Below are 57,671 nucleotides of genomic sequence, written 5' to 3' on the forward strand. Positions count from 1 at the left end.
ACCGATATTTGCAGCCAATTCCACATGATGGCCATCATTTGTAAAGGTTTGTTCATGAACCAGTTTAGCCCACTCAGCCTTTTGCATGGCATAGGCTTCCTGCTCCTCTTCGTAGCGTTTCACGAGTTCCGGAGTAGGATTTATGTGCACTTCACCCTTTAGCCCGTCAATAATGACCAAGTCACCATTTTCAATGGACGAGGTCACTGATTTTGCTCCAACGACTGCTGGAATTTCCAATGAACGTGCCATTATGGCTGAATGGGATGTACGTCCACCGATATCGGTCGTAAACCCTTTGACGTATGCCGGATTCAACTGTGCTGTATCGGATGGAGTCAAATCCTCCGCAATGATGATCACTTCTTCAGCAATCATGCTTGGATTTGGAATATGAACACCTAAAAGATGCGACAGTACCCGTTTCGTGACGTCACGGATATCCGCTGCCCGTTCCTTCATGTATTCATTATCCATTTGTTCAAACATCGTAATGAACATGCTTGCGGTTTCATTTAAGGAAAACTCAGCGTTGACGCTCTCTGATTGTATTTTATCCTGAATGGGAGTTATAAGTTCCGGATCAGCCAAAACAAGCAGGTGTGCGTCAAAGATAGCGGCTTTATCGGCCCCTAAATCTTTTTCGGCTTTATCCCTGATTATCTCCAATTCATTTGTTGACTTTTGAATAGCTTCCTTAAAACGGGATATTTCCGCCCCGACATCTTCTATGCTTCTTTTTTCAATCGATAAATCTGGCTCTGTCAGTCGATAGGCTTTAGCGATGGCTATTCCGTTTGAAGCTGCTATTCCACTAATCAAAGTGGACATTATTCTGCTAATCCTTCTCTGTTCAACGTTTCAGCAAGTGTATTTAGTGCATCATTTTCATCGCTTCCTTCAGCAGAAATCGTAATTTCCGCACCTTGGCCAATACCCAGTGACATTACACCCATAATGGACTTAAGGTTCACTTTTTTCTCTTTATAAGAAAGGTTTATTTCTGAATCAAATTTTCCTGCAGCTTGTACAAGCAATGTAGCCGGACGGGCGTGAATTCCTGTTTCTGCAGTTACTGTAAATGTTTTTTCTACCATATAAATCAATCTCCTTTAAGATAAATTAACAAAAATAGGTTATGTAAGGGAGTTTCTCCATCCACTCAGGAAAGAAATGAAAAAAGAAATGCCCTTTTCCTTATCAGAATAGCATTATCATTCCCAACAAACAAACCAAAACTATTGGTACCTACAAAATATTACAAAAATATAGATGGAACTGCAACTATTACTTTTCAGATTCTTCAAAGATTAAATGGACAACTGTGCATTTTTGGTAAAAAAAGCCCTGAAACTCAGCATAATGAAAAGGACCACCGTTAATGAAACACTTCCGAGAATCCCGATTAATATTGCAATCTGGTATTCAATGGCGATGAGCGGGCTTATCCCAGACAGGATTTGCCCTGTCATCATTCCTGGAAGGAAGATAATCCCCATCCCGAGCATATTGTTCAAAGTCGGGAGCACTGCGGAGTCGAATGCAGCATCCACATATTTCTTCACAGCCCTCGCTGGAGTCGCCCCAAGCATCAACATCGCTTCCACCTTTTCACGATTACTGCTAATCCCATCATGGAGGTTTTTAAGCGCCAATGTCACTCCAGTCATGGCATTCCCCACGATCATCCCTGCAATTGGAATGAAATACCTCGGCTCATACCATGGCGTGAAATGGATCACGACCACATTAAAATAAAACAAGGCCGCCATGGGTCCTGACAACATACTTAGGATAACCATCCTTTTGATTTTCTTATTAATTGTATAAGGCACTTGCTTAAAAATATTATGGATGGAAAACAGGGCCATCGCACATAAAAATCCTAAAGAAAGTAAAGGGTGGGGATTTTCAAAGATATATGTCAAAACATATCCGGCAAGAATGAGTTGGACCGTCATCCGTACCGTAGCGAGCATGATTTGCTTTTCCCGTGAAATCCCTCGCCATTTCACGATTATGAGCAGAATCACTACAAATAGGTAAGCCGCACAAAGACGCCAGAACTCAATATCTATTATCCCATTCGCCTCCATTAATAGTCACCCTCCTTCGCCTTTTTCAGAACGATCCTCTTTTCAGCACATATTTCCGCAAGCTGTTTTGAATGGGTTATCATGATGACCGTTCCTTTTTCCCGCTTCACTTCTTCTAAAAAACGGCTCATGACCGTCAGCTCGGCTTCTTCATCAAGAGCTGAAGTCGGCTCATCCAGCAAATACACCTCGGGTTTCAATAAAAGTAACCTCGCCAGTGCCAGCCTCTGTTTCTCTCCGCCAGAAAGATTCTCCGCCCCCTCGTCTAAAGACTTCTGCAACTGGACGGTTTCAAGTGCTTTAACCAATTCGGCTTTATCCTTTTTTTCCCGTTCGGTCAATTCCAGGCCAATCTGCAGGTTTTCTTCAATCGTACCCGGTAAAGTGAACGGTGCCTGAGAAAGCATTGTGACCTTACGCCGGAGCTCTATCGGGTTGAATTCATCCAGCAACCGATCCTGATAATAGATCGAACCGCTATCCGGGTCATCCATCCTGTTCAATAATCGGAGCAGTGAGGTTTTCCCTGCACCGCTTTCCCCGGTCAAACAAGTAACCATACAAGCGGATATTCTCAAATCATCAATTTTCAAAATCCCTTTATACCTAATATTTTCAAGCCTAAATATCATTTTTACACGCCTGCCTCCCTTACTTCCACCATATCATTATAAGAAACTATCATGATATGAGGTAGAGATGCATGTAAAAATTTCAATGATTTTCATTTTCTTTCCCTTTTTTATAGGTTAGTATTATTCCTGCCGAATATATCCATGACGGACGTGGAAAACACCTAAATAAATGGAGGGACTTATCATGAACGGAAATTCCTTTTTACATTCTTATCTGAATGTTTTTCTCCTGACTGCACTTTGCCTGATCACGTTGTCTGGCTGCCAGGCTGCATCAGATAACCTAATTAAGCAATCCAAACAGGAAGATTCAATTTCCAACGAAGACATCCGATCCAGTGCGGGTTCTTCAAATGAAGAAAAAGGCAAGACATTCACAGCCGAGATCATTAAAGTTGTTGACGGAGATACAATAAAAATCAAAATGGCTAATGGAAATGAAGAAACGGTCAGGCTCCTTTTGGTAGATACTCCAGAAACCGTGCACCCATCCAAGCCCGTTCAGCCTTTTGGACCTGAAGCAAGCAAATTCACCAAGGAACTAATGCCAGCGGGTTCTGAAGTGGAAGTAGAAACCGGCATAGGTGAAAGAGATAAATATGGCCGGCTGCTGGCCTATTTTTATGTTGACGGTAAAATGGTGAATAAACTCCTGCTTGAAAAAGGACTGGCCAGGGTAGCCTATATTTATGCACCGAACACGAAATATCTAGATGAATTGGAAAATATTCAGAAACAAGCCCAAAAAGACGAAATCGGTATTTGGTCAATTGAAAACTATGCAACTTCAAAGGGGTTTGATGATTCGAAGTCCGTAGAAGCTTCAGTGGAAAAGCCAACTGCATCTTGCAGTAACCCGCAAATTAAAGGGAATATAAACTCTAAAGGCAACAAAATATATCACATTCCTTCGGGCCAATATTACGAAATAACCAAACCGGAAGAAATGTTTTGTACCGAACAAGACGCACAGGATGCTGGATTCCGAAAATCGCAAAGTTAACAAATACAATGGTTAATAGTATGCCCGCTTCGGAAATCACAATTAAGAACGTATAAGGGGGCTTAAACGAGGATCAGTTTGCCTGCAGTTTTTTTATTTAAAAAAGTTCCAGCTTGATTTCAGAAATCCGCTCCCTTTCCGTCGACCGTCCGCCGGGCCTCATCAAAGCAAGCAGTTAGAGGGTCTCGGCTAGACTGTTATTCGGCAGGAGTGTCGCAAATTGTTTTACTTTCATGGTTCGGGATGTGACCATTCCGAACTCCCTTTGTCGACAAACTGAACACCTCCCCATGATATATGGCTTTACATTAAATGAAAAACACATCCAATCTAAGGATGTGTTTTTCATTTGGCCATCCCCTCATTAAAGTTCTATTGAATCAACATTTCCCTATTAATAAGATCCACGTTAATCCCTTTAAAACCCACTTTTTATTCCTTCCATTTACCCGTTTTTCCATTTGGCTTTAGCCGAACGATTTATTTATGGTAGAAGCACCCGGGAATACAGGAAAGTGCACTTTCTAAAGGTGGCTTGCTTAATGGAAGATTTCTCAGCACTAACGTCTGAATTCACGCCGATGATCCATCATATAATCCGCTCACTTTCCATCTATAAAAATAAGGAAGAATATTTTCAAGTAGGATTGATTGCTTTATGGGAGTCATATGGGAAATTCGATGAGGAATACGGTAAGTTCTCCAACTATGCCTTTACGGTAATCAAAGGCAAAATTCTGAACGAATTAAAGCACCACCATAAATATGAAGCCCACACCGAACCATTTGACTCCTTCATACTAGAGATTAAAGATCCATTTTCAATACACGATGAGGCTTTTGCCATCGATAATATCTTAACCTACACGGATGGATTGACACTGAATCAGCAACGCTGGCTTTTACAGACGTACTTGGAGAATAAAACGGTGACTGAAATTGCTGAAGTATATCAAGTTACTACCGCAGCCGTAAAATCATGGAGAAGGTCCGCTTTAAATAAATTAAGGAAACAATTGATTTTTCCATAATGAATAATTTAGGGTGGCTCAATCATGAGCCACCCCCCAAAATATACATTAACTTCTCGCTTCTTCTAAATACGTATAAATTATCACACCGTTATGTTGAGCATTCCCCCGAAAGTGTTTAAAGTCTTCCCTTTTAACAAGAACCTCACGAAAAGGTAAAAATTCTTCTTTTGCTATCCTGAATTCATCCATTTCCCGATTTGCCAGTTTATCGAGTACATCTTTTGCTTCTTCTGCATTCATAAGATTGTCCTCCTTAATTATCAAATGTTCTTTCATTTCTACAGGAGAAATTCCGTTTTTATTTTAACATAAGCTTGCCACTTAATATAATTCAGAACTTTTTGAGGCCCACTGCTACATAATTCTTTACGAATGCTTTAAAATAGTGCAAACTGTATAGTAAAATATCATAATGTAAAATGATTGGCATTTTTTGTACATAGAATTACATACTGGTACGCATAACTGCGTTCACAAGATATACCAAATTATGCCACATCATTACATCTGCTTCATTACAAGAAATCGTACCTTCCTTTAAAAGTTTAGCTTACTGTACCGACATAAGAGATAACTTTTTCTCTTACTAGCACTTCCCACGTCAAAATCTAAACTGCAAGATGTTCGAATAATCCAATTACTCCATAGTTACTTTTTGATCATTGGAAACAAAATGGGAAAGGATGATTACCATGAAGAAAGCGGAAGTTGGAAATATCATTGAATTTAGAGAAGGCTTAAAAGGAATCGTCGAGAAAGTGAACGAGAACTCAGTAATCGTGGACGTCACGTATATGGAAAATTATCGTGATTTGGAACTTGAACAGAAAACCGTCGTCAACCATAAAAATTATAAAATCATAGGATAATTCAATGTACTCAAACGGGATGGTTACTAGATGACCATCCCGTTTTTCACTTTATCGAAATCCTCCGAATTGATTCTCCCGCTTTTTGTAACCATTTCCATTTCATACCGTCTAATTCATTAAAGGGCAAAACACCTGTATTTGATGCAGGTATATCCAAATTCAGATTGGAATTTCTATCAGAAAGATGAGGGGAACACATGATTAGTTGGACACGTTATATTGGCTGTGTCACATTCGCCGCTTTTCTTCTGTCTGGCTGCGGTACGACCATAGACGAAAATGCAGATGAGCCACAGGAAGATTCAGTAAAAGAAGGGAACGAAGGCAATACTTCTCAAGGAGATAATCACAATAACCGAAGTGATAACAAAGTAAGACTGATGGAGCAAAACCTGCAGTATACAATTAACGGGGAAGCAAAAGAAAAAACAGCTTTCCTAAAAAAAAGTGATAACCAGCCGTTCAGCCTCTATGTTTTGCAACAATTCAGATTAAGTGCCGAAGAACCAGGAAAGGATATTGTGTTCCTGACTGAAGATGACTCCATTTATATGAGAATCGAATTGTTGAAGGCGGATGTCAATTGGGATGAGGTGGAAAAAAATGTTCAAGCCCAGCTGAAAAGCATTTCAGAAACAATTAGCGATCCTTCACTTGATGTCGAGGGCGGAACGGGCTTTGAAGTGGAAAGCGGCGATGATGTGATCACTTCCATATTGCTCAAGGATGAAAAATCACCCGTCCGCTTAACTATATTCACGAAAAAAGATAGAGATTACCGGGATGCTTTTCTAGAGATGGCTAAGACGCTGATGAAAAGGTGAACATCCACTATACCCTGATACGGAGGGCTAAGGACTGGCCCCCCGTTCTTCATTACTCCTTCCCCGCCTTGCTTTTCCAGACCAATATTAAAAAAAGGAGGCTTATGTATCCAAAAACCGGATAAATATATCCTAGTAACCTTCCATATCCGAATTCACTGATGATCAAAGCTATTAAAAAAATCACCGCTATGATCATCATGCTTGGCAATTTAATATAATTGCTGATTTGCCTCTGTAATCCATATATGTTTCCGATGACCGAAGTGAATATCTCCCCGTAAATCACCAAAATGAACATCCAATATAACTGACTGGCTGCCGTTCTCATAATAACCGCTGAAGGAATTTCATATCTATTCACGTCCGGAAGTGTCATAAGCGAAAAATGCCCCGTCAATAAAATGATCGTCAGGAATATCCCCCCAAGAATTGCACCATGTTTAATGACCTTTTCATCTCGAACCTCATACGCAACCGGAACCAGCACAGCCTGTGCCAAAGCAAGGTTAAAGGCTGTATAGGCAAATGGTGACAAAATCATTTTCACGGTGATCACTTCATCAGGAACCTTTGTAAGGGTCTTAAAGAAATCCCCATTATCCAAAGTCGAGAAAAAAAGGATCAAGCTAAAGCAGATCATGATCGGTACAACAAAAGAGTTCACAGTGAAAACACCGCGCATGCCCATCATCAGGACCAAGGATGCCAGTATGATCGTAGACCAACTTCCTATACTTTTAGACACGCCAAGTTGTTCTTCAAAAACGGCTCCTGAACCCGATATCATGACAGCCGTCACCCCTAACAGCATGATAAGGAAAAAGAAGTTGATGATTCCCGCTATTTTCCTCCCAAAAAGAAATTGGTTGAACTCCTCATAAGAAGATGCTCTTATCCTTGCGGAAATGAGCATGATTTTCGTCCCAGTGAAAATGAAAATATAACCTGCTATTAAAATCCCGATAAAGCCATAAAAGCCATAACGGGTAAAAAACTCGACAATCTCTTTTCCAGTTGCAAATCCTGCACCGACGACTGTGCCTACATAAACTGCTGCAATCTGAAAACTCCCTGACCACCTTGACAGCATACTCTCCCCTCCTCACTACATTTATATGTAAGGAAGAGATATTTAAGACAAGCCGAGCGATATTCCTTTCGTCGGCTGTTTTTTTCCTGGGCTAACATTCTCTCATTGTGAAGTCTGAAACTCCCTATGCATTTCTCTGTGGAGCTTAAATCAGCACTTTTCATGCCCAACATTCCGAACGTATGAAAGATTTAAAAAAACGCTTGGAATTATCTCCAAGCGTTCGTATCATACAGCCTAATTTTTCATAATGCCTTATCATCTACAGTGGAGAGCCATTCGTCTATCACCTTTACAACGGACTGTACAGTACCGTCATCAAATGGAGATTTCAGATTCGCAGATTCAACAAGATCAAGGAACGACTTGCTGCCTCCAAGTTGGCACAGATTCAAATAATCACCCCAAGCCGTTTCATCTTTTTCAGCCGACCTTTTCCAGAATTGGAAAGCACAAATCTGGGCCAATGTATAGTCGATATAATAGAAAGGTGATTGATAAATGTGGCTTTGCCGCTGCCAATACCCGCCATTCTCCAAGAATTCATTTCCTTCATAATCGCGATGTGGCAAATATTCCATCTCGATCTTACGCCAAGCCTGCTTTCTTTCAACGGGGGAGGCATCAGGATTTTCATAGACAAAATGCTGAAATTCATCAACAGCTACCCCATACGGAAGGAATATGAGGGCACCGCTTAAATGGGAAAACTTATACTTTTCCGTATCTTCCTTGAAAAACAGCTCCATCCATGGCCAAGTTAAAAATTCCATGCTCATCGAATGGATTTCACATGCTTCATATGTAGGCCAATAATACTCAGGAATGTCAAGTTCACGGCTGCGATACACTTGGAATGCATGGCCTGCCTCATGCGTCAAAACATCTATATCCCCGGAAGTACCGTTGAAATTAGAAAAGATGAATGGAGCTTTATAGTCTTCTATAAAAGTACAATAGCCACCGCTTTCTTTTCCTTTCTTCGCCACAAGGTCCATCAGGTCATTATCAATCATATAGTTGAAAAACTGATTAGTTTCAGGCGAAAGCTCCTGGTACATCCTTTTCCCATTTTCGATGATCCACTCAGCATCGCCTTTAGGAATGGCATTACCCGTTCTGAAATGAAAATTCTCATCATAATAGTTCAGTTTCTCCAATCCAAGACGTTCGCGCTGACGTCCCTTCAGCCGGGTGACAAGCGGTACCACTTCCTCTTTCACCTGCTTGCGGAATGCAGCAACCATTTCAGCATCATAATCAGTCCGTGTCATTCGATAATACCCAAGTTCCACGAAATTCCCATAACCTAGCGCTGTCGAAATCCCATGCCTCACCTTGACAAGGTCATCGAATATACGATCCAATTCCGCCTGCTTTTCTTCAAAGAAACCGTAATATGCCTCACTTGCATTTTTCCTTAACTCACGGTCCGAGGACTCCATAAAAGGCTGGAGCTGCGCAAGTGTTAATTCTTTTCCATCAAAGTGAATTTTTGCTGAGGCAATCAATTGTGAATATTCACTTGATAATTTATTTTCTTTTTGCAGCTGTGGTATGATTTCGGGCGAAAAAGTTTTGAGTTGGGCCTCTGCCAGGTCAAATAGTTGAGTTCCCCATTTCTTCTCAAGCTCCTTACGATATTTCGAGCGAACGAGTTCATTGTAAAATTTTGAAGTTAACTCTTCCATTTCAGGGGAGAAGTCATCTAAATAATCATTCTCAGCTTTATAAAAATCATCATTTGTATCAATGGAATGCCGTATATAGACCAAATTAAACATCGTACCTACATAATTTCGGATTTCATTTATTTCTTCCATGGCTCTTATTTGCGCATCAGCATTAGCAGCGTCAGTAAACTTTTCCAAAGCTTTCATGAATCGGGTTTTAATTTCATCCATTTCAGGACGTTTATATTCATACTCATTAAATTTCATATGTACGCTCCTTTTCACGATTTAAAAACATTTTATCAACCTGAGTAGCGTTATTCATCGAATTCGTTTTCAAGACACATTCACCATTATCACGGTTATCGTAATATAATTTAATTCGCCACAGCGTTATTAAAAACCTTTATGTCCTCAAAACAAATTCAGATTTTATCAGAATAAAAAACCAGCACCTGTAGTGAAATCCGGGTGCTGGTTTTTTAGCTAATTTTGAGCGGAATACCCAATCTTTTTAAGCAATTCGATAACGGTGGCCTTTTCATCGTGCGTAAGTACACTCATGATATCATCGATTCTTTTTTCATGCTCAGGAAATACTCCTTCAATAAAGGCCTTTCCTTTATCCGTTATTTTTGCAAAGGTTACACGGCGATCCTCTTTACATGCTATTCGCTGTAGATATTCCTTCTGTTCAAGTTTATCCACGACATAGGTAATGCTGCCGCTAGCTAGCAGGATTTTTCCGCCTATTTGCTGAAGGGGCTGATCCCCTTTATGATAAAGCAATTCCAATACGGCAAACTCAGTTGGATTCAAACCCTCTTCAGCTATATGTTTATTTACCACATCATTAATAGATCGATGGGCTCTAGACATCACAATGAACAGTTTCAAAGACTGTTGGATGTTATTATTCTCCATAACTTCACAACCTTAAAAATTTTTAATTAAAATATCTTGAATTAAAAGTTATTATATGACATAAAGACTTTTTTGTCAATCTACCCTGTTAGTATGCACTATTGTTTAATCATTCATTTTGATATACTTGAAAAAAAAGCTAAAGTAGTGACAATCATGAAAACAAGGCATAAATTAACCGCATATCTACTTATTGTTATTTTACCATTAATTATTCTCTCAATCATTTATTGGGTACATTTAGAACGTTCCATTCAAAAAGAAAGACAGGAACAAGCTGAATGGGCGGGAACGGTTTATCAAGAATACATAGATCAAGTTATCAGAGAAACGAAGGAAAACCTTGAGCTGCTTAGCCTTAGCAGTTCCGTGCTTTATATGGATAACAAAAAAACCGAACTTCTTATGAAATGGATCAAAGATACAGATTCCAGGTATGCCGGAATCTATTGGCTAAATCGTGACGGTGTCTCCATTTCAGGGACGAATAAGAATTTCAATCATTACTATTTAATTGAACAGAATGATATAGAACTTGCAGTAAAAACCCAAAAAGCCGTTGTTGTAGGAACAAAGGAGCTATATAGCCCTGATTACAATTATTTTTCCATTTTTGCTCCCATTCTGGATCATGATAAAAAAGTGCAAGGGTTTTTATTGGCACATATCAGGCTGGATCATATGGAAAATATATTAAAGATTCTCAGCCCTGGTCATACCTTTAAATTGGAAACAAAGGACAAAACCCGAATTTTAGATATAAATGCCGACGAATTTACTGGACATTCTAAATGGGTGGATGTTCCTTTGACCGAAGTCGATTGGAAACTGTCCGTCAAAGTGCCCGATAAGATTAACACAAATAACATCAATGTATTTTTAATGCTTGTCTTTTTCACCTTCTTTTTTACTCACATGATTTATACCATCGTGGAGGAGCTGATCGTTCGCAGGAATACCAAAAAACAAAAGTTACTAAACGAAAGGCAAAAAATAGATTTTGTCGGTACATTGGCTGCCAGTACTGCACATGAAATAAGAAACCCACTTACCGGCATAAAGGGGCTAGTGCAGTTATTGGTTGAAAAACACCCTGAAGAACAAGATCAGTTCTATTACTCTGTCATCATGAAGGAAATTGAACGGATCAATAGTATCGTCAGCGAATTTTTGATTTTAGGGAAGCCGATGGCCCAGACTTTATCCTTATATGATATCCGCAGTATCATTGCTGAATTGAGACCAATAATAGAATCAGAAGCACGTCACTTCAATATTGAAGTGGAATGGAATATCATAAAGGAGCCGATCCTGGTTCATTGTACAAAGGACCAACTCAAACAAGTCATCCTCAACATTGCCAAAAACGGTTTCGAGGCCATGGAAGTTGGGAAAAAGTTAAGGATTCGAATTCACCATGAAAATGAATGGGCTAAAATCATGATCACCGACATCGGGCAAGGACTGAATGAAAAAGAAATAGGTAAAGTGTTCGATCCCTTCTATACATCGAAAAAGGAAGGAACGGGATTAGGGCTATTTGTGTGTAAACGAATAATTGAATCTTTTAACGGTACCATAGAGTTTTCAAGTAAACCTCTGAAAGGTACAACCGTAACAATCAGCTTACCGCTGATAAAAGACCACCCTTAGCAAAACTTTGAAGAGTTTCATTTTTTTATCAATGCCAGTAACGATTCCGATTTATTTAAAGGTGTCATGCATACGGTGCATGCTTCTTGAATCTATTTATGGAATAGGTAAAAATCTTAATCAGGAAGAAGGAAATATACAGATGGGAAGTATCGCTGCCATTAAAACAAAACCGCAAAAACAAGATATGACTCTGAAAATCATGATCATCATTGGCATATGCCATTTAATGAATGATTCTCTTCAGGCCGTCGTACCGGCCATGTTCCCAATCCTCGAAAAATCAATGTCGCTAACATATACACAGCTGGGAATGATTGCATTCTGCCTGAATATCGTCTCATCCCTCCTGCAGCCGGCAGTTGGGTTCTATACGGATAAAAAGCCAATTCCATATGCATTGCCCATTGGGTTGACCAGTACTTTAATCGGGGTCATCATTCTCTCAATTGCCCCAAACTATACCATTATCCTTGGTGCAGTCATCTTGATGGGCTTAGGGTCGGCCATATTCCATCCGGAAGGCTCTAGGGTGGCCTATATGGCAGGCGGACCAAAGAGAGGCCTGGCACAATCGATTTATCAGGTCGGCGGGAATAGCGGGCAGGCACTTGCCCCACTCATCACAGCCATCGTGCTTGTTCCTTTTGGTCAAAAAGGCGCACTCTGGTTTGCCCTGGTTGCCTTGATGGCCGTTATCCTATTGCTGTATATTGCCAAGTGGTATTCCCAAAAATTAGTTCACTTCCAGCCTAAAAAGCTTGCTGCAAAAATAATCAATAAAGAGCGGTCCCATAAAGTGGCCAAAGCCCTGGTATTGATATTATTCATAATCTTTGCCCGTTCCTGGTATGTATCGTGCATGACGAACTTTTACAGTTTTTATTTGATCGAGCAGTATTCATTCACGATAAAATCCGCACAATTTTTCCTATTTGCCTTTTTGGCCGCCGGTGCTGTAGGTACATTTTTTGGAGGTCCGCTTGCTGATAGATTCGGGCGTAAAAATGTCATTTTCTTTTCTTTCGCTGCCAGCATGCCAATAACCGCACTTTTACCATTCGTACCTCCTACAGCCGCTTTTATTTTATTATTGATGGCGGGATTCATTATAATGAGCAGTTTTTCCGTCACTGTAATATACGCACAGGAATTGGTCCCGGGAAAAGTCGGAACGATGGCAGGCTTGACAGTGGGGCTAGCCTTTGGAATGGGTGCCATTGGATCCGTTTCATTGGGAGCCATTGCAGATATAATTGGAATCGAATCCATGATTAAGCTAGTGGGATTCCTTCCATTACTGGGGATCATCAGCATACTGCTGCCGACTGATCTGACATTGAAAAAATGGTATACAGAAGAATGACTGCAAAATAGTTTTTTCCTGGAACATTTTCTTTATGTCTAAATACAATAAATTATTGTTCCGCCCAAAAATTCACTAATGAGTAAGTACCATACAAAGGAGAAATTTATGAGTGGAGTTTTATTAGGCAGCATCCTATCTGCTATGTCTACAGGGTTTGGTGCGTTACCAATCTTGTTCATTCAAGGTTCAATCACACATCGATTCAGAGACACGCTTCTGGCATTTACGGCTGGAATTATGATGGCTGCTTCGTTATTGAGCCTGATCCCGGAGTCTCTGGCCACCGGAGGATATATGCAGCTAGTCATTGGGGTTTTTCTCGGGGTAATGACATTAACGATCATGGAAAAAAACATTCCTCATATCGATCTCAGCCATACGAAAAGTGGCATTCAGTTCGATGAAAAGGCTTTGCTCATAATCACTGCCATTACACTCCATAATATTCCTGAGGGTCTTTCTGTTGGGGTGAGTTACGCCTCTGATACTGCTGATACAGGTAATTTGATCGCTTTTGCCATCGGCCTGCAAAATGCTCCGGAAGGCTTACTAGTCGCCTTGTTTTTAATTAATCAAAAAATCGGTAAACTCACAGCGTTCCTGATAGCTACCTTAACCGGTACCATCGAAATAATTACCGGCTTACTAGGTTTTTATTTAACCTCTTACATTGGGTTCCTGGTTCCATACGGCCTAGCTTTCGCCGCTGGGGCCATGCTTTTCATCGTTTATAAGGAATTGATTCCTGAAAGCCATGGGGATGGTAATGAACGCACATCTACCTATTCCTTCATTGTCGGCCTTTTGTTCATGGTCATATTATTGGAAGTTTTGTAACTCCCGAACTTCCTCCATGGCTGGCTCCATCAAGTGAGTCAGCTCTTACTTTTCATTAATCAGTGTAACCCATTCAGAAAAATCAAGACTTCTAAACCAATCCCGATGCATGAAGGACACCTTCTGGTGGCCTCCCCTCGATATATACCCCAAATCCATAAGAAATTCAAAAGATATATTGTCTTGTTTATATAAGTCTTTCATTAATTGTTTTCAGATATGTTTACAAAGGTTCATTTCACCAGAAATCACACAAAGTTGCTTGTCTCCTTGCCTGCTACTTTAAAAAATCATGCATGCATTCAAATCCCCTCTAAAAGGAAATGTCGTCATTAAAGGGTTGCTGCACAATAACAACCATCTCTTCTCGCTTATTTCTCACTTCCACTGATGAATGATGTTGAAGGATTAAATACTCATTTATAAGTTTGTCAAGCTGCTCACTTTGGCGAAGGGTATACTCATGATTTAGTCCATACATTTTGGCCAGCTCCATCATTTCCCAACGCTTCATTCGAATCTCAGAACAAATTTCCGTTGCACACCTAGAATTCATAACAACATTCACTACTCCTGCCTTTTTAAAGTTACATTATAATAAAGAAGTATTACAAAATATGCCTTATATGTAAATAGATTCGCAAAAAAAGACAAAACTTCTTAAATTGCGATAATGCTTTACCTACCAGCAGACAGGATATGACGGAAATTTCTAAGCATGAACCTCTATATTGATTATGACGATTTCATATGAAGCCCGCTCCGAAAATCGATTCGAAAGTTCTGCAATTTGGATGTCATTCTTATTTTCCGCTTAATTACTTCGGAAGCTTCTCTATAATGGAAGCACAATATTTTTTATGGTTACAACCCTTAATTGTGATTCCAAGATAATAAATAATGAAAAAAGGAATCCAATAAAGGATTCCCCATTAACTAATGAAAATTTCATATGCTTTCCGTTAACTAAAAAAAGGTTTGGAACATCCCCTTCTGCATTACTCAAATGGCAAATAAATATGAAAGCTCGTCCCTTTTCCCACTTCGCTTTCCACTTCTATATAGCCATTGTGCTCTTCAATGATTTTATAGCTGACCATGAGCCCGAGCCCCGTTCCCCTATCTTTCGTCGTATAAAAAGGTTCACCCAATTTTTTTAGCATTTCCGTTGAAATCCCCATGCCTTTGTCAGTAATTGAAATGCAAACGTATTTCTCTGAAAATCGGCTTGTTTTAATGGAAACAGATCCCCCATCCGGCATGACTTCCAATGCATTTTTGATGATGTTAATGAACACTTGCTTTAACTGGTTCGCTTCACATAACACGTTAAATTCATCTTCTTCAAAGTCTGTCTCGAATTGAATATTTTCCAATAGTGCCTGAGCGGCCAGTAATTCCAGTGTCTCTCTCAATATGGTATGAACATCCTGTTTGAAAATTTTTAGCGCCTGCGGTTTTGCCAGTACCAAAAATTCCGTGATAATGGTTTCGATTCGCTTAATTTCGGAAGTAATTACATGAAAGTATGTGGAAAACTCCCCTTTAACACCATCCTCAAGCAACTGGATAAAACCTTTTAAGGCTGTCATTGGATTCCTGATTTCGTGAGCAATTCCCGCCGCCAGTTCACCTACTACATTCAAAGTATCCGATTTTCGGATTTGTTCCTGCATTTCGAGATTTTTACTCACATCACGGAAAATGCTTAAATTCAGGTTCGAATATAAATTTTTCCTCGTCAAAAATTCAATATGCTTAACCCTTCCATCTTCGTATGTTATCGGAATGATGGAAGAGTAGACCTCATGCTTATAAACATTTTCAATGTGAGCGTTCAAGACAGGAGCATTTTCAGGAATTTTTTCGATGAATCCCTTTACAGATAAAGATAGCAGTTTGCGCTTCGAAATCTCCAATATTTTCTGACCAGCTTCATTAATATCGGTGAACCCTTCATGATTCCATAAAATCAAGCCGTCTAATGTTCCCTCAAAAATCTTCCTGAACTTCTTTTCACTATCCCTTAATTCCTTCTCAATCAGCCAGCGCTCACTGACATTTCGAAAGATCGTTACGTTATATCCGTCACCTTCATGTTTTTTGGCAGTCAATTCAAGCAATTTAATTTGGTTATTAGGCATTTTATAAATCAACTCACCCCGCACCTGGGTGTCTCTTTCAAACGTCTCCATCATCTGGCCAAGATGGTTATTATTGCTGTACACGTATTTCCAGATATGACTGCCGATCAAATCCTCTCTGCTGGATTCGAATATTTTACATGCTGAATGATTGACCCGAAAAATGATCCCGTCATCATTCCAGAATATGATTGCGTCCATGGACTGGTCGAATAATTCGGCAAAAATCCGTTCGCTCGTCTCTAACTTTTTTTCTATTATATTTGATTCTGTAATTTTTCGAAGCACCGACATATATAATTCATTTCCTACCGTTGAACTTAACGAGAAAGTGAAATGATGCAGGTCATCCCCAACCTTTATCTCTACCTCTCCTTTGAAGTTCGACTCATCAAAGGCTCTTTGTATGCTCTCATCCCAATATTCCCTATAATATGGGGATATGAGGTCCCTCATATTCTTACCGACAATATCTTTTTTCGGGATGCCCAAGACATGGATAAAGGCATGGTTCACTTCCATTATTATTCCTGAACTGTCGAATAGAACGATGCTTTCTATGGCTGTATCGAAAATGTCCAAAAACATCTGCCTTGACATCCTTGTTTCCCTTGACGAAGAAACATCCAATGTCACATCCCCCAAACGGTAGAACTGCTGTCCTTCGGAAAAAGAGCCTATACGTATAAACTCTATTTGCTTAAGGGCTCCGGTATGTAGCTGGATAATTTGCCTTTCACTTTCATTCGAGGTTTTTAGGGAACTTGAAACTTCCTGGTTATTTAAAGGGATGACATCGAGAAAATCAGTTATCTTCATGGACTCCAGCTGCTCTTTCGCGGTTTCCAGCAGGGCACAAGCAGCATCATTGGCATAAGTGAGACGCAGTTCCTCATCAACCCTAATATAAGGCTCTGACATCGAATTGAAAATGTTCAAAAACCCTTCGATCTGTTTATTCAATTTTAAAATTTCCTGTTTATATTCCGTTTCATTCTCATACCCGATTTTCATATTAACCCCCCTCATCAAAACCCATACTTACCAACTTTATTCGACATCCATCTTGATTTTCCTCGGTATTTTTCGAAAATCGGCGCAATCAAACCATTCCAAAATTATCCTATATATCAAATTATAGTATATTGAATACTATAAAACTTAGCGTTAAGCTTAATTTAAGGTTATTATAATAAATTTAATAAATATTGATTTAGTACAAGGTATTTAGGGTATAAGAAATAACAATGCTTTCTAGCTACCTTAAAAATTTATTAAATGGAGGCAACGATGAAACAACGTGATTTTTTCTTCGATAACGCCAAGTTCATTCTTATGGCTTTTGTCGTCTTTGGACATTTGCTGAATACGTATATACATGACAGTGAAACGATATATGCTTTATATAAAACCATTTATTCCTTTCACATGCCTGCCTTTATCCTTGTTTCAGGGTTCTTTGCGAAAGGTTTTTATCAAAAAGGGTATTTAGGTAAAATTACTAAAAAACTGATTTTGCCCTATATCATTTTCCAATTGATATATACCGTTTACTACTATTTCTTATATGAACGCTCTGCCATCACTGTAGACCTGCTTGACCCCCAATGGTCACTATGGTTCCTGATCAGTTTATTCTGTTGGAACATCATGCTCCTTGGTTTCTCAAAGCTTAAGCCATCAGTAGGCATAGGTTTATCTTTTTTAATCGCATTATTGATTGGATATATTGACAATATCTCCAATTATCTTAGTCTCTCCAGGACATTCGTTTTTTTCCCGATGTTTTTGATTGGGTACCATTTAAGCAAGGAACATTTAAAAAAACTATTCACTCCCAAAGTTCGTTTGGCTTCACTTAGTGTCATGTTATTGATTTTTATCGGTTTTTATTTAAATGCCGATATCAATTATAAATGGCTGCTCGGTTCGAAACCATATGCCGAACTTGAAGATGCGACAATCGTGTCCATGTTTAAACGCCTGGGATTTTATGGATTGAGCATAATTTCAGTGTTCAGCTTCCTTTCGTTCATTCCACGCGGACAATACTTCTTTACGAACTGGGGTAAACAAACCCTTTATGTCTATCTGCTGCATGGTTTCTTCATTCGGTTTTTCCGTGAAAGCACCATCCAGGAATACTTCAGCAATACAGAGAGCTTTATCATGCTCGCTGGCCTCTCATTCTTGATTACCGTATTATTATCAAGTGAAATGATCGCTACCATGGCGCAGCCGATCATCGAATTGAAAGCGACCAAGACAAAACGTTTCATGACTAAAACGAAAGAGTACATTAAACAAGCTTTTTAAATAAAACGGATGAAGCATTTTCTGCTTTATCCGTTTTCGACTTTCAAGCTGAAAAGATTCCCCTTCAATACCATAACTCATTTTTCAAATGGAGTACGCTATGGTAAAATTACTCGTTAGTGCTTGTTGGCTTAAAAAGACATGTACACGAAAGGAGCCAGGCGTTTCTTTTACGCCCTTTAACATGAATATAATAATCAGTACTCTTAACGCAAAATATATCCATACATCGCTATCCATCCGATATTTAAAAGCTTATGCCCAGCCAGATTATGATGTACAGCTGGCAGAATATACGATTTAAAAGATCCAATTATGAACATAGTTGGTGACCTTCATTCCAAAAAACCTGATGTCATAGGGTTCAGCTGCTATATTTGGAACATCGAGGAAACAATGAAAGTCGTAGCCATGCTGAAGAAGATCAATCCAGAATTGGTTATCATTCTTGGCGGACCTGAAGTCACCTATGATGTTGGGGAATGGCTTGATCAAATTCCCGGGGCTGATTTCATCGTAATTGGCGAAGGTGAAGTCACCTTCAAGGCCCTTTTATCTGAAATTGAAGGTTCGAATGACTATAAGAAGGTCGGCGGCATTGCGTATCGACAGGATGGAAAAAAAATCATCCAGCCTCAGAACGGCAAGGTTGATTTGAAATCCCTCCCTTCTCCCTATCGTTTGGAGGAAGACCGCGGCGATCTATCTAAACGTGTTACCTATATCGAAACTAGCCGAGGGTGCCCGTTCAGTTGCCAATTTTGCCTTTCATCGATTGAAGTGGGTGTCAGGTATTTTGATCGTGAAAAGATTAAAGAAGATATCAGGTACCTTATGGCTAATGGTGCCAAGACCATTAAGTTCGTTGACCGAACCTTCAATATCAGCCGAAGCTATGCCATGGAAATGTTTCAATTCTTAATCGATGAACATCTTCCCGGTGTGGTTTTCCAGTTCGAAATCACGGCGGACATCATGCGTCCGGAAGTTATCCAGTTCTTGAACGATAATGCCCCTGCAGGATTGTTCCGCTTTGAAATAGGGGTACAATCGACGAATGATCATACGAATGATCTAGTTATGAGAAGGCAGAATTTCGAAAAATTGACCAGAACCGTCACGATGGTAAAAGAAGGTCAGAAAATTGATCAGCATTTAGACCTAATTGCCGGGTTACCTGAAGAAGATTATCATTCTTTCAGAAAGACTTTCAATGATGTTTTCGAGCTCAGACCCGAAGAGATGCAGCTTGGTTTCTTAAAGATGCTTCGTGGTACTGGCTTACGGATACGTGCTGATGAACACCAATATATATACAGCGAACATGCTCCATATGAAATCCTAGGAAATAATGTTTTATCCTTTGATGACATTGTCCGCATTAAACAAGTTGAAGATGTCCTTGAAAAATACTGGAACGATCATAGAATGGATCACACCACGGAATATCTTGTCAAAACAGTATTTCAATCACCATTCGACTTCTTTCAAGATTTTGGAACCTATTGGGATGAACAAGGCTGGTCACGAATCGGACATCAGCTTGAAGACTTGTTCAGACGCTTACAGCAGTTTTTGGCTTCCCGGGAATCTGCTGAACTGAAAAACATTATCGGACTCATGAAATTGGATTATTTCATGAACCAAAAATACAAACCACGTAAGCCTTGGTGGGAAGCTTCATTAGATAAAAGTGGGCGGAAAGAGATATATGAAGAGATTCTGGATAAGCCTGAAAAGCTTGGTTCCTCTTTCACAGCCTTGGCACTTAATGAAAAAGAAATACACAAGCACACATTGCTCGAGGCACTTCCCTTTGATTTGGAAACGTATTTAGCTGAGGGAACAATCGTCGAGAAACCATCGTTCATGCTTGCCTATTTTGATCCGAGTGGTAAGGGATCAACGATATTCCCTCTCTCAAAATCTGACAGCATCATTTTTTAAGAATAAGGACGGACCCAAGAATTGGGTCCGTCCTTATTTACTTATCACTATCACGTTTTTTATTTTCTTTTGCCAAAATTTCATAAATTTTGGTTGCGTTCATATCGCCGCTAAATTCGATTCCAAATTCAGTTCGTACATGTTGTCCCATCTTTTCCTGGCTGTTCTGTTTTTCTTTATCCATTAACTTCTTCCTTTTCTGCCTTGCTTTGAATTACGGTTGGCACCTTTCATTGCATTTTCCTCCAATGCGAACTCATTGGAAAATTCATTTTCAGCCTGGTTTCTTTTTGGCGTTTTACTTGCTTTGACAGCACCATCCACATTGGCTTTCCGTTTCATTTTCATCCACCCTTTTCATATAGTTTACATTTTAGAATGGGGTAAAAACGCCTGAAATTATTCAGGGATAATATAGGGACGGACGAGAAAAATAACCGTAAAACGGAAAGGGAGACACTACATGAAAAAGAAATTGGATTCACCAATTGTCGACGATACACAACCACACCAAATTAACGCACCAAGCTTTAAGGGAACCGGCATAAAACCACAGGCTCCATTCGTCAATGATTATGGAGTCGTCATTGGCGACAGTAAATATGCATCTGAAAACTCACCACTCGAAAATTGGAGCGAAAATACAGACCCGGAAATCATGGCTGGAGACGAATGGATACACCCCACCAATGATATAGGCTGGAATTCAACTGAAAACCGTGAACTGTTAGAGGCTAAAAAAGCGCCGCAGCCGCCTTTCATGCATCCCGATAAGGATGTGAGCATTGATACGGATTGAATCGTTCTTGAGGGTCCAAGGAACTAGTGAAATCTCATTAAAATACAAGGGGTGCGTCATATACACCCCTTCTTCTCATTTTACCTGCAAAATCAACTTCCCTTTCGTTTGACGGGCATTCATTTCCTCATGAACGGCTGCTGCCTTTTCAATTGGGTAGATGCCGCCGATAGTTAGCTTAAGTTCCCCGGACGTGACGTAAGAAAAAAGATCTTGAATGCTAGGCAACAGCAAATCTGGGTGTTTCATGATCTGTGGCAGGAAAAAACCTACGACGGATTGATTGCGCCTCATTAATTGCTGCGGGTTCATCGTATAAGGCTTACGACTGGCATTACCAAAAACCACGAGACGTCCAAATGGAGCCAAACATTTCAATGTTTTATTGAAAACATCCCCTCCTGCCATTTCCAGCGCCACGTCTACTCCCTTTCCGGACGTGACCTCACGGACTTTCATTTCCCATCCTTCTTTCGTGTAATCGATAAGTTCATCTGCCCCCATCGACTTAGCCAGTTCCAACTTTTCCACTGTGCTGGCGGTAGCAATCACTTTTCCAGCCCCGAAGATTTTGGCTAATTGTACGGCAATCGTTCCCACTCCACCTGCAGCAGCATGGACCAATACCGTTTCCCCCTGTTGCATGCGTCCCATTGTCTTTAGAATATGATAGGCGCTCAGACCTTGAAGTGGCAGGGCAACAGCTTCATGAAACTGTATGGCATCAGGAAGCGGAATGGCCGAGAATTCATCTGAAAGGGCATATTCTGAATATCCACCCGATTCAATTAAACTCACTACCCTTGTACCGGGTTTGATTTTGGTCACCTTTCCACCAACTTCCACCACAACGCCAGCCACTTCCGCACCTGGAATGAACGGAAGCGGCGTAGGTACCACATATTGCCCTTCCCTTCTCGCTGTATCTGCATAATTGACGCCGACACAATCGATTTCAATCAGAACTTCATGCCCAGTTGGCACGGGCCTTTCCATTTCAGTCAATTTCAGTACTTCCGGTCCGCCGTATTCTTCAAAATGAATGGCTCTCATCTTTATCCCTCCCTTATTAATTCCCTGTAAATTCCGGTTTTCTTTTTTCTTTGAATGCTGCAACTCCCTCCAGATGATCTTCTGTGGAGGCCATCAAGGTTTGCGTGATACGTTCCTGTTCGAGCATTTCATCAAGTGTAGCCGTAAATGAATGGCTAACGAGCTTTTTCATCATCCCATAAGCTTTTGTCGGTCCATTTGCCAGCTTTTCCGCAAGTTTCAATGATTCCTTTTCAAGTTGATTGAGAGGATATAGATAATTAATGACACCTAACTGGTATAAGCGTTCCGCAGAAATTGGCTCGGCAGTAAAGAAGAGCTGCTTTGCAAGGTGGGGCCCTACTAATTTAGGTAAAAAATACGAACCACCTCCATCAGAGATCAGGCCTACCTGTGAAAAACTCATGGCAAATTGACTATCATCGGAAGCCACGATCAAATCACAGGCGAGTGCCAAATTAAATCCGGCCCCTGCCGCAAATCCATGGACGGCAGCGATTACGGGAACCTCAGAAGCATCCAGAGCCAATATGCATTCATTCATTCTGCCAACATGATCATACAATTGACTTGCAGAGGCCTTCCCCATTGACTTAACGTCACCTCCCGCAGTGAATGATCTTCCCGCCCCTTTGATAATGACTGCCCTTATATGTGGTGTTTGTTTTACATCCTTAATCGCTTTCGTTAAGCTTGCAATCATATCCGGGCTAAATGCATTCAAGCTTTCAGGACGATTCAAAGTCAGGATCATTACATTATCGGTTACCTCTGTCAATAAGTGTTCTTTTAACATTTACCCATCCCCTTTTTCTATTTGATCAACCAGCCGCCATCCACCAATAAATCCGTCCCAGTCATATAGGAAGCCTCCGGCGAAGCAGCAAAGGTAATGACATTACTTATTTCCTCCGCTTTCCCCACTCTTTCCAGTGCCGTGTTCCGTTGAATCGACTTTACGAATTTTTCATTTTGCAATCCATCCTCCGTTAAAGGCGTTTCAATGAATCCCGGTGATACGGAATTGACCCGAATGCCGGCTGCAGCGAGTTCCAGTGCCAATGATTTCGTTAAACTGATGACCCCTGCTTTAGCAGAGCTGTAATGCGGGATGAATGCCCCTGCCTGATGTCCTGACAGTGAAGCCACATTCACGATTGCCCGTTTGATGGCTTTATTTCCACTGCCAACTCCTTCTTCCATCACTTTTCCCAAGTACTTGGAAACTAGAAAGACACTTTTCAAATTGACATGTTGAATCATATCCCAATCAGCTTCAGATGTATCCAAAAGCTTCGAGGACTTTGATCCACCTGCATTATTGATTAAAATGTGAAGGTCACGATATTGTTCCTTCACATACATGGCCAGATTCTTTACATCTTCCTCGACGGTAACATCTGCAGGGAAAATGTCGGCTACGGGAATCGTGTGCCTTGCATTGATTTCTGCAGCTGCTTCCTCCAGCTTTCCTTTCGTCCGCCCTACCAACAACACTTTTGCCCCTTCGTCCGACAGGCGCATCGCTGTAGCTTTCCCAATACCGGAACCTGCACCTGTCACCACCGCTATTGACTGTGAAAATCTCATGCCCTTCACTCCTTATCCAGGTTTTGAACTACGTTTCCTGCCTTTTCAATTCAGCTTCGATCTTTCCATCCACCAACTCTGGGACAAGATCCATCGAACCTTTTTGCGCCGCCAATTCCAAATCTGCGATCAAGCTGTGTTTGTCAAACAACTGTCCGACATATGATGATTTCAGGATATCAAAGGCATTTTCGCTATTCGTTCGATAAAGCGCTTTTGCAGCCTTTGCTGCATCGTTGAGTATGAACGTACCTTGTGATCCAGCAATCAGGCAATCTATCAAATGACCTGCACCGTAAAAGTCTTCCAGACTGAATTCACCTGAGTTTCCCGAACAAACGATGATGATCGTTTCTGTTTTATGATGTTTTTTTATTTTTTCAGCAACAGACGGATTATTTAACAAAGATGCGATATAAACCTTTTTGGCAGCGGCTGAATTCCTTAGCGCAACCGTTCCATTAGTCGTGGACAATATTAAAGTTTTGCCAGGTACCAACTTACTCAATAGCGTCGGACTTGGATACATTAAATCATCAACCGGCTTTGCTTTTAGTTCCCCTGCCACTATGGAATCCCCATGGTCCAATTCCTGGCTTTTCACCAAGGCATCCACTGGATCCATGACAGGTATCACCTGGCGTGCTCCATCATGAAGTGCTGAAATAATCGTTGTGGTCGCTAATAACACATCCAGGATGACCGCAACTTTATCCCCCTCTTGAAGCTTTTCCCTATCTATCTCTTCTTTTTTTAGTAGCAAATGAATGTTTTGTATATATTCCATTTAATTAAACTTCCTTCGCAGCTACATTTGCAGCATGAGTGAGTAAGCTTTTAACCGTTTTTCCGAGATTGGAAAAACGGGAATCATTTGTCTGGCCTTTTTTATATCGATAATAGATTTGCTGAAGGATGACAGCTAACTTAAAGTAACCAAAGGTTAAATAAAAATCGACGTTGGAAACATCCCTGCCGCTTCTTGCTGCATACGTCTCGATAAATTCCCTTCGTGTCAGGAAACCGGTTAAAGTCGTGATTGACGCTTGACCCACACCGAATTTGATAAGTTCCGGGTCACCGCTTTCCGTCCAGTAGCTTAAAGCCACTCCTAGATCGGCTAGCGGATCACCAACGGTGGACATTTCCCAATCAAATAAACCAACCATCTCTGTAAGGTCCTTGTTAAACATGGCATTATTGATCTTATAGTCATAATGGATAATTGAAGTCTGGCTATATTTCGGGATATTCTGTTGAAAATAATCGATAAGCGGACGAATTTCCTTGATTTCATCTGTCTTTGCTCTCTCATAGCGGGAAATCCATCCGCGTACTTGTCTTTCAATGAACCCTTCAGGTTTGGAAATTTCCACCAACCTCGTTTTCTCATGGGGAATCGAGTGAAGATCAGCAAGCCGATTGACCATCACATATGAAAGCTGTCTGCACTTTTCAACAGTAGGCTCGATTCCCTTGGGAAATTCGGTATCTATTACAATTCCATGTTTCCTTTCCATTAGGAAAAAAGGGGCCCCCGCAATCGATTCATCATCCGAGAACAGAATAGGCTCGGGAGCTGCTTGAAAATATGGGTTGATTGAAGAAAGGATATGATGTTCACGCTTCATATCATGTGCCTTTGGAGCAACAGGACCAAGAGGTGGCCTTCTGAGGACAGCCTCCCACTCACCAATTTTCAGCTGATAGGTCAAATTGGAATAGCCCGTGGAAAATTGTTGCAATTCTAACGGTTCATTTGGAAGATCCAATACATTTTTTCTTAGGAAACCTTCTAATGCAACAATATTCAGTTCCTCGCCGGGCCGAACAGGAATCGTATCGTCAACCATGTTCTTCCCTCCTTTAGACTTTTTTCATTCTAATTATGAACAAGATGTGAAATGAGCTTTTCTTTAATAAATTCAGGAATAGGTTCACTTTTTTGATTCAAAAAATTAAAACAGACTAAAACTGCACTTCCCCTAGCAATCACTTCCCCAGTTTGTGAACAGAGGATATCATGGACCATTTCACAACTTTTCGTACCTACCTTTGTCAAAGATGTACGGATGGTCAAGAGTTGATTGAAAAATCCCTGAGCAATAAAGTCGCATTTAGTGGAGGCTAACAAAAAATTCCAAGATTCGACATTCGCCGCTAGGCCTAAAGCTTCAAAAAATTTCATGCGTGCTTCTTCGAGGTATATGAAATAGCTTGTGTTATTGATGTGGCCCAAAGCATCCGTTTCGGAAAAACGGACGTTGACTTCCAATTCATGCATAAGACCCCTCCTTGATTAACGATGTACGAAAGCAGGTTTACGTTTATCCAAGAAAGCGGAAACCCCTTCTTTAACATCTTCAGTTTGGAAGATTTCTTGAAAAAGATTCGTTTCAATCTCTAGACCTTGTTCAAGCGTTGCTTCACTTCCTTCATTAATCGCTTTCTTGATTCTCGAAAGTGCCTGAAGTGAGTGCCTTGTCAATCGTGAGGCCAAGATTTTCGCTTCCGATAAGCCGCAGCCTTGCTCAACGACTTTATTGACAAGCCCGATCTTTTCCGCTTCTATGGCACCAAGCGGATCACCGGTAAAGATAATCTCTTTTGCTTTTGCGTTTCCTACAAGTCTGGACAAACGCTGTGTACCGCCAGCTCCAGGAAATAAGCCCAATTTCACTTCCGGCAGACCAATTTGAACCTGTGTTTCTGCCACTCTCAAATCACAGGCCAGAGCCAGTTCGCATCCACCGCCCAAAGTCAGGCCATTTAATACAGCTATCGTAGGTTTAGGTAACTGGTCGATTTTGGTTAGGACGGCATGACTTTCCTTTACCATTTCTTTCATATTCGGGTTCCCCATCATGTTAGGGAATTCTTTTATATCAGCACCAGCGGCAAATGCGATATTGCCTGCACCGGTTATGAGTACCACAACAGTTTCAGTATCTTTTGAAAGTTCATCGAATGTTTCTCCCAATTCTCTGAATACTTGTTTACTGATTACGTTTAATGGAGGATTATCGATGGTGATGACCGCAAGCTTATTTTCCTTAACCACTCTAATTAATTTTGTCATCAATTCTTCACTCCTTGGTTTGGATAATCATACCAGCCTTTTCCTGTTTTCCTGCCTAATTGTCCTTTATTCACCTTTTCTTCTATACAAGCATTTGGCTTGTCTTCTGGATTTCCAGTTTCATTGTATCGCTGCTGCATGACAAAATATCCCACATCAATACCTGATAGATCCATCAGTTCAAAAGGGCCGATGGGATGGCCTAAAGCTTTCCTGCAAATTAAATCGATATCCTTATAGTCCACAATTCCTTCTTCATACAAATATAAGGCCTCACGCTGCAACGCTCCCAAAATTCGGTTTGCTACGAATCCCGATATCTCTTTCCTTAACAAAACTCCTGTCCTATTCATTCTCTCTGTGACTTCCATCGCAAGCTTCGCTGTTTCCTCCGATGTTTGATCACTCATGACAACTTCAACACAATCCATTATTAGAGGCGGGAAAAAGAAATGCATATTAATGAACTTATCCGGACGATTCGTCACACTAGCAATCAGGCTATTGACAATCGTTGAACTATTCGTTGCAAAAATGGTTTCTGCTGGCGCCAATTCTTCAAGTCTAGCGAAGACTTCCCGTTTCACATCAAGTTTTTCAACAACCGCTTCAATGATCAAATCAGCTCCACTGGCCGCTTTCTCAAGATCGGTGGTATATTGAAGACGGCTAAAAGCAGCCAACTTACGATCTTCGGACAATTTTCCTTTTTGAACCCATTTAGTCAAAATGACGTCCAATTTTTCTTGGGCTGTATTCAACGCGTTTTCCTGAACATCCTGAAGAATCGTTTCGTAACCTCCAAGTGCAGCAAGCATCGCAATTTGATGCCCCATCTGCCCAGCCCCAATTACGGTTATTGATTGAATTTGCTTGTTGGTCATGCCTTCTATCTCCCTTCTACTAACTGGTTAGTATGTAACCTGGTCACGCTTCAATTCCCTGCAGAATCATCCCCATAAAAATGGCTGCAACTTCCTGTTCGGTTTTTTCACCTTCTGGGTCGAACCAATGATAGCTCCAATTGGCCACACCCAAAATAGCAAAAGAGATGATGGATGCATCGAGATTGGAACGTAGTTCTCCGTTCTCGATGCCGCTAATCAGCACTTGCTCGATTTTATTACGGAACTCATCCCGCTTAGGAAGGATTTGTGCAAGTTTTTCATCACTTAGATTTTTCATTTCACGGAAAAACACCGTTGCGCTGGATTTTTTGGTTTTGATGCTTTTTAACAGCATCAATACCATATCGAAAAGCTTATCCCTACAACTTTTCCCAGGATCCAACATGATTATTTCCTGCTCACTAAGCAACTCGCCTATATAAGCTAGATGAATATCCATAAGCAACTGCTCTTTGCTCGTAAAGTAATAATAAAACGTTCCCTTCGTAACCCCGACCGACTCGACGATATCGGAAATCGACGTTTCACTAAAGCCCTTCTTTTCAAATAAGCGTATGCTATGTTCTGTCATTTTTTCTTTCATGTTTGCATCCTCGCAATCTGTTAAAATTTCAGCTGAATTGATATCATACGCGTTCGTACTATCAAAGCCCTCTTATTTCCTGGAAAGTTCTTCTCTTAAAGCACGCCTTAAAATCTTTCCGACATTTGTTTTCGGTAACTCATCACGAAATTCAACGAAATGCGGAACTTTATAAGCCGATAGGTTTGCTCGGCAGTAATCGATGATTTCCCGTTCATTTGCCGTTTTATTATTTTTAAGTACAAGCACAGCTTTTACCGACTCCCCTCGGTAAGCATCTGGAACTCCGATGACAACCGCTTCCTGGACAGCAGGATGTTCATAAAGAACTTCCTCTACATCTCGCGGATATATATTATAACCACTTGCGATGATCAAATCTTTTTTCCTGTCGACAATATAGAGATAACCGTCTTCATCAACTTTGGCGATATCACCCGTATAAAGCCAACCATCCCTAAGGGTCACCGCCGTTTCCTCCGGCATATTCCAGTAACCTTTCATCACTTGAGGTCCTTTGACGACCAATTCCCCCAATTCGCCAGGGGCCATTTCTTTTGTCCCGTCTCCCAGGTCCATCACTTTATATTCAGTCGAAGGGAAACCAATCCCGACGCTCCCAGGCTTCCTTTTTGCAAATGCCGGGTTACAATGCGTTGTTGGCGAAGCTTCCGTAAGACCGTAGCCTTCCAATATCTTCGCACCTGATTTTCGTTCGAACTCACGCAGCAGTTCCACGGGCATCGGTGCACTTCCGCTGTTACAGACCTGGATTGAGCCCATTCCATATTCTTCTGCCTTTGGATGATTCGTCAACGCTACATACATGGTCGGTACACCAGGAAAAGTGGTCGGCTGTTCACGCTTAATCGTTTCCAGCACCTCTTCTATTTCAAATCGTGGCAGCATGATGGAATCACCCGCAATATACACGGATAAATTCATTGCGGACGTCATTCCAAAAACATGAAAAAGCGGGATGACCGACAGCGTTCTTTCAGAGCCCATTTTTAATTCATGCTTGAAGAATTCATACGATTGAACGACATTGGCCAGAATATTGCTGTGAGTCAGCATCGCCCCTTTTGAACGGCCGGTTGTTCCTCCTGTATACTGAAGAACGGCTATATCATTTTCCGGATCGATTGATACGTGATTGATTTTGCCGTCCCCTGCCTTCATGAATTGGTCAAAAGAAGCATCAGGCTGGAAATCTGCATCCGAAGACTGAAGGCTTACGGCGATGATATTTTTCAGATTTGCATGTTGCTGCACACTTTTCACTTTCGGGTATAATCCATCCAATACAACGATCGTTTCAGCACCGGAGTCCTGTAAAATATGCTGAAGCTCCCTTTCAACCAGCATTGGGTTGATTTGGGTGATAATGGCTCCTGTTGCCAACGATCCATAATAAGCTATAACGTATTGCGGACAGTTAGGTAGCATGATGGCGACACGATCGCCTTTTTGAACACCTTTTTTTTGCAGGGCTGAAGCAAAGGCTTGCGACGCATGAAAAAGTTCCTGATAGGATATCTTTCGGTCATAAAAAGTAATAGCTGTATTGTTTGGATAGGACTGACATGCATTTTGAAGGATCCTTTGCATCGGAAACTCAGGGACTTTAATTTCCTTTGAAATTGAATCAGGATAAACGGAAAGCCATTTTTTTTCATTCATCATTTCATACCCTCCAGCCATATTTACTCATCTTTCATTACTTTGCATGTGAACCCCCATCGACAATCAAGATATTTCCAGTCACAAAATCGGATGCCTTTGAGGCCAGGAAAACCGCTGCCCCTTTCAAATCATCATCACTCCCTAATCTTTTTAGCGGCGTGGAATCCAAGATAGGATTCTTTCCTTGCTCAAGAACCCCTTTCGTCATTTTTGTCGGAAAGAATCCGGGTGCGATTGCATTAACATTGATATTATGCTGACCCCATTTAACAGCTAAATCCTTCGTTAAAGTAATGACCGCCCCTTTACTCGTATTATATCCGACCGTATCGAGCACCCTCGGGTCGGTCCCCCCTAATCCGGCAACGGAAGCGATGTTTATGATTTTCCCATGTCCCTGTTCAATCATGACCCTGCCTGTTGTCTGGCTCATGATAAAGGTTCCTGTTACATTGACATTCATCACCTTCTGCCATGCTTCAAGGGGCATGTCGACGGCTGGTGCCCCCCAGGATGCCCCGCTATTGTTTACTAAAATGTCGATGGCACCAAATTCACGGTAAGTTTCGTTAACAACTTCCTGTACATCTGAAGGATTGGTGATATCACACTTCAGGGAAAGCGCCCTGACTCCAAACTTTTCGATTTGTGAAGCAACTTCGTCGCATGCCTCCTTCTTCCTTGAACAAAGAACGACATTTGCCCCAGCTTCGGCAAAGCCGGTCGCTATTTGTGCTCCCAATCCTCTCCCTCCACCGGTTATGATCGCCGTCTTTCCAGTTAGATCGAATAAGTCGGTAACTTTCATATTTTCACCTCATGCTTTTGCTGGTATTTTCGAAGTTCTATCTTAGCAACTTGTGAGCGGTGAACTTCATCGGGACCATCAGCAAGCCTTAAAGTCCGTGCATTTGCCCAATGTGCAGCAAAAGGGAAATCATCGGAAATCCCTGCAGCTCCAAAGCCTTGGATGGCCCTGTCCAGCACATTCAATGCCATATTTGGTGCCACCACTTTTATCATGGCAATCTCCGCCTTCGCTTCCTTGTTCCCGACAGTATCCATCATATAAGCAGCTTTTAAGGTCAGAAGTCTTGCTTGTTCGATTTCAATGCGTGAATCAGCAACCCACTCCATGATCACACCTTGTCTCGCCAATGTTTTACCAAAAGCGACACGGTTTTGAATGCGCTTACATAATTCTTCAAGAGCTCTTTCAGCAGCGCCGATCAGCCTCATGCAATGATGTATCCTTCCGGGTCCGAGTCTTCCTTGGGCAATCGCAAATCCTTTGCCTTCACCCCATAGAATATTCGTTGCCGGGACCCTCACATTTTCAAAAGTGATTTCGGCATGGCCATGCGGGGCATGATCATAACCAAACACAGGGAGCATTCTCTCGATTTTGACACCCGGTGTATCCAGCGGTACAAGAATCATTGACTGTTGTTCATGCTTGGACGCCTCAGGATCCGTCTTACCCATGACGATGGCAATCTTGCATCGGGGATCGCCTGCGCCTGAAGACCACCATTTTCGGCCGTTTATGACATACTCATTACCCGTCTTTTCTATCCTGCATTCGATATTGGTCGCATCGGAAGACGCCACTTCCGGTTCTGTCATCGAGAAACATGAGCGGATTTCCCCAGCAAGCAAGGGCTTCAGCCAGCGTTCCTTATGTTCATCTGAACCGTATCTCACCAACACTTCCATATTACCAGTGTCCGGCGCATTACAGTTGAAGATTTCAGGCCCTATCGACGACCTACCCATGATTTCACAAAGCGGGGCATATTCTAGATTTGTTAAACCCGCGCCATAACCGCTATCAGGTAAAAATAAATTCCATAATCCTTCTTCTTTTGCTTTTGCCGTCAATTCAGATAAAATCGGGGGTATTTCACTCCAGCGGCTCTTCTGTGCTTCAAGCTGCTTCTTGTATATTGATTCATTTGGGTAAACGTGCTTTTCCATGAATTCCGTTAACTTCTTTTCCAGATCTTTCACCTTTTGAGTATGTTCAAAGTTCAAATTGAATTCCTCCTTTTAAACTTACTAACCGGTTAGTATGTTATTACTCTTAAAGTATATACATAATATCCAGATTTTTTCAACGATTAAATCATTATTTTCTTGTCATTCGTGGCCCTGCATCCGGACCTTTTCGTTCTCACTATATTCCCTTTGTTGGACGGTTGGAAAGATACAAACGATTTTCGTACCTTTTTTCAGTTCACTTGTGATGAAAACTTTTCCTCCGTGCTTTTCGATGATTCTAAAACAAACGGAAAGACCCAATCCCGTTCCTGTTGTTTTTGTAGTGAAAAATGGCTCTCCTACTTTTTGAAGGGAGTTTTCCGGGATACCCTCCCCTTCATCCAAAATGCTCAAAAAAACTTCCCCATTTTTTTCATTTATACTCACAAAAATATTTCCGCCATTCGGCATCGATTCTATGGAATTTTTTATCATGTTTATTAATACTTGCTTGATTTGATTTTCATCAAAGTACATAAAAATAGGTTCTGAATCATAATTTTTATGAATTTGAATATTGTTCAGTACGGCATTTGTCTCCAACAGCGTTACGACATGGTTGCAGCTCTCCTTTAAATCCTTCTCAAGAAAAACCGCCTCAGCAGGTTTCGATAGCAGCAAGAGTTCATTCAGAACTTGCTCGATTCGATTTATTTCCGAAAAAATAATATCATAGTATTCCTGCTTTTCAGAACCGCCATCTTTAATCAACTTCACGAATCCCATTATCGCTGTCATCGGGTTCCTGACCTCATGTGCAATCCCTGCCGCAAGTTGGGCAGCCGTTGATAATTTGCTTGATGTGATTGCCAGGTGTTCGTTTTGGCTCACAAGCTTTTCCTCCGCATGTTTACGTTCATTGATTTCCGATAATATGCCCGCCGTCCCGATAAATTTCCCAGCGTCATCGTAAATTAGTTTAACGAATGCTTCAACCCAACTTGTTCCCTTTTTCGCATTTAGTTTAATGTCCGCACGAAAATATTTATCCCCTCGATGAAAGGAGTCCGCAAAGGTCTTTAATACGTCTTGATAAGAAGCGTTATCCATATGCTTAGAAAAGTGAAGCCCCAGGGATTCATTCACGGTTGCACCACTCATCGATTTCCATGCCGGGTTTAAATACAACCATTTCCCTTTCTCATCCGTTTGGAAAACGACCTCATTGAAGCTATTGATTAATTCTTTAGAATAATTGGAGATAATGCGATAACGCCCTTCGCTATCCTGCAACAAAGCAATCGTTTTCCGGTTATGATCGAAGATGGCACCCAAACACCAGGCAATGGTTAAAATTACGATTAAATATATTCCTGCAAAGGCGGAAAACCTTCGTTCTTCATGCCCCAGCCACCCTATATAGGGTAATATCAATATGAAGAAAAGGGCAGGGACAAAGATCCTTCCAGTATATTTCTTCACTTCTTCCACCTCCTCACCAAAATGATTTATACTTCATCCGAATGAATTCAAAGTAAGGGGGCAAATTAAGTATATTTTTGTATGTTTAAATAGTTGAATACTCACTTATAGGTAAATTTCAACATTTTGTCCACGATTCCTGCAAACAAAACAAAAAACCTTTCCTAGATGGAAAGGTTACTGTTCTACTTAAATCATTTACCCAATGATGACACGTTCCTTTGGATAATGATAATTTTCCGTAACTTCTTTATGGCCTATGATATACAGGAGGGACGTTATCCCGACACGGCCAATGAACATAATGATCATAATGACAATCTTACCCGTATTACTGAGTTCAGGCGTAATACCCATCGAAAGTCCAACTGAACCAAAAGCCGAGCATACTTCAAAAATGATTTGCATCAAAGTAAAATTCTCAGTAATCGATAAAATGAAGACCGCGATTATGCAAAGGAGCGATCCCATGATCATAACTGCTGTCGCCTTTCGAATATCATCGGGATGAATCTCCCGCTTGAACACTTTAATGGAACGCCTTCCCCTCATGAAATTCCATAAAAATAGAATCATGATGGCCAGAGTCGTTGTCCGTATCCCTCCCCCGACTGAACTTGGGGATGCTCCAATGAACATTAAAATGCTCAGCAATAAAAGGGTCGGTTCCGAAAAATCGCTCACATTCATCGTTGCAAGGCCACCACTTCTCGTATTCGATGACATAAATAGAGAGTAAAAAAAAGATTCGTGCCAGTTTTTATCTTTAAAAAACCCGTTCATTTCCAGCAAGTGAATCAGGATCGTTCCCCCAATGATAAGGGAAAAGAAAGTGACTGATGTCAGCTTCGTGAACAAAGAAAAATGAAACTTATAAGTACGGGCTTTATTGGATAAAAACTCTTTCAACTCAATCAAGACAGGAAACCCGATTGCTCCAAGGGTAAGCAGGATAATCGTGATGAACTGTACAAAATAATCGTCTTTAAATGGAATCATTGAAATACCGGTAATATCAAAACCAGCATTCGTGGTGGCACTTATGGCTAAAAATAAGCCATTTAAAAAGGCTTCTTTCCAGTTAGGAAAATAATTCAGAAAGTAAATGCCTAAAACTAGAGCTCCAATCATTTCAATTACGACAAATATCTGAATGATTTGAATCAATAATTTAACAAGACCCGAAAGATTCGATTGGTTTTGATCTGTCATGATCAATTGTCTTTCCTTCAAACCGATTTTCTTACCCAAAATCAACCAAAAAAACGTTCCAAGTGTCATAATGCCAATACCGCCAAATTGGAGAACAAACATTAGAATGAAATAGCCTACCTCATTATACACTTCGGGTAAACTAACAACTGTTAGGCCTGTTACACTAACTGCACTTACGGCTGTGAATAATGCATCCATGAATTTAAATTCCACGCCTGGCTTAAGAGCAACCGGCAGACTCAACAGTATGGTCGAGATACTTACGGCCAAAAAGTAATAACCGACGATAAGCTGAGCGGGTGTTAACTTTGATAATATTTTTTTGATAGCAAACATAAAGAGTTTCCTTTCTTACTCCTTTATAGTTATGCGAATCACATAACCATTAAAAATCTAGTTTACCCTTTTTTCATTCTTTTTTCATTCTTTTTTCCATTCTCTTTTAAAACTGACTTACTTACAACAAATAGGCAGGTTTACCAATAACTTTGATGCTGCTCATATAAGTAAAACTCCACATTCTACTTATACTATCATTACAGCGGCAAAAGCCGTTGAAAAAGTAAAGGGGAGATTCAAATGGCTAACAGCAGTAACAACCTTCTTGTTCCTGGAATCGAACAAGCATTAGAACAAATCAAATATGAAATTGCATCTGAATTCGGTGTACAATTAGGTTCCGATACTTCAGCACGTGCCAATGGTTCAGTTGGCGGAGAAATCACGAAACGTCTTGTACAACAAGCACAATCTCAACTTAAAGGTCAATAATTCTTATTACAATTTAATAACCATGGCTAAGAGTCCAGCTGCATGCTGGACTCTTTTTAATCATTATGTCCATTTCCGTTTCCATTATTGCCTTTACCCCATTTCGACTTATCCCAATCTTTCTTCTCTTGTTTATATTGCTTATCATGGTTATCTTGCTTACCATGTTTATCCTGCCTATCCTGTTTATCTTGCTTCCCTTGTTTATCCTGCCTGTCGTGCTTTTTATGATCATTATTATTCTTTTCATTGACTGATGGAACTTTTTTCACATCGATCTTTTTATCACTCTTTTCATTTTTATGCTCGTTCTTTGATTGGTTGCTGTGATCGCTATCCGATTTTCCTTTTGGCTTGTTGCTTTTTTCCTTGTTTCCATTTATGGCATTCCGTTTTCCAATTGTATCTACCCGTTCGGTTTGTTCCTTAATTTTAGTAAATTGCGTTGCCGGGCCTTTCCTTTCAGTCGGTTTGGCTTCATTAGCCGGCTTTTGCTTTATTTCAATTGCATCATTTTCTTTTTTCTTTTCCCCATCCGATTTGTTTTCCGTACTCAGCGTTACACCCTTCTCTTTCGGAATAACAACCTTTCCCTCGATTTTTTTATCTGGCGCTGGAGCAGGCTCCCTCTTATTGACTTTTACCTTTTCTTTATCTTCATTCAACTTCTTTTCCAGATACTTACCCGTGGATATGCCTTGTTCCCTTGCTTGCTTCCGATCGCTTTTTGTTGCCTGGATCACTTTCATTTTTGTATCAGAAACATTATCCTGCTCCGATATTTCTTTTATCTCTTCTTTTAAATTCTTGTCCAGTTCTTTATTTTTTTTCAATAACGTTGTGGAAACGACGATTTGTTTATTTCCTTTCAAATAACCAAGTTGCTTCGTCGTTTCAACGATTCGGTTTGTAACAATCTTTATATCCTTGCCCTCCCAGTCCCTCAGCTGACCAATCACAAGCTTGCCGTCTTCATTTAAACCGGTAAGTTTGAGAACTTCTAAATCATTATCAAGCTCCAATTCAATGCTTGGATTCACATCTATCGTCATATATGCCGACACAGGACCTGAGAAATAAGAAGGAAGAATCGAAAAGAGAATCAAGAAGGTGGAGGCAATGCTTAGCACGGCGGTTTTTTTGAAAGATGAATGAAAATTGGAAAAGGCTAAAGTGAACTTTTGTTTAGCAGGTGAAAAAGTGATTTCCTCCCCCACTTCATATACCCTTTCCTGCCTTTTGGTTTTCAGAAATTCACCCTCGGGGGTCAATAGGGTTACAAATCGCTTATTAACTGAAAGAATAACTCCTTTTTTCATTCATCGATAGCCCCTTTTATATAATCATTCAAATACAAAAAATCTCCGTTTATTATGATTGCCACAGCAATGATGTATTTTCTGTTCCGTTCAATCGTTTTTCTGCTTACTTCCACTTTTCCCTCAAGTTGTTTTACGGGCAGCCGCTTTTTTGCAAACAGGATTTCTTTCAGTTCGTCATCTTCCATTAACAATTTAGCAATCATAATAGCTCCCTTCCTGGCATCTGCATGTTTGGGAGAGTTTTCAACTAAATCCTCAAATGACAGACCAAAATCCTGTAGATGGCTTATATAAAGCTGAATTTCTTCTTTTCTTCTTTCCGATTCCTTCTGCTTCTCGTATTCATTGATGGAATTTTCATTATCAATATATATATGGCTTTGATCATTATCATCATTCAATGATAAATCCAATACAACTTCTTTTTGTTTGGACTGGCTTCTTAAATAATCTATAACCCTTCGTTTAACGAGGGTTTCGGCAAATGCCAATAAAGAACGGCCTTTTTCCGGGGAATATTTATCGATTGCCTCGTTAAAAGCAATCATACCAATACTGAATTCATCATCCGATTCGTATATGTAACGTTTGCAAACCGATGACACTGTTTTCGCAATAAAAGGTTTGAATGACTCTATAGTATCATTACGAAGGCTAATATCGCCTTGTTGAATTTTCAATACGGTTTCTTCTAAAGAACGCTTTTTTTTGAATGCTGTAAACAACACACCAAGCATCTGCTCACCTCGCTCCTGTTGAACATAAAATACGCATCAACATACTTATCTTAAGCGGAGGGAGTCTAAAAGACAGTACCAAAAGAACTATTTTTGCGATTTAAATGAAATCACATAATATATCAACATGATAAAATACTTAGTTTTTTCTCGTTTATTACAGTGCAATTACAGTAAAATAACTTTTTCCGGGTTTTCGTCCAATACAATGGGACAATTGTCATTTTTATAACCGGAATTTAATATTCACATCTTTTAACATATCATACGTAAACATACCTGCGCTTTTGAGGGTCATCTCCATAAATACATTAAGAAGCAAAAAAAATAGGCGTGACCAGCACGCCTACAGACTGTAGATAAACTCGATGAAAATCAAATTTGTTTCAGTTTTTATGAAGGTTTATAAAACCTCAAACGTTGATTTCCACTCCAGGCACTCGCTTTCCGCGGGCGGTCCGGGAGCCTCCTCGGCGCCTTGCGCCTGCGGGGTCTCCCCTTGACGCGCTTTTCCCGCAGGAGTCTCGCACCTTTCGTTCCAATGAACTTTGTTTTGAAATTTTAGGTAAAACCCCTTTTGACTACAAACTCTAGGCGTGACCAGCAGGCCTGTTTTTTTAAGCTTCCTGTATTTTTTTCTCTTCTTTTTCTTTTTTTTCTTTTTTGCTTGAAATGATCCAAGCACCTGCTGCAATTCCAATCAAAACAGCCCAGAAAATCGATTTCCAAAGAGTTGATTCAGGGAAATGATGATCGATGACAGCCAATGAAGGGTGTGCAAGTGTGTGTACCGCCAATTTCACTCCAACCCAACCCACAATCAAAAATGCTGCCATTTCAAGTGAAGGACGCTGATGAAGCAATTTCACGAATGCAGTTGCTGCAAATCGCATAATGACCAATCCAATCAAACCTCCGAGGAACATGACAGCGAATTGCCCTCCGTCAATACCGCCTACTTTCATCCAGCCTGTTGCAGGAAGTGTAACAGCCAGTGCGACGGCAGCCAACATGGAATCGATTGCGAAAGCTATATCAGCCGCTTCAACCTTTACCACGGTCATCCAGAAGCCAGATTGCTTTTTGGGTTTCTTGATTTCCTTATCACCTTTACCAGCGTATTTTTTGTAAATGTTCTGAAAAGCAATGAAAAGTAAATAAATCGCACCGATTGCTTGAACTTGCCACACGTCGACAAGAAAGGAAATAAGGAATAAACTTGCAAAGCGGAAAACAAAAGCTCCCATCAGACCATAAAACAAGGCTTTTCGCTGTTGTTCTTTTGGCAAATGCTTAACCATGACAGCCATGACGACTGCATTATCCGCAGCAAGTATCCCTTCCAATCCAACCAAGATAAGAAGGACCCAGCCATATTCCAATAATATTGATGCTTCCATCCATTCAACCTCCAATAGTTAGTATTTCCTTCCTATTGGCATTGGCAAAATAAAAAGACCTCTGCCGTATAGGCAAAGGTCTTGCTGAACATGAAATCATGTCAACAAAGCCGATGAATGTTTAACATCCACGTAATGACGACTTTGTTTTAGGGCGAACCCTAACGCTACTCCCCTTTGAAAAGGAAAATCAGTTATTAAGTATATTAATAGTATACGCGCGAGTTATGAAAATAACAATCTTTTTTATAAATGGATCTCACTTTCGGTTCCCTTTGGATAATTTCATCAATCGCAAATATTCTTTGCCGAAACGAATCCAGTTCGGTTTGGCAGAAAAGTAGTTCTGAAACAGCGATAAAAAACTCGGGTATTTCCCTTCATATGGATACCATTGTATTTCTGTATTGTTTTTACCATTATCGATCATGATCGCTTTTTCATGGCAAAAAATCTTCAATCCATGCTCGCCATGATAGCGGCCAACCCCACTTTGTTTGGCACCGCCAAATGGTAAATGATGATTAGCAACCGTTATCAGCACATCATTGATCGTCACCGCCCCGGTTACTAACCGTGACGCAATCCTGCTTGCTTTTTCCCTATCCATTGTCCAAACGCTGGAATTGAGTCCATATTCACTTTCATTTGCCAGGGCGATTACTTCTTCCTCCGTATCGAAAGGTATAACAGGCAACACGGGTCCGAACGTTTCTTCTTTCATGATTTTCATGGAATGATCGACATTGGACAGAATTGCCGGCGGAATGAAATGGGTCTGTCCCTTTTTCCACTCTTTTGGAGGTGTTCCGGTTTCAAGTACGGCCCCCTTATTCAGTGCATCCTCCAGGTGTCCAGCCACAATATCAACTTGTGCCGGGAAAGTCATTGAACCGATATCATCGTTCGATTGCACTCCCTGCCTCATGGACTTCGTTTTTTCTTTAAGAAGCATTAGAAATTCCTTATAAACAGGACGTTCCACATATACCCTTTCTACACTCATGCACACCTGCCCACTATTTGTGAAAGCCCCCCATAGAGCCCCGTTCACAGCCCGCTCCAAGTTAGCATCACGCAGAACGATCATCGGATCCTTACCGCCAAGCTCCAGAGTCGTTGGGATCAGGTGTCTTGCTGCGACCTCACCAATCATTTTTCCAGTCCTTACAGATCCAGTAAAAAATATATAATCTGGTTTTTGCTCAGTTAATGCCGCACCCAATTCTTTCCCTCCATGGGCAAACTGTATAGTCCCTTCTGGGAAACCAGCTTCAAGAAACAGATTTTCGATGCACACACCAACTAAAGGAGTTACCTCTGATGGCTTGGCGATGACTGTATTTCCCGCTGCTAGAGCATTAAGAATAGGTACCATGGAAAGCTGCAGCGGATAATTCCATGGTGAAATGACGAGAATCGTTCCACGGGGCATATAATGGATATAAGATTTTTTACCAATTAACATGAGTGGAGTGGTGACCTTCCGTCCGGAAAGAGTCTTCACTGCATGTTTCTCGATATGCTTGATTGCATCAATCGTGGGCATGATGTCAGCAACCAGCGCTTCAATTTTCACTTTTCCCGTATCTTTTGAAATGACTTCAGCTATTTCATCCATTTTTTCAACCATCAATAATCGAAGCCGTTTTAAATAGTGCAGCCGTTCCTTGATGGGAAGATTCGACCATGATTGGAACGCATGTCTTGATTTCTTATATATATGAGGAATCGACTTCAATGGCGTTGGGACGATTTCCGCAATCTTCTCACCTGTTGCCGGAGAAAACACTTCCAACTTGTCATGTATTTCTTCCATAACTACTCCCCTTGCTTTACCTTATTTTTATTGGTACTCCATATCATTTTTATCCTTTAAAGAAAGATCGACCTAGGAGGAACCCCTTCCCTGAAATGCAGCAAAACTTCTCGGCTGCAGTGCTGTCAAAACGCCCTTTCTAAGTGACATTAAAGTAGCGACTCTATTCCACTCCTTGATATGCCAGGATGGATTGATAAGAGCGCCTGACTACTTTTCTTAAACAGTTCATGAGAGAAACGTTCATAAACTACTAAACGTTCGAGGTTTTTCCTGAACCCTCTTATATAATGCCAGAGACGCAGCAGCCTGTATAATATAATCGATTGGAACCAAGTTCACAACCGTTACCCTCTCCCCATAAAATCCCTGTCCGATTCCCTGCAACATAATTGGAGCTAAGTATACCTCTTAAGATGAGTTATTCTTTTAGCAAATTCGTTTACAGTATCCGCGACATCACGTCACGTTTTACAACTCATTTGGTGAAACCCATGAACTACGGCCCAGTCATCAATAACCTTGAATAGTAATCTCTATAGCACTACACAAATGGAATATATAGTAAAAAGTTTTCAGTATTAAAAGGAGTATTCACGTTTACTATCGAAGGTAATGTATAGGAATCCAAATTCGGCTATAAGCAAAAAGGAAATCCGGGAGACTAGTTTATCGGTTTTAGTGTTTAATATTGGGTAATGGAGGATAAATTCATATTATCGAATAAAAATTATTATCTATATAACCGATTTTCCGTTACTATATAAGAAGGCGATTTTTTCGCGCATACATATTTGAGGTGAGCGCACAAGTGAAAAGAATAATTAAAGCATACGACTTCCCTATTTTCATCGCTGTCGTATTACTCTGTTTGTTTGGTTTAGTCATGATTTACAGTTCGAGTATGGTTACTGCTGTTGCTCGATACGGTCAGCCCATGGATTTCTTTTTTGAGAAACAAAAAACGGCCTTTCTCATTTCATTCCTGGCAATGATCGTCACGATGATCCTTCCTTATAAGATGTACAAAAACAAAATGTTCTTGATGTCTATGATGTTTGGAATGGCCGGTATCCTTTCGATGCTATTTATCTTCGGCCATACAGCTGGAAATGCCACAAGCTGGTTCAAGTTAGGGACAGCATCGATCCAACCTGCAGAATTTTCCAAATTGGCCATAATCATTTATCTGGCAGCCATTTACGGAAAAAGGCAGGATCGAATCAATAGTATTGATAAAGCCGTCATTCCCCCGATTTTCTTTCTGGTATTCATCTGTTTTTTAATCGGAATACAGCCTGACTATGGAACGGCAGCGGTCATTTTCCTGATTTCAAGTACCATGATCATTTCATCTGGGATGTCTTTTAAGAGCATATTCAAACTCTCTTTGATTACTGCGATATTCGTTGCGATATTCGCATTAGGGGTACTCGTGACAGGAAATTTCTCAGCCGTCCTCTCAGAAAATAAAGTGTCTCGTTTTACCGGGTTTGCAGACCCTTTCGGAAAGGCAGGAGAAAGCGGGTATCAACTCGTCAATTCATTATTCGCGATAGGATCCGGCGGCCTTACTGGAGTGGGACTAGGTGACAGTGTACAAAAATACGGGTACCTGCCTGAATCACATACTGATTTCATCATGGCCGTCATTGCAGAAGAGCTCGGGATATTCGGAGTCGGGTTCGTTCTTTTGACACTAGGTTTTATCGTCCTAAGGGGGTTTGTGCTTTCAGCAAAATGCAAGGATCCTTTTGGAAGTCTTTTATTGATCGGCATCTCATCCATGATCGGCATTCAAGTTGGCATCAACGTTGGCGGAGTGACTGGTCTTATCCCAATTACAGGGATCACTCTTCCATTCATCAGTTATGGAGGATCTTCCTTACTGCTGCTCATGCTTTCAATGGGCATATACCAAAATGTCGTAATGCGAATGAATTTACTTGAACAGAAAGAAAATGTCGTGTCCATCCCAAAAGATGAGATTGCGTCTTCAAAATAATCGATCAAATACACCCCTGACATTTATTTTCATGTCAGGGGGTTTCCTTCTCTGTAAGGTTATTGAAGTTCACATAAAAAAACAGGCAGTCGAAACCGACCGCCTGTTTTTTTCATTTATAATGGATACCGATTTTCGTAAAGCCAGAAATCAGACTGAGCAAAGGACAAAGTAGGCAGAAGAATGCAAATGGGGCATATTCAAGGGTTGAAACACCCAATACCTGTGTCAGGAATACACCGCAAACACCCCAGGGAACCAGAGGGTTCACAACTGTTCCCGCATCTTCAAGTACCCTCGCAAGCGTTTTGGGCTGCAAGCCTAAATCTTCATATTTCTGCTGAAAGGCTTTCCCAGGCAGTATAACTGACAAATACTGTTCACCCACCAGGAAATTCACACTGATTCCTGCAAGTACAGTAGCGGAAATCACTTTCGCTACACTCGTCAATGAATCCTGGATCGCTTTTAAAATAGAAGGGATGACTCCCAATTCGAACAATAGTCCGCCCATGGCCAATGCCAACAACACCATCGAAACGGAGAACATCATACTTTCAATCCCGCCCCGCGATAAGATTGAGTCAAGTTGATCCATTCCACTCTTGAGTACAAATCCGCCGTATAAAATATCTGCTAGTTTTGCAACCGTCAAATTAGGCGTTTGAATGAAAGCGATGATGGCTGCCGAAATGATTCCTGCCGACAATGTCGGAATGGCTGACACCTTTTTCAAAGCCATGATTAGAACGATGACAAACGGAATCAAACTCCATATGCTTATATTCGTTTCCATTTCCAGGGCTTTGGTCATGGCTTCGATTTCCTCAACACGAGCAACTTTGACATTCGGTGAAAGGAAGTAAAAGATGATTAGCGATATTAAAAAACCTGGAATCGTAGTCCAAAGCATATTATTAATATGTTCAAACAATGGTGCTCCAACCGTTCCCGATGCAAGGTTGGTAGAGTCGGATAATGGAGACATTTTATCCCCAAGGAATGCACCGGAAATGATTGCACCGGCTGTAATCGCCAACGATAAATCCATCGCAGCCGCCATACCTATTAAAGCAACGCCGATTGTGGCTGATGTTGTAAGTGAACTCCCGATACAGAGCCCAATTAGCGAACACACCAGAAATGTGATCGCATAGAAATATTCCCCAGAAATCCAGTCAAACCCATAGTACATGATGGTAGGAATCGTCCCGCTTGCCATCCAGATGGAAATCAGCATTCCAATGAAAAAGAATATATAAATGGCTCCCATACCAGTACCTGCACCTTTGACGATAGCCGCCTCCATAATCGAAAATGGCAGCTTCTTGATCTTCCCATAAACAAATAAGAAAAGGATTGCCGCAATTATTGGAATATGGGGGGCAAGTCCATAATGTATGATACCAGTTGCAATGATTAAGAATAGAATGGCCAAAACCCCAATTGCTTCAAGTAAGGAGAGTTTTAGCTTTGCATCTTCAAGACGCATGATGTATTTCCCCGCTTTCAATGTTGTATATTCTCTGAGGTAAGGCTTGGACCTTTTCACTCCTCACAATTACTGAAACGCTTTTAAGCACTAAAGTACTAGCTAAATATATAGGAGTTTCAGGAGATTGTCAAAGGAATATTTTAGTATAATACGATTCTTCATTCCTTTTTATCACAAAACAAAAACCCATACTTCGCTTCGTATAGGTTCAGCCTAATATACCCTAAGATATAAGTCCTCTTTCTTGCTTAGCCCCCAAATAAGGCCCTATCTTAATCCAAAACGATGTCCCTACAATTCTTTTCAGATATGTCTAGTCCCACCTAAATGAACTGCAAACCGTTCCTGATCATCAGATAATTTGGTTTTTAACTTACCAATTAATAAAAATTATTATTGTGTACAAACTGCGTTTTGTAAGTAAAAAAATGATTCCTGTACACCGAAGATTTAGATTTTAGATTTCATCAACTGCTGCATTCGTATGTGTAATTATACTAATCCTTTTATTATAACCCTTTTTTGATTAATAGCGATTTTTGCAATTGATACTATTTGCGACGCATTTTCCTGGACTTACACCTTTAATCAAACGCCATCCCCTTAAATAAAAATAGCCAACATCTCCTCTTTTCAAAAAAAGGTTAATGTTATACAATAAGTTTGTTAAGTATTTCACAAACTTCCGTTGAAAAGTATCCATCCAAGAAGGATGGATACTTAGAAGGCTACATTAACAAGGATATATAGATAGGTAATGTAATTAAAGATAGAATGGTACTAATTACAAATGAAGATGCTGTTTCAGTTGATAACGAATCAAATCTAGTTGAAATCATTGCCGCTACAGCAGATCCCGGAAATGATACTAGCAAAATAGCTTTAATTGTATCTGCATGATCAAGGCCAATTAGATGGGCAACCAGAATCATATATAATGGAATAGCCACAACTTTTAAAATGGAAATACCAAAAGCAATTGGTCGTAAGCTAATCTTACGGATACCCACGGTTACACCAACAGCAAATAATGCAACCCCAGATGTCACTGACCCAATTTGATCGAGCGCATTTTTTATGATATCCGGTGCCTGGAACCCTAATAGTGTTAATACAACAGCAAGTAAGGGAATACATGCAAGCGGTTCGCTAAGACCATGCAAAACGATACCCAAAATGTTTGTTTTTTCATCTTTAGATTTACCCAATCTGGATTGTCCGACCGTACCAACTATTGTTGCTAATGGATCCAGAAGGGCATTCACCACAATACCGGTAATCGCAATAGGTATAGCTATCTCTTGCGCCCCAAACAAACTGCCTAATACAGATATCCCCATAAAAGCAAAAGCTGGCTGAGTTGCGTTTAATGAAAACATAGATGCTGCAGTTAAATCGTATTTAAACACCAAACGAGCTACTATTAATAGGATAATGTAAAAGCCAATAACACCTATGGTCATAGTTAAGAAAAATGACCATTGATTAATTAAGGTTTGTTTTGAGGTTGTTGTGATCCCAATGAATAAGTGTGCAGGTAATGCAAATTTTGTAACTAACGTATTAAGCCCTTTGGATGATTCTGAATTAAAAACTTTAAAATAGCCACCCAAATAACCAATAATAATTGTAAAAAAGATTGGTATCAATGTTAAAAATATATTCCCAATATTCACTCGAGATGCACTTCTCTTTCCAAAAAATTGTCCTATTTAAAAGATTCTACTATGACTGACTTATACGGAGATTCCCCTAAAACGGATCCCTTTCTTTTGAGACAACAAAATAATCTGGATTTATTTCCCATGAATAGTTTTGTACTCCGGCTTCCACATGGATTCTGTAATTGCTTTTTCAATATCTGTTATATCCGCTTTCGCAACTCCTTCTTCAATGGCTGTCTTGGCCACTTCGATGGCTACAGATTTAGAAACCTCTTGCAATTGTTTGATTGAAGGGAGTAAAGAAGCACCATGCTTATTGCTATCCGATAATCTTGAAACAGCAGATGATGCTGCTGCAAGCATGCCCTTAGAGATTATTGTTGCTTCTGCGACAATTGCACCAAGTCCAAGTCCTGGAAAAATATATGCATTATTAGATTGTCCGATTGTATAAGTCACACCATTATAGTCAACATCATCAAACGGGCTTCCTGTCGCTATTAAGGCTTTACCTTGAGTCCACTTTATAAGGTCTTCAGGAACAGCTTCCGCTAAGGCAGTCGGATTTGACATCGGCATAATAATAGGATGTTCCACGTGCTTTGCCATTTCTTTTACAACTTCTTCTGAGAAAGCTCCTGTTTGACCAGAGGTGCCGATTAAGATGGTTGGTTTAACCTTTTTTATTACCTCTAATAATGGGATAATTCCGACTTCATTCCGAGCCCATTCCTCGACTTCTTCAGCTTTCCGGCAATACGACTTTTGGAATTTCAAAACATCCGGAATGTCATCTATCAACAATCCACGATAATCGACGGCCCAAAAGTTACCATATGCCTCTTCTCTGGAAATGCCATCAAGGATCATGGCTTCAACCATCTGATCAGCATTACCGATTCCTGCTGCACCTGGACCAAAAACAACAACTCTTTGTTCCTTTAAAGGAACACCAGTTACTTGTAATGCAGACTTTACGGCGGCTAGTGTTACTGCACCTGTACCTTGTATATCATCATTAAAAGTGAGGATCTTTTCGCCATAATTATCGATTATATTTCGTGCATTTATATTTCCAAAGTCTTCCCAGTGAAGTAATACCCTTGGGAAGAAGGCTTGAGAATTTTTAACAAATAAATCAATGAATTCGGTGTATTCATCACCGCGAACACGCCCAAACCTGTTACCAATATACAGTGGATCACTAATCAGGCTTTCATTGTCAGTCCCAACATCCAGGACAATAGGCAGCACCCTGCTTGGATCAATTCCCGCAGCTGCAGTGTAGACTGCCAATTTGCCAATGGCTATGTTAATTCCGCCAACTCCCTGATCTCCGATTCCAAGAATACTTTCAGAATCTGTAACAACTATTAAATCGATATCATCAGATGAAAGGTCCAGGTTTTTAAATGCATCTTCCATTCCCTCCATATTATCAATAGATAGGTATAGACCTCCTGGACGGTGATATTCTTGGGAGTACTGTTGAATGGCCTCTCCTACAGTAGGTGTGTAAATGATCGGAAGTATTTCACTTAGATGGTCTTTAAGTAGGCGGTAAAACAGTACCACATTCCTATTAAATAAATCATATAACATTCCATTCTTCCGAATATTGGTAGGTTGAGTGGAGAATTGTTCATAAGCTCTTTTTACTTGTTCCTCAAGAGTAAGCACCTGGGATGGCAGCAAGCCTACCAATCCTAGTTCATTTCTTTCTTCCTTAGTGAAAGCAACCCCTTTATTAATAAAAGGGTTTGACAGAATACCTTTTCCTCTTAAAGTTGTTTCCAAGCCCTTTTTTGTCTTTTCATATGCTGTCATAGACGTACCCTCTTCCTAAAAATGTATATTTAAAAATGATCATTACCAGGCAATAGAGTATATTCTTCCCCGGGGAAGTGTAATTACTAAAAGAAAACTGTAAAAAGGAAAATAAATATACAGCACATAAAAACTTAAATATTTCCTCATTACTGCTTATTTGTTCAATCTTGTGAAAAATTTATAAATAACTCAATCGCCAGTCTATATCTTAGTAGTCATTTACGGGGGACACTAGCTTATTTAACTAATTTTAGTATTATGTAATTAAAAAAAGTAAGCAGCCATTTGGCTACTTACAGATAACGTTGAATAATATGGCTCTTGTCATCATTAAATTTGTGTTGGGAGACTGGTCGGCCTACCGTTCCATAGATTACCTTAACATCAAGGACCCCGATATCCTTCATGAATTTTAAATATTTCCTTACTGATACCCTGGATATACCCGCCACATTTACGACTTCCTCTGTTGAAAAGGGAGCATTTTTAAATACCAGTATCACATTCCATATAATCTTTAAGGTATCTTGAGCCAATCCTTTCGGTAATTCCTCTGGTAAATGAATTTCTTCTTGATGCAATATTCGATAATCTAATTCTTCTTGATTTAGCATATTTTTATCTTGAATAAAATCTGATTTGTTCCGATATGCTGATAAGGCCGCGTTAAAACGTTCAAATTCAAACGGCTTAATTAAATAATCAACAGCGCCTAGTCTTAATGCTTTCTGAATCCTCTCAATGTCCGACGCAGCAGAAATGACAATAACATCTATCTCTTTTTCACTTTCTCGAATTTGTGAGAGTAAATCGAGTCCATTTTTCCCAGGCATGAAAATGTCTAATAGAACTAACCCTATTCTTTGATTTTCCAATACATTCAGAGCTTGATCCACTGAGGAACAGACAGCAGCTAATTCGTAGCCATCGACTTGATTCAAATAGCGCTTATTGAACTCTGCAACCATCGGGTCATCTTCTACGATCATTACCTTAATCATCCTACATCATCCTTGCTTTTGTATGGTATATAAACCACAAACGTTGTTTCTTGACCTTCTTTTGAACTAATATCGAGATCTCCACCTAGCTTATCCAGGCTTGCCTTAACCAAATATAAACCAATCCCCCTGTCCTCTCCTTTTGTTGTAAATCCTTTTAGAAGGATATGATTAAGATTGGCATCAGATATTCCCTGTCCAGTATCATGAACTTCAATAGTTAAAATATCATCTGCATAATCAAACTTTAATTCAATTCGTTTAACGGGCCTTTTTTCCACTGCTTCTATAGCATTGTCAATCAAATTTCCTATTATCGTAATTAGCTCATGAGTAATAGATGCATTTTCTGGTTCTGGCAATTGAAAGTCAGAGGATAATGCCAGCTTAGCACCTGCTTCCCTGGCATAACTTAGTTTTCCAATTAAAAAACCGGCTAGTACTGGATCTTTAACGGTTTTGGTAATAAAGCCAATCTCGTTTTCTCTGTGGTCAACAAGATCACTAATATATGCTGCAAGCTGATCATAGTAATGCATATGCACCATACCAAGTATTACATGAAGTTTGTTCATGAATTCGTGCGACTGGGCCCTTAACGATTCAGCATATAAACGGACTCCAGTCAGCTGTTCCGCCAGCAGATGTATTTCAGTTTTATCACGAAATGTAGCCACGGCACCTACGATTTCATCCTTCACAAATACTGGTACCTTATTCACTAGTAAGACACTATCTTTTAAATCCTGCTCTTTATCTAATTCGACCTTGCCGGTCTCCAGGATTCTATCCAGGTTTGAGTCAGGCATGTAACTAGTTACCTTTTTACCCGTTGGATTTTCATTAATGCCCGCTTTTTTAAATATCTTTAAAGCTGCTTTGTTTACGAGAGTAATGGTTGAACTCTGATCTACCGCTATAATTCCCTCCCGAACTGATTGTAAAATGGCGTTTCGCTCTTTTAAAACCTTCGCAATAGCAAAAGGTTCCAGCCCAAATAATATTTTCTTAATATACCTTGCCAAAAGTATTGCGCCGGCAATTCCGGTTAATATTCCAAAAACGGTTCCTACATAAATATTAAAACGGCTTTTTAAAACAGCATCATTAACTTTTTGAAGAGAAATACCGACCACCACGGCTCCAATTTGATTATCCTCTGAATCATAAACAGGGGTGAAAGAACGCAAAGACCTGCCTAAAGTTCCTTTGGAAATAGATATGTGCTCTCTACCTCGTAATACATCTTTCTCATCCCCTCCAACAAATTTTTTTCCTATTTTACTTGGATCGGGGTGAGTTTTCCGGATTCCATTATTATCGATTATTACTACAAATTCTACATCTGTCGATTTTTTTATCCTATTGGTAAATTGCTGAACTTCCTGATTTTTCCCACTTCCACTTAACGCTTCAATTACAAGCGGCGTTTGTGCTGCCATGCGTGCTACGTTTACTGCTTTTTCAGTCTGGCTCTTCTCTATTGTATCCGCAACAGTTTGGCTAATAAGAATATCTGTAATAAATAATGATAGGGCTACTACCCCACACACCAGTATCATAATAGTAAACTGTAGACTCCATTTCCCTTTTTTCACTGCTACACACCTCTTTGGTCTAAAAACTCTATTAACTTTAAGGAAGATACTTTTTTTGTTAAGTATGTTCATTTTGCTTACATCACACAATTATTCGGTACTTTATCAAGTTCCAAAAAGGTAGCCAATTGATTTAATTCAATTGTGATAAGATATTACCTAACTATTTGTCAATCGTATCCTTAAAAATACTGATTCATCTGCAATATTTTCCAATGATAAAACCGACTATACCTTCGTAGGCTTGGGTATAAATGCATACCTCGGTAGTTGAATATAAGTTATTTTTGATATTCTCCTCCTGCACCAGGGTTAAAGCCACAAATTTTCAATTATTATTATGCAGTTCATTAAGAAGTTTCGCGGAATATCCCAGCAATTCTTACCATGCTAAAAGTTGCTACGATTTTCTTATTTAACCTTTCCAATTAGTTACTATTTAATTTTCAAAAATACAGCTGTCTAACATCTTCTATCTCCCTGTTTCCGTTTATCTAAAGTCGCCATGTTTAAAACAGGGGTAATGTCTAAAATACCCGCATTTTCAACAGATTTCAAATCAACAATGTATTAAGACAGTACTCAAGGTTTAGACTTACTCATCAATTGTGTAAAATGGCCTAAACATAGAAAAGATCATTTAATTACTAGAGATATGTTAATGATCATGAAAAAAGATTAGTAATTGTAGTCATCAGTGAAGATGTATACCGGGCATTTGAAACCTATAATTCGAAAATACATGCAAATCCTACTTATGTATTTATAACATCAGTCTTTATTGTTTATATTACTTTTATCTGGAATCTGTTTTTGGGGATTACACAAAAAAAGCTTGCAGATTTAGACCCTAAAAGGACCTTATTCTCCAAGCTGAACAATCTCCACCATCCGAAGTTTTCCAGTTAAACTATTGATTTAAATGATATTCATCTCAAATGTCATGGGTTTCTGATCCAATGTACCAAGCTAATACTCCGCCTAAGTGATTTTGTTTTAACAGTTAAGTCGAAGCCTGATTGATTATGAAGTTCCTCCATAAATTTGCTCTATAGATAATTTCACATAATATAAGGTAAATATAGCCGCGGAAACATGTTTAAGGTACTATCAAAAAAACCTTTCGATATTTAAACAATGCTCCAGATAATGAAAAAAGCCCGTGTATATTACACGGGCTTTTCCATTATTTCAAATCCATTGGATTATATAATTCCACGTCAGGATTTTTATCTTGGAACCAACGAAGTGCAAACTCATTTTCAAATAAGAATGCATATTTATCAAACCGGTCTTTAACAAGGATGCTTCTTGAGCTATGAAGGTTTTCATCCAGCTTCTCATCTTCAGCCCAACGTGTAATCTTACTGCCCATGCGCTCCATCACGACTTCAACATTGTACTCGTTCCTCATTCGATGCTCGAATACTTCGAATTGAAGTTGCCCAACCGCACCAAGCAGATATTCTTCCATCCGAACCGTTTTGAAGAGCTGAATTGCCCCTTCTTGTACAAGTTGGTTAATTCCTTTATGGAAATGCTTCTGTTTCATGACGTTTTTAGCTGTTACCCTCATGAATAGTTCCGGTGTAAACTGAGGCAGCCTTTCAAACTGGAACATGTCTTTGCTAGTTGTGATCGTATCTCCAATCTGGTAGTTACCGGTATCATATAAACCGATGATATCTCCGCTTACCGCTTCATTTACGGTGTTCCGATCATCAGCCATGAATTGGGTAGAAGAAGACAGGTTAATCGGTTTCCCTGTCCTGCTCAAGTTTACGCTCATTCCACGCTCGAATTTACCGGAGCAGATACGAAGGAAAGCAATTCGGTCACGGTGTTTTGGGTTCATATTCGCTTGGATCTTGAAAATAAAGCCAGAAAAATCATTACTAACAGGGTCCATTTCACCCGACGTTGTCATCCGTGCTTGTGGAGCTGGTGCAAATTTCAAATAAGCATCCAAAAACGTCTGAACACCGAATGTCGTTAAAGCACTTCCGAAAAATACGGGACTTAGTTTTCCATTCGCAATGTTTTCTTCAGAGAATTGGTTACCCGCTTCCGTTAACAGCATGATTTCTTCCAAAGTTTGCTCATATAACTGGGAATCCTTAAGTTTATGATCCACTTCGAGTTCACCTTCGTCATTCAACGGAAGGAAACGCTCTTCCCCTTCAGTTTTGAACTGTTCAATCCGATTATTGAACCTGTCGTAAATGCCCACGAAGTCTTTTCCCATCCCAATCGGCCAGTTCATTGGATATGTTTCTATACCTAATACCTCTTCGAGTTCGGCAAGCAATTCAAGCGGCGTTTTACCTTGTCGGTCCATTTTATTGATAAAAGTGAAAATCGGGATGCCCCTCATCCGGCATACTTTGAATAATTTAACTGTCTGATCCTCGATACCCTTTGCCGAATCGATAATCATCACGGCGCTATCAACAGCCATCAGTGTACGATAGGTGTCTTCACTAAAATCTTGGTGGCCTGGTGTATCGAGAATATTGACACGGAAATCATCATAATCGAATTGCATGACTGAAGATGTAACGGAAATTCCCCGTTGCTTTTCAATCTCCATCCAGTCACTTGTTGCATACTTCCCTGTTTTTCTAGCTTTAACTGTTCCGGCATCACGGATCGCGCCGCCAAACAGCAATAATTTTTCTGTCAAAGTCGTTTTCCCGGCATCCGGATGAGAGATGATTGCGAAGGTCCGTCGGGATTGAACCTCGTCTTTTAATGTAGTCATAAAATGTTCCTTTCATTATTGGAGTCATCAAAAAAAATTTATAGGAGATTTACTATATTTTTTACATTGGAATAGCAACCTTTCTTTGTATGAAAAAATCCTGATCCTACACAATATATGTAAGAAAAAATATATCATAAGGCATGAGCCTTGGCTACTCTGCATTCATGTCAATCAACCTTTCTATTTTAACACGATATGAAGGAAAGATGTAGAGGTGAATGAAACACCATAAGAGGATTTGTCCAGATGGCAAAACAAAAGACGCTTAATCAGCGCCCCTTATCTTTATCCTTATGGTTATCGTTCATTTATTCATGGTTTAGCTCATTTACCTTACAGTTTTAATCGCTTTTTGATTCCGCTTGTTCTTCCAACGTTTTTTTACTTCCTTGAATATGATGGGAGCAGCAAAAATGAGGGCCCTTTTTAATAATTTTTTCATTTTTCATCCGTCCTTTCTTTCTTATCCTATACCCGATTATTTTAATTTCAACCATAAAGGCTTTTCCTTTTGGACATGGCATCCCCGTCAAATTTCAAACCAGGAAAATTCTGCACGACAATACCGTTATACTTCCCCTTATAAAACCTTCCTAATATTATTTTCCCTAAATGGGAATGTATAAATTGCTTCCATTTGTTTTATCCTTTATAAAGGTGGGTATATACTAAAAAACTGGAAATTGCTCCAGAGGTTAGTGGGTTAATAATGTAGGCTTTCACATATTATCAAGCATCTTCGTATGATACTATAACTTGAATGTGGATGCTTGATAATGTGTGAATTGATTTTTCCATCCAGGTAAAATCATCACCATTAATATTTTTTAACTTTTTAGGAGGATTCATCGAATGACAGTAACAGGTAAAGTGAAATGGTTCAATAGTGACAAAGGATTTGGATTCATCGAAGTACCAAACGAAGATGATGTATTCGTACATTTTTCCGCCATTCAAGGAGAAGGTTTCAAGAGCCTTGATGAAGGTCAAGAGGTTGAATTTGAGATCGAAGAAGGAAACCGCGGACCTCAAGCCAAAAACGTCGTAAAACTCTAAAGCATAGATACACAAACATAATTGATAGGCAATGTAAAAGGATGCCGCCATATTGGGTGGCATCCTTTCCTATATATGTGTACAAGCGAATTATTCACGTTATCTTTCATTAAAATGATCCACAATGAAGCCAGGAACATGTTCGCCAGAAAAACTCTTAATGTCCACATCTCTGCTTTCCTTATAATAAAAGGCAGCTGAATACTCTCCGCCCCAATCGATTTGGGCATTATCAATGGCCGTCTCGATTTCCAAAGCCGTCTTAATTTTCAAGCGATTTGGCTGTTGTTCAATCTGCTGTGCAAGTTCACTTTCAGAACTCGAATGATAAATTTCCGAATCGGTCTTCGCAACCAGGATATAAGAGATATCATCAGCCATTAACCGAGCTTTTTCCGATTGTCCGGTACTTTCCATCCATTTTGAAAACTGAGTATATGAAGAGTCCCAATTCATATAAATGGTTTTGTTATTATTCAAAAGAATTTCGATGGTGGCATAATCACCAAAAGAAGATGTCATTTGGGCGAACGATTGATTATTCAGATCCTCTGACAATGCCTGTACGGCAGTTTCCAGCTGTTGGCCGTCCGTAATCGTTATTGATTTGTCCACTTGTCCGCTCGCCGTTATCTTGATTTTAGATATGTCTTCAGTAGAAACATTCAATAACTCATTAACCATTTTTTTATATTCATTCGACTCATATATTTTCGCCAATAGCGGCATGTAAGAGTCGTAATTTTGCAAATGGTACTCTCTTGCTAACCGTTTGCCATTCTTGAGTTCATACATCAGAAATACGGATTGTCCATCATTCAATTCACCAATGGAAACCTTTTTACCCTTATCGATAATTTCCTGATGCAATAACCTGATCGCTTCTATATTTTCCTTCTCATTAAGATAATTGGAAGCTTTATTCGACGTGTCATCATCTTCAAAAAATAAAGGAGAATCGCCAATATAAATTTGGCTAATCATCTTTTCATCAGGAACCTTGGCCTTATACTGAATGGGATCTATTTTTATTAAGAGTGTCAGCACAATGATAACCACTATAAATGTTACATAACCTTTCAGCTTGACCCGTATTCGCCAAGTCTTTTGCAGGACGATTTCCCCTAAATAATATCCAAGCAAAGAACCGACGGCATATCCGAAGAAAATCCACCCAGGTTTTCCTGTCGTTTCGCTAAAATAAAGCCCTGTGAACAGCATCATGCATAATGTCAGGACGAATTTAAATAATGGCTTAATCTTCGGGTAAACAAATGCCTGCGACACATGCTCCAGCTTTCTCCTCTCATAGAGAAAAAGAGAGCTGATCAGAAATAGAAAGGTTACTATACTATAAATTAATGTATTAATAGAGAAAAAAGTGATTTTTTCCATCTCCGTTGCTGCTAATAAGGGGGAGATGCCATTCATATTGGCACTAAGATAATAATCTGTTGAAAATCCTTCTATCAAAAACTTCACATTGGCTGCAAACAAAACAAACAGCCCCACCGGCAAAGCAAGAAAAATATAGGTCAGCAATCCTTGAAATGCTGATAATCCCGTCACCATTCCAACAAGAACGGCAACAGAAAAGATCAAAGCTTCCAAAATAAATGTAGTCCCCATCCAAGACCATATATCCGTCATGGTATATAGCCTTTCTACATCAATTGCCGAGTGAAATAATATCAATATTGAACCTGTAAGTAAAATCGGCAAACCCATGAAGCCAATTCCCGTCCCAATCATATGAACGTAGATGCTGCGTCTAGTAATCGGTAAACTATGAATAAAGTCTGAAGCTTGTTTCATTTGTAAGAACCGAAAAAGGAAGATGGCAAGTAATACTGGAATAACGATGACCAAGACAAACTGTATCATCTGCTGACAGGAAAAAAGGTTTTCGAATTCCACATATTCATTGTTCTCATTCAAGATAATCGCTAACATTTCCAGAGGCAGGGCAAATATGAGGCCTACGAGATACAGGAAGCCAATCCAGCCAGTGCTTCTGAAAATATAGATAATCAGTTCTCTATTAAACCAGGTTATTCTGGATGACATAACCGATATCCCCCATTTCATAAATGAATATCTCCTCTAGAGTAAGTGGGAGAATATCTAATATTTCTGGCTGATACTGATTAAAGTGCGATTTAATCATGGATTCTTTACCTTTAACGATGCAAACGATCACGCTGCCGCGTCTTTCCTTATTAAGAATTTGAATTCCGCGGTATAAACCGTGGGGAATTTTATGTTTAAAGGCAATTTGCACTTTGTGTACATCCGCTTTTAAGTCATTCAAATCCTTTTCGATAACAAGTTCACCCTTGTGCAAAATCCCTACATGATCGGCTAAATCTTCAATTTCCCTGAGATTATGGGACGATAGTAAAATCGTCATACCCCTTTCCGATACATCCTGAATCAACAACTGTCTCACATTTTTACGCATGACCGGATCTAATCCATCAAAAGGTTCATCCAGGATGAGAACTTCCGGCATCGTCGAGAGTGCGAGCCAAAAAGCAACCTGTCTCTGCATCCCCTTCGATAGTTTATGTATTTTAGTTTGGATGGGGATCTGGAATACTTCCTGTAATTGATAGAAACGTTCTTGATTCCACTCACTATAAATATGACTATAAAAACCTGCCATTTGCATGATCGTATAGTTAGCCAGGAAATAAGGTATATCAGGAAGGAAGAAACAACGATTTTTCACTACACGGTTTTCAAACACATATGATCGATCAATAAGAACTTCACCTGCGTCCTGTATCAGATTGCCTGAAAGCATTTTTAATAAAGTCGTTTTCCCTGCCCCATTTGAACCTAATAACCCGAATATGGAGCCTTTTTGTATGAACAAGGTGACGTTTTTGATCGCTTCTTTTCCTTCATATAATTTACTCACCTGTTTTATTTCAATCATGATTCTCCCCCCTTTGCCAATGGACTGATTTCCTTTATTAATCTATAAATTTCATGTTTATCGATTCCGATATACAGAGCTTCAGCGAGTACCTTTGAGAGCTCGTTTCTGATCTTTTCTTCTTTTAATGAGTTTTTTAAAGATTTAGGAGGTGCCACGAAATTCCCTTTGCCTGGCAATGTATATATAAACCCGTCAGATTCAAGCTGCTTGTACGCTTTCTGGATCGTATTCGGATTGATGGTCAATTCCTGAGCCAATATTCGTATGGATGGGAGCTGATTATGTTCCTGTAAAACTTCATTGATCATTAGTTCCTTAAACTTATCCATCAATTGCTCATATATCGGCTTTCCACTTTGGACATCCAACTCAAACATCATCAACCCCTCCTAGCAAATGGGTGTATTACATCTCCTAATACAGTACATTATAAAACAATATCTTCCAATTTAAAACCAATTTCAAACAAT

General features: G+C 40.0%; 51 protein-coding genes and 1 pseudogene (1 of these 52 cut by a window edge). 13 read left to right on the forward strand and 39 right to left on the reverse strand.

The genetic code is table 11. The features are described 5' to 3' along the window. The 4 genes from ptsP to FNK51_RS03560 all read right to left on the reverse strand — a co-directional run. Positions 1-831: the 5' portion of a phosphoenolpyruvate--protein phosphotransferase gene (gene ptsP / locus FNK51_RS03545; protein WP_141992449.1), read on the reverse strand. Its footprint begins 888 nt before the window's first position; only the first 831 of its 1,719 coding nucleotides appear in the window; its start codon is at positions 829-831; its stop codon lies off the left edge, out of view. Further along, positions 831-1,097: a phosphocarrier protein HPr gene (locus FNK51_RS03550; RefSeq protein ID WP_076366836.1), complete on the reverse strand. Its 267-nt coding sequence runs from the start codon at positions 1,095-1,097 to the stop codon at positions 831-833. The genes ptsP and FNK51_RS03550 overlap by 1 nt, the downstream gene beginning before the upstream one ends. Before the next feature lie 213 nt (positions 1,098-1,310). Continuing rightward, positions 1,311-2,096 carry an ABC transporter permease gene (locus tag FNK51_RS03555; RefSeq protein ID WP_141992450.1) on the reverse strand — a complete coding sequence of 262 codons (786 nt, stop codon included), beginning with the start codon at positions 2,094-2,096 and terminating at the stop codon, positions 1,311-1,313. Next, positions 2,096-2,728, reverse strand: coding sequence for an ABC transporter ATP-binding protein (locus tag FNK51_RS03560; protein WP_286178564.1), 633 nt, complete (start codon positions 2,726-2,728; stop codon positions 2,096-2,098). Before FNK51_RS03560 ends, FNK51_RS03555 begins: the two co-directional genes overlap by 1 nt. 187 nt (positions 2,729-2,915) lie before the next feature. Here FNK51_RS03560 and FNK51_RS03565 point away from each other — a divergent pair, with 187 nt between their 5' ends. Then, on the forward strand, positions 2,916-3,734 hold the full coding sequence (locus FNK51_RS03565) for a thermonuclease family protein (protein ID WP_141992451.1): 819 nt from the start codon (positions 2,916-2,918) through the stop codon (positions 3,732-3,734). Between the two features lie 542 nt (positions 3,735-4,276). Then, the gene (locus FNK51_RS03570) at positions 4,277-4,765 is read left to right on the forward strand and encodes a sigma-70 family RNA polymerase sigma factor (RefSeq protein WP_141992452.1); all 489 of its coding nucleotides are present in this window, start codon (positions 4,277-4,279) and stop codon (positions 4,763-4,765) included. A gap of 48 nt (positions 4,766-4,813) precedes the next feature. Here FNK51_RS03570 and FNK51_RS03575 read toward each other — a convergent pair whose 3' ends face one another. Beyond that, complete coding sequence (locus FNK51_RS03575) at positions 4,814-5,008, reverse strand: hypothetical protein (RefSeq protein WP_141992453.1); 195 nt, start codon at positions 5,006-5,008, stop codon at positions 4,814-4,816. A 452-nt stretch (positions 5,009-5,460) separates the two neighbouring features. On the opposite strand from FNK51_RS03575, the gene FNK51_RS03580 reads away from it, so the two are divergent. Both FNK51_RS03580 and FNK51_RS03585 read left to right on the forward strand, forming a co-directional pair. After that, entirely contained in the window at positions 5,461-5,637 is a 177-nt protein-coding gene (locus FNK51_RS03580) for a YkvS family protein (RefSeq protein ID WP_064505160.1), read from the forward strand. 200 nt (positions 5,638-5,837) lie between these two features. Continuing rightward, positions 5,838-6,464 (forward strand): hypothetical protein, encoded by a 627-nt coding sequence (locus tag FNK51_RS03585; protein ID WP_098371165.1) that lies wholly within the window; start codon positions 5,838-5,840, stop codon positions 6,462-6,464. A 52-nt stretch (positions 6,465-6,516) separates the two neighbouring features. On the opposite strand, the gene FNK51_RS03590 is transcribed toward FNK51_RS03585, so the two are convergent. The 3 genes from FNK51_RS03590 to FNK51_RS03600 form a co-directional block, all read right to left on the reverse strand. Continuing rightward, entirely contained in the window at positions 6,517-7,557 is a 1,041-nt protein-coding gene (locus FNK51_RS03590; protein ID WP_141992454.1) for a YkvI family membrane protein, read from the reverse strand. Positions 7,558-7,802: 245 nt separating this feature from the next. Then, the gene (locus tag FNK51_RS03595; RefSeq protein ID WP_098371167.1) at positions 7,803-9,497 is read right to left on the reverse strand and encodes a M3 family oligoendopeptidase; all 1,695 of its coding nucleotides are present in this window, start codon (positions 9,495-9,497) and stop codon (positions 7,803-7,805) included. Between the two features lie 219 nt (positions 9,498-9,716). Beyond that, a complete protein-coding gene (locus tag FNK51_RS03600; protein ID WP_076366852.1) occupies positions 9,717-10,154 on the reverse strand; it encodes a MarR family winged helix-turn-helix transcriptional regulator in 438 nt (145 codons plus the stop codon). Positions 10,155-10,310: 156 nt separating this feature from the next. On the opposite strand from FNK51_RS03600, the gene FNK51_RS03605 reads away from it, so the two are divergent. The 3 genes from FNK51_RS03605 to FNK51_RS03615 all read left to right on the forward strand — a co-directional run bounded on the left by FNK51_RS03605 (position 10,311) and on the right by FNK51_RS03615 (position 14,013). Next, positions 10,311-11,807 carry a PAS domain-containing sensor histidine kinase gene (locus tag FNK51_RS03605; protein ID WP_181762171.1) on the forward strand — a complete coding sequence of 499 codons (1,497 nt, stop codon included), beginning with the start codon at positions 10,311-10,313 and terminating at the stop codon, positions 11,805-11,807. A gap of 142 nt (positions 11,808-11,949) precedes the next feature. Then, positions 11,950-13,173 (forward strand): MFS transporter, encoded by a 1,224-nt coding sequence (locus FNK51_RS03610; protein WP_098371391.1) that lies wholly within the window; start codon positions 11,950-11,952, stop codon positions 13,171-13,173. Between the two features lie 108 nt (positions 13,174-13,281). Then, a complete protein-coding gene (locus FNK51_RS03615; protein ID WP_098371169.1) occupies positions 13,282-14,013 on the forward strand; it encodes a ZIP family metal transporter in 732 nt (243 codons plus the stop codon). A gap of 313 nt (positions 14,014-14,326) precedes the next feature. Here FNK51_RS03615 and FNK51_RS03620 read toward each other — a convergent pair whose 3' ends face one another. Then, complete coding sequence (locus FNK51_RS03620; protein WP_098371171.1) at positions 14,327-14,569, reverse strand: aspartyl-phosphate phosphatase Spo0E family protein; 243 nt, start codon at positions 14,567-14,569, stop codon at positions 14,327-14,329. A gap of 442 nt (positions 14,570-15,011) precedes the next feature. After that, entirely contained in the window at positions 15,012-17,171 is a 2,160-nt protein-coding gene (locus FNK51_RS03625) for a PAS domain-containing sensor histidine kinase (RefSeq protein ID WP_181762172.1), read from the reverse strand. A 276-nt stretch (positions 17,172-17,447) separates the two neighbouring features. Between FNK51_RS03625 and FNK51_RS03630 the strand changes: the two genes are divergently transcribed. Both FNK51_RS03630 and FNK51_RS03635 read left to right on the forward strand, forming a co-directional pair. Next, a complete protein-coding gene (locus tag FNK51_RS03630) occupies positions 17,448-18,473 on the forward strand; it encodes an acyltransferase family protein (RefSeq protein ID WP_098371173.1) in 1,026 nt (341 codons plus the stop codon). A 184-nt stretch (positions 18,474-18,657) separates the two neighbouring features. Next, positions 18,658-20,420 (forward strand): annotated as a pseudogene (locus FNK51_RS03635) (B12-binding domain-containing radical SAM protein). 37 nt (positions 20,421-20,457) lie between these two features. Here the strand turns inward: FNK51_RS03635 and FNK51_RS26370 are convergent. Together FNK51_RS26370 and FNK51_RS26375 are read right to left on the reverse strand one after the other, a co-directional pair. Then, positions 20,458-20,604 carry a hypothetical protein gene (locus FNK51_RS26370; protein WP_179891043.1) on the reverse strand — a complete coding sequence of 49 codons (147 nt, stop codon included), beginning with the start codon at positions 20,602-20,604 and terminating at the stop codon, positions 20,458-20,460. Next, positions 20,604-20,762: a hypothetical protein gene (locus FNK51_RS26375; RefSeq protein WP_098371175.1), complete on the reverse strand. Its 159-nt coding sequence runs from the start codon at positions 20,760-20,762 to the stop codon at positions 20,604-20,606. The genes FNK51_RS26370 and FNK51_RS26375 overlap by 1 nt, the downstream gene beginning before the upstream one ends. Positions 20,763-20,883: 121 nt before the next feature. On the opposite strand from FNK51_RS26375, the gene FNK51_RS03640 reads away from it, so the two are divergent. Next, the gene (locus tag FNK51_RS03640) at positions 20,884-21,219 is read left to right on the forward strand and encodes a DUF3905 domain-containing protein (RefSeq protein ID WP_141992457.1); all 336 of its coding nucleotides are present in this window, start codon (positions 20,884-20,886) and stop codon (positions 21,217-21,219) included. Between the two features lie 75 nt (positions 21,220-21,294). Here FNK51_RS03640 and FNK51_RS03645 read toward each other — a convergent pair whose 3' ends face one another. From FNK51_RS03645 to FNK51_RS03710, 14 genes are all read right to left on the reverse strand, one after another. Next, the gene (locus FNK51_RS03645) at positions 21,295-22,272 is read right to left on the reverse strand and encodes a quinone oxidoreductase family protein (protein ID WP_098371177.1); all 978 of its coding nucleotides are present in this window, start codon (positions 22,270-22,272) and stop codon (positions 21,295-21,297) included. A gap of 16 nt (positions 22,273-22,288) precedes the next feature. Then, complete coding sequence (locus FNK51_RS03650; protein ID WP_141992458.1) at positions 22,289-23,068, reverse strand: enoyl-CoA hydratase/isomerase family protein; 780 nt, start codon at positions 23,066-23,068, stop codon at positions 22,289-22,291. 17 nt (positions 23,069-23,085) lie between these two features. Beyond that, the gene (locus FNK51_RS03655) at positions 23,086-23,862 is read right to left on the reverse strand and encodes an SDR family NAD(P)-dependent oxidoreductase (RefSeq protein WP_141992459.1); all 777 of its coding nucleotides are present in this window, start codon (positions 23,860-23,862) and stop codon (positions 23,086-23,088) included. Between the two features lie 28 nt (positions 23,863-23,890). Continuing rightward, on the reverse strand, positions 23,891-24,649 hold the full coding sequence (locus tag FNK51_RS03660; protein WP_260397987.1) for a 2-phosphosulfolactate phosphatase: 759 nt from the start codon (positions 24,647-24,649) through the stop codon (positions 23,891-23,893). 4 nt (positions 24,650-24,653) lie between these two features. After that, positions 24,654-25,715, reverse strand: a complete 1,062-nt coding sequence (locus FNK51_RS03665) for a phosphotransferase family protein (protein WP_141992460.1) — start codon at positions 25,713-25,715, stop codon at positions 24,654-24,656. A 29-nt stretch (positions 25,716-25,744) separates the two neighbouring features. Further along, positions 25,745-26,146, reverse strand: a complete 402-nt coding sequence (locus tag FNK51_RS03670; RefSeq protein ID WP_141992461.1) for an acyl-CoA thioesterase — start codon at positions 26,144-26,146, stop codon at positions 25,745-25,747. Between the two features lie 15 nt (positions 26,147-26,161). Then, positions 26,162-26,941: an enoyl-CoA hydratase gene (locus tag FNK51_RS03675; RefSeq protein ID WP_181762173.1), complete on the reverse strand. Its 780-nt coding sequence runs from the start codon at positions 26,939-26,941 to the stop codon at positions 26,162-26,164. After that, positions 26,941-27,825 carry a 3-hydroxyacyl-CoA dehydrogenase family protein gene (locus FNK51_RS03680; RefSeq protein WP_098371183.1) on the reverse strand — a complete coding sequence of 295 codons (885 nt, stop codon included), beginning with the start codon at positions 27,823-27,825 and terminating at the stop codon, positions 26,941-26,943. Before FNK51_RS03680 ends, FNK51_RS03675 begins: the two co-directional genes overlap by 1 nt. A 43-nt stretch (positions 27,826-27,868) precedes the next feature. Then, on the reverse strand, positions 27,869-28,432 hold the full coding sequence (locus FNK51_RS03685) for a TetR/AcrR family transcriptional regulator (protein WP_098371184.1): 564 nt from the start codon (positions 28,430-28,432) through the stop codon (positions 27,869-27,871). A 72-nt stretch (positions 28,433-28,504) separates the two neighbouring features. Further along, the gene (locus FNK51_RS03690) at positions 28,505-30,115 is read right to left on the reverse strand and encodes a long-chain-fatty-acid--CoA ligase (protein ID WP_141992522.1); all 1,611 of its coding nucleotides are present in this window, start codon (positions 30,113-30,115) and stop codon (positions 28,505-28,507) included. Positions 30,116-30,152: 37 nt separating this feature from the next. Further along, entirely contained in the window at positions 30,153-30,926 is a 774-nt protein-coding gene (locus tag FNK51_RS03695) for an SDR family oxidoreductase (protein WP_098371185.1), read from the reverse strand. Then, positions 30,923-32,152 (reverse strand): acyl-CoA dehydrogenase family protein, encoded by a 1,230-nt coding sequence (locus FNK51_RS03700; RefSeq protein WP_141992463.1) that lies wholly within the window; start codon positions 32,150-32,152, stop codon positions 30,923-30,925. The genes FNK51_RS03695 and FNK51_RS03700 overlap by 4 nt, the downstream gene beginning before the upstream one ends. A gap of 105 nt (positions 32,153-32,257) precedes the next feature. Next, positions 32,258-33,580 carry an ATP-binding protein gene (locus FNK51_RS03705; RefSeq protein WP_141992464.1) on the reverse strand — a complete coding sequence of 441 codons (1,323 nt, stop codon included), beginning with the start codon at positions 33,578-33,580 and terminating at the stop codon, positions 32,258-32,260. Between the two features lie 198 nt (positions 33,581-33,778). Further along, complete coding sequence (locus tag FNK51_RS03710; RefSeq protein WP_098371188.1) at positions 33,779-35,131, reverse strand: TrkH family potassium uptake protein; 1,353 nt, start codon at positions 35,129-35,131, stop codon at positions 33,779-33,781. Between the two features lie 243 nt (positions 35,132-35,374). On the opposite strand from FNK51_RS03710, the gene FNK51_RS03715 reads away from it, so the two are divergent. Then, positions 35,375-35,566: an alpha/beta-type small acid-soluble spore protein gene (locus tag FNK51_RS03715; protein WP_034314196.1), complete on the forward strand. Its 192-nt coding sequence runs from the start codon at positions 35,375-35,377 to the stop codon at positions 35,564-35,566. Positions 35,567-35,622: 56 nt separating this feature from the next. On the opposite strand, the gene FNK51_RS03720 is transcribed toward FNK51_RS03715, so the two are convergent. The 4 genes from FNK51_RS03720 to FNK51_RS03735 all read right to left on the reverse strand — a co-directional run bounded on the left by FNK51_RS03720 (position 35,623) and on the right by FNK51_RS03735 (position 40,844). Next, positions 35,623-36,885: an anti-sigma factor domain-containing protein gene (locus FNK51_RS03720; protein ID WP_141992465.1), complete on the reverse strand. Its 1,263-nt coding sequence runs from the start codon at positions 36,883-36,885 to the stop codon at positions 35,623-35,625. Then, positions 36,882-37,625: an RNA polymerase sigma factor SigI gene (gene sigI / locus FNK51_RS03725; protein WP_141992466.1), complete on the reverse strand. Its 744-nt coding sequence runs from the start codon at positions 37,623-37,625 to the stop codon at positions 36,882-36,884. Before sigI ends, FNK51_RS03720 begins: the two co-directional genes overlap by 4 nt. Positions 37,626-38,242: 617 nt before the next feature. Next, on the reverse strand, positions 38,243-39,025 hold the full coding sequence (locus FNK51_RS03730; protein ID WP_141992467.1) for a TerC family protein: 783 nt from the start codon (positions 39,023-39,025) through the stop codon (positions 38,243-38,245). Positions 39,026-39,284: 259 nt separating this feature from the next. Beyond that, entirely contained in the window at positions 39,285-40,844 is a 1,560-nt protein-coding gene (locus FNK51_RS03735; protein ID WP_141992468.1) for an aldehyde dehydrogenase family protein, read from the reverse strand. A gap of 811 nt (positions 40,845-41,655) precedes the next feature. On the opposite strand from FNK51_RS03735, the gene FNK51_RS03740 reads away from it, so the two are divergent. After that, positions 41,656-42,849 (forward strand): FtsW/RodA/SpoVE family cell cycle protein, encoded by a 1,194-nt coding sequence (locus FNK51_RS03740; protein WP_286178567.1) that lies wholly within the window; start codon positions 41,656-41,658, stop codon positions 42,847-42,849. 112 nt (positions 42,850-42,961) lie between these two features. On the opposite strand, the gene nhaC is transcribed toward FNK51_RS03740, so the two are convergent. From nhaC to FNK51_RS03775, 6 genes are all read right to left on the reverse strand, one after another. Then, the gene (nhaC, locus tag FNK51_RS03745) at positions 42,962-44,341 is read right to left on the reverse strand and encodes a Na+/H+ antiporter NhaC (protein WP_141992469.1); all 1,380 of its coding nucleotides are present in this window, start codon (positions 44,339-44,341) and stop codon (positions 42,962-42,964) included. 731 nt (positions 44,342-45,072) lie between these two features. Further along, positions 45,073-46,020 (reverse strand): AEC family transporter, encoded by a 948-nt coding sequence (locus FNK51_RS03750; protein ID WP_098371195.1) that lies wholly within the window; start codon positions 46,018-46,020, stop codon positions 45,073-45,075. Positions 46,021-46,140: 120 nt separating this feature from the next. Continuing rightward, on the reverse strand, positions 46,141-47,835 hold the full coding sequence (locus FNK51_RS03755; RefSeq protein WP_141992470.1) for an NAD-dependent malic enzyme: 1,695 nt from the start codon (positions 47,833-47,835) through the stop codon (positions 46,141-46,143). 296 nt (positions 47,836-48,131) lie between these two features. After that, positions 48,132-48,839: a response regulator gene (locus FNK51_RS03760; RefSeq protein ID WP_141992471.1), complete on the reverse strand. Its 708-nt coding sequence runs from the start codon at positions 48,837-48,839 to the stop codon at positions 48,132-48,134. Then, the gene (gene dcuS, locus FNK51_RS03765) at positions 48,836-50,437 is read right to left on the reverse strand and encodes a DcuS/MalK family sensor histidine kinase (protein ID WP_141992472.1); all 1,602 of its coding nucleotides are present in this window, start codon (positions 50,435-50,437) and stop codon (positions 48,836-48,838) included. The genes FNK51_RS03760 and dcuS overlap by 4 nt, the downstream gene beginning before the upstream one ends. 1,186 nt (positions 50,438-51,623) lie before the next feature. Continuing rightward, positions 51,624-53,198, reverse strand: a complete 1,575-nt coding sequence (locus FNK51_RS03775; protein ID WP_076366909.1) for a peptide chain release factor 3 — start codon at positions 53,196-53,198, stop codon at positions 51,624-51,626. 855 nt (positions 53,199-54,053) lie between these two features. Here FNK51_RS03775 and FNK51_RS03780 point away from each other — a divergent pair. Beyond that, the gene (locus FNK51_RS03780; RefSeq protein WP_061462203.1) at positions 54,054-54,257 is read left to right on the forward strand and encodes a cold-shock protein; all 204 of its coding nucleotides are present in this window, start codon (positions 54,054-54,056) and stop codon (positions 54,255-54,257) included. A 99-nt stretch (positions 54,258-54,356) separates the two neighbouring features. Here FNK51_RS03780 and FNK51_RS03785 read toward each other — a convergent pair whose 3' ends face one another. The 3 genes from FNK51_RS03785 to FNK51_RS03795 are packed head-to-tail and all read right to left on the reverse strand — an operon-like array spanning position 54,357 to position 57,581. Continuing rightward, positions 54,357-56,324: a DUF6449 domain-containing protein gene (locus FNK51_RS03785; protein WP_141992473.1), complete on the reverse strand. Its 1,968-nt coding sequence runs from the start codon at positions 56,322-56,324 to the stop codon at positions 54,357-54,359. Continuing rightward, the gene (locus FNK51_RS03790; protein ID WP_098371201.1) at positions 56,299-57,198 is read right to left on the reverse strand and encodes an ABC transporter ATP-binding protein; all 900 of its coding nucleotides are present in this window, start codon (positions 57,196-57,198) and stop codon (positions 56,299-56,301) included. Before FNK51_RS03790 ends, FNK51_RS03785 begins: the two co-directional genes overlap by 26 nt. Continuing rightward, entirely contained in the window at positions 57,195-57,581 is a 387-nt protein-coding gene (locus tag FNK51_RS03795; protein ID WP_452451161.1) for a GntR family transcriptional regulator, read from the reverse strand. The genes FNK51_RS03790 and FNK51_RS03795 overlap by 4 nt, the downstream gene beginning before the upstream one ends. Positions 57,582-57,671 lie beyond the last annotated feature (90 nt).

Source organism: Bacillus sp. B4EP4a (genome assembly GCF_006680105.1).
GTDB classification, from domain to species: Bacteria; Bacillota; Bacilli; order Bacillales; family DSM-1321; genus Peribacillus; species Peribacillus simplex_E.

Excerpts from the sequence above, each read along its gene's own strand:
- FNK51_RS03665 (WP_141992460.1), bottom strand. The coding sequence starts at position 25,715 with ATGGTTGACGATACGATTCCTGTTCGGCCCGGCGAGGAACTGAATATT.
- FNK51_RS03680 (WP_098371183.1), bottom strand. The coding sequence starts at position 27,825 with ATGACCAACAAGCAAATTCAATCAATAACCGTAATTGGGGCTGGGCAG.
- FNK51_RS03655 (WP_141992459.1), bottom strand. The coding sequence starts at position 23,862 with ATGAGATTTTCACAGTCAATAGCGGTGGTGACAGGTGCAGGTTCCGGT.
- FNK51_RS03780 (WP_061462203.1), top strand. The coding sequence starts at position 54,054 with ATGACAGTAACAGGTAAAGTGAAATGGTTCAATAGTGACAAAGGATTT.
- FNK51_RS03585 (WP_098371165.1), top strand. The coding sequence starts at position 5,838 with ATGATTAGTTGGACACGTTATATTGGCTGTGTCACATTCGCCGCTTTT.
- FNK51_RS03795 (WP_452451161.1), bottom strand. The coding sequence starts at position 57,581 with ATGATGTTTGAGTTGGATGTCCAAAGTGGAAAGCCGATATATGAGCAA.
- FNK51_RS03550 (WP_076366836.1), bottom strand. The coding sequence starts at position 1,097 with ATGGTAGAAAAAACATTTACAGTAACTGCAGAAACAGGAATTCACGCC.
- FNK51_RS03650 (WP_141992458.1), bottom strand. The coding sequence starts at position 23,068 with ATGTTAAAAGAACACTTATTGACAGAGGTAACCGATAATGTAATGATC.
- FNK51_RS03625 (WP_181762172.1), bottom strand. The coding sequence starts at position 17,171 with ATGAAAATCGGGTATGAGAATGAAACGGAATATAAACAGGAAATTTTA.
- FNK51_RS03640 (WP_141992457.1), top strand. The coding sequence starts at position 20,884 with ATGAAAAAGAAATTGGATTCACCAATTGTCGACGATACACAACCACAC.
- sigI (WP_141992466.1), bottom strand. The coding sequence starts at position 37,625 with ATGCTTGGTGTGTTGTTTACAGCATTCAAAAAAAAGCGTTCTTTAGAA.
- FNK51_RS03560 (WP_286178564.1), bottom strand. The coding sequence starts at position 2,728 with ATGATATTTAGGCTTGAAAATATTAGGTATAAAGGGATTTTGAAAATT.
- FNK51_RS03755 (WP_141992470.1), bottom strand. The coding sequence starts at position 47,835 with ATGACAGCATATGAAAAGACAAAAAAGGGCTTGGAAACAACTTTAAGA.
- nhaC (WP_141992469.1), bottom strand. The coding sequence starts at position 44,341 with ATGCGTCTTGAAGATGCAAAGCTAAAACTCTCCTTACTTGAAGCAATT.
- FNK51_RS03590 (WP_141992454.1), bottom strand. The coding sequence starts at position 7,557 with ATGCTGTCAAGGTGGTCAGGGAGTTTTCAGATTGCAGCAGTTTATGTA.
- FNK51_RS03775 (WP_076366909.1), bottom strand. The coding sequence starts at position 53,198 with ATGACTACATTAAAAGACGAGGTTCAATCCCGACGGACCTTCGCAATC.
- FNK51_RS03710 (WP_098371188.1), bottom strand. The coding sequence starts at position 35,131 with ATGTTTGCTATCAAAAAAATATTATCAAAGTTAACACCCGCTCAGCTT.
- FNK51_RS03730 (WP_141992467.1), bottom strand. The coding sequence starts at position 39,025 with ATGGAAGCATCAATATTATTGGAATATGGCTGGGTCCTTCTTATCTTG.
- FNK51_RS26375 (WP_098371175.1), bottom strand. The coding sequence starts at position 20,762 with ATGAAACGGAAAGCCAATGTGGATGGTGCTGTCAAAGCAAGTAAAACG.
- FNK51_RS03690 (WP_141992522.1), bottom strand. The coding sequence starts at position 30,115 with ATGAATGAAAAAAAATGGCTTTCCGTTTATCCTGATTCAATTTCAAAG.
- FNK51_RS03735 (WP_141992468.1), bottom strand. The coding sequence starts at position 40,844 with ATGGAAGAAATACATGACAAGTTGGAAGTGTTTTCTCCGGCAACAGGT.
- FNK51_RS03610 (WP_098371391.1), top strand. The coding sequence starts at position 11,950 with ATGGGAAGTATCGCTGCCATTAAAACAAAACCGCAAAAACAAGATATG.
- FNK51_RS03760 (WP_141992471.1), bottom strand. The coding sequence starts at position 48,839 with ATGATTAAGGTAATGATCGTAGAAGATGACCCGATGGTTGCAGAGTTC.
- FNK51_RS03595 (WP_098371167.1), bottom strand. The coding sequence starts at position 9,497 with ATGAAATTTAATGAGTATGAATATAAACGTCCTGAAATGGATGAAATT.
- FNK51_RS03695 (WP_098371185.1), bottom strand. The coding sequence starts at position 30,926 with ATGAAAGTTACCGACTTATTCGATCTAACTGGAAAGACGGCGATCATA.
- FNK51_RS03600 (WP_076366852.1), bottom strand. The coding sequence starts at position 10,154 with ATGGAGAATAATAACATCCAACAGTCTTTGAAACTGTTCATTGTGATG.
- FNK51_RS03575 (WP_141992453.1), bottom strand. The coding sequence starts at position 5,008 with ATGAATGCAGAAGAAGCAAAAGATGTACTCGATAAACTGGCAAATCGG.
- FNK51_RS03580 (WP_064505160.1), top strand. The coding sequence starts at position 5,461 with ATGAAGAAAGCGGAAGTTGGAAATATCATTGAATTTAGAGAAGGCTTA.
- FNK51_RS03620 (WP_098371171.1), bottom strand. The coding sequence starts at position 14,569 with ATGAATTCTAGGTGTGCAACGGAAATTTGTTCTGAGATTCGAATGAAG.
- FNK51_RS03675 (WP_181762173.1), bottom strand. The coding sequence starts at position 26,941 with ATGACAAAATTAATTAGAGTGGTTAAGGAAAATAAGCTTGCGGTCATC.
- FNK51_RS03630 (WP_098371173.1), top strand. The coding sequence starts at position 17,448 with ATGAAACAACGTGATTTTTTCTTCGATAACGCCAAGTTCATTCTTATG.
- FNK51_RS03565 (WP_141992451.1), top strand. The coding sequence starts at position 2,916 with ATGAACGGAAATTCCTTTTTACATTCTTATCTGAATGTTTTTCTCCTG.
- FNK51_RS03670 (WP_141992461.1), bottom strand. The coding sequence starts at position 26,146 with ATGCATGAATTGGAAGTCAACGTCCGTTTTTCCGAAACGGATGCTTTG.
- FNK51_RS03720 (WP_141992465.1), bottom strand. The coding sequence starts at position 36,885 with ATGAAAAAAGGAGTTATTCTTTCAGTTAATAAGCGATTTGTAACCCTA.
- FNK51_RS03790 (WP_098371201.1), bottom strand. The coding sequence starts at position 57,198 with ATGATTGAAATAAAACAGGTGAGTAAATTATATGAAGGAAAAGAAGCG.
- FNK51_RS03555 (WP_141992450.1), bottom strand. The coding sequence starts at position 2,096 with ATGGAGGCGAATGGGATAATAGATATTGAGTTCTGGCGTCTTTGTGCG.
- FNK51_RS03605 (WP_181762171.1), top strand. The coding sequence starts at position 10,311 with ATGAAAACAAGGCATAAATTAACCGCATATCTACTTATTGTTATTTTA.
- FNK51_RS03685 (WP_098371184.1), bottom strand. The coding sequence starts at position 28,432 with ATGAAAGAAAAAATGACAGAACATAGCATACGCTTATTTGAAAAGAAG.
- FNK51_RS03785 (WP_141992473.1), bottom strand. The coding sequence starts at position 56,324 with ATGTCATCCAGAATAACCTGGTTTAATAGAGAACTGATTATCTATATT.
- FNK51_RS03570 (WP_141992452.1), top strand. The coding sequence starts at position 4,277 with ATGGAAGATTTCTCAGCACTAACGTCTGAATTCACGCCGATGATCCAT.
- FNK51_RS26370 (WP_179891043.1), bottom strand. The coding sequence starts at position 20,604 with ATGGATAAAGAAAAACAGAACAGCCAGGAAAAGATGGGACAACATGTA.
- FNK51_RS03660 (WP_260397987.1), bottom strand. The coding sequence starts at position 24,649 with ATGGAATATATACAAAACATTCATTTGCTACTAAAAAAAGAAGAGATA.
- FNK51_RS03645 (WP_098371177.1), bottom strand. The coding sequence starts at position 22,272 with ATGAGAGCCATTCATTTTGAAGAATACGGCGGACCGGAAGTACTGAAA.
- FNK51_RS03615 (WP_098371169.1), top strand. The coding sequence starts at position 13,282 with ATGAGTGGAGTTTTATTAGGCAGCATCCTATCTGCTATGTCTACAGGG.
- FNK51_RS03715 (WP_034314196.1), top strand. The coding sequence starts at position 35,375 with ATGGCTAACAGCAGTAACAACCTTCTTGTTCCTGGAATCGAACAAGCA.